A 57,671-nucleotide genomic window follows, 5' to 3' on the forward strand; every position below is an offset into this window, starting at 1 on the left:
CGATATACATAAGCAACAGCTTATGGAAACCTATCAAAGAAAGATCTCAGAATGCCCTATACGAGCAGGTATGGATAGGCTTTGGTCTTATACCCTAAACGATGTCTATTCCTATCATGATAAATTGACTACCCTTCAAACTATGGATTTTGAAGAAGTAGAAAAATTTTCAAACATCATGTTTGAACAACTACATGTTGAAGCCATGGCTCTTGGACCGCCCTCAAAAAAACAAGAACAAGAATTAGTAACTATTGTTAAAGACTTCGTTTCCTCCTACCCTACGTATGAAGCAGATGCTTTCTATTATCAAAGACAAGACAAAGAAATCTCAAATATAAAAATAGATTACCCTTTATCCGGAAATGCTATGTTATTAGTTCTTCAGGATAAACATTCCTCTTCTATCGAGCATATTGTTGCTACGGAGATGATGTTTAAATGGTTACACCACATAGCCTTTGCTCATTTGCGAACAGAACAACAATTAGGTTATGTCATAGGGGCGTGTTATCACGAACCTTTATTGTGTCCTTCGGGTCTATTTTATATCCGTTCTAATGCCTACACACCTCAAGAGCTTGTAATAAAAACAAAAACGTTCATTGAAGGAGTTGCTATATCTCCAGAGAAATTTGGAATGTCTGAGCAATATTTTTCTGATTTAAAAGACGCTTATATAAAAAATATCACTGACCCCACATATTCCTTAGAGTCCATGGGATCAGCTTTATTTTCCTTGGCCTTTGAAAAAGCTTCTGTACAATTCTCGCTGCCTAATGAAAAGATTATTGCCGCTAAAGCTATGGATTACATGACTTTCAAAACTTATTGCCAAGAATTTCTCAATCAAAAACCAGGATCAGAAATTCCTGTATATATTCATGGGAAAGACCGTTAGGTTTTTCCTATCTAAAGAAACAATAAATGAATTCAGGAATATCTCTAAGAAACCAAAATGTCATCAGAGATATTATTGATGGTCCTAAAGCAAATAGGAATAACCATCCCAAAGATAATGATGAAGATGGGAATGAAGGCCTTAAGATAAGATAACCGACAATATTTGGCATATTCGAAACAATTGTAAGCCCTCCTGCAGACATACACCCAGCTATAACAAGATAAAGGAAACAATCTGTAGCCACAGGAAGATTATGGACAAGATAATTCACCAAAGCATTATCTAAGAATATAGATAGGGTATATGAAGTAATCATATAACCAAAATCTGACATTCTATGCATCAGTTCTAAAACCCACCACTCTTGAAGTTCTCCGAAAATCACAAGACCCGCATAAAACAGCCCTACAAAGCAAACTTTCGAAATGTTGATTGCATGCTGATAGAAAATTGTAAATTTCTGAAATCCTAAATAAAATATTAAAATAGCAGCCATCAATAATGGTACAGATCTAGCTAGGATTACAGAACCAACAAGAACAATATGAACAAAAATAATCCATTTCGGGACTCGTTCATTCATCATAGATGGATTTGTTACTACCTTAGGAAAATTATTAAATTCTTTTCTAAAAATAAGATAGTAAATAGTTGTCGACAATAGGATAGAAATTACAGATTTCCAACAGAAATATTTTAAAATAACGCTATTTCCCCATTTCACCGAGGGCAAAATAATAAATAGAGCTCTAGAAGACAGTGCGGATGTTAATCCTCCCATAGAGATATTAGAAAATAGTAATCCCATTGTTGCGTAAGCAAAACGCGGAGTTGGAGAAAACTTATAAAAGTTCCTAACAAGCAACGTCGCAGCAATAATCATAGCCCCTGTTTCTTTAAGAAGCACCGCAGATAGTGGTGAGGCTATCATCAGAGTCCACCACCAACATCGTGGAGATTGTCGACCTATTTTTGCAATATTTGAAAAAATACGTTCTGAGAAATAAACAATAGGTCGCGATTCAAGAAGAATGAGCATAATAACAATAAAGAGAGAGAATACATAATTCCTGCTGTTGAAATAACTCATAGTCACTCTATAGCCCTCAGAATAGAGAAACCATAGAAACAGAGGAGCTGCCCAAAGAACAAAAACTAGCTCTACCCTACTTATCAATCGATAGAATTCACTGAGCCAAAGATATTTCTTCCATCTTTCAGGAAACACCATTTTCTTATGTTGATATAATTGACATCGACTGAACAGCCAAGGCGTAAGAAACGTATGTAATATCGAAAAGAAAAAAAGTAAAGTCGCCCCTGTCTTCAAGGATGAAGAATACTGAGGTAAAATCATAAACAACCTAGGAGACGCTAATTCTTATAATTAGCAATAGAGATATTTCGAGTAAAAATAAAGACTCAAAAACCTTTTCCTGAAAGCAAGGTAAACAATTGAGAAGTTTTTCTCTGTTGAAAATAGAATGGAGGAAAGAAATTGTAAAAAATTTTTTATTTCTATAAGTAAAAGAGAGAGATGAGGGTCTAACTATGTCGCATACAATTACACTACTGACTGCTGATAACAATACTGATGAGATTAAAAAAGCTCTTCAACGAATTACTGTTGCTTCTTCGTATGTTCTTAAATCTTCACCTGAGCAAGAAAATACTGATCAGCCATATGAAGTTTGTCAAGCTGAAAGTACTCTTTCTGTAGAGGCAAGTAAGATAGCCTCCGTTGCCGAAGGCACACTATTATCTTGTTGTTGTAAATAAATTATTGCGATTCAGAAACCATTCACCGCTATGTTTGCGCAGACTATTTACAAGCAAACCGTGACTATCTTGAATAGTAGTATGAATAGCTTGGACTACAGAAGGATCTGTTTCTATTTCTATGGGATAGCTTACAAATAAAGTTGCCCCAGCTCCAGACATACCGACATGAGCATGAAAAGGACTCCATATCCTTTTTAGCATTTGTTTTTTCTCTTCAAGATCCTTACGAAAACGAAATACGGACTTCTCTAAATCATTTTCTTTCCTGTACAAAGCTATATCTTCTTCCCTATGGGAAAAATCATCAGGGTGTAAATAAGAAAAAGCATCTTTAGTAAGCACTCCTTCATCAGAAAAATATAACACATATCGCTCTTCACAATTGTAATCTTCATAGGGAAGAATCTCTTCACCACAACCTATGCCTATGGCAGATCCTGATGAAAAAAATAAAGGTACATCCATACCTATCTTTTTTCCCAATTCTTGAAGGACATCGTTGGATAATTGTGTTTGGAAATGCTTATTTAAAGCATAGAGTGCTGTTGCAGCATTACTACTACCGCCACCTACGCCAGCTCCTATAGGAATACGCTTATCCAATCTCCAGGTTACAGGATCATTTACCTCGGTGTAGTCTCTAAAAATCTGAAGACTTTTCCATATGAGATTGTGTGGAGTACTTAATTCCGGTAGATTACAAATAAGAGTATCCTCGTTACTACTCTCTAAATACAGATTATCTCCGAAATCAATAATTTGATACTGCGTAGTCATCTCATGGAAACCATGAGAAGTCTTGCCATGAAGCTTTAAAAAAAGGTTTAGTTTTGCTGGAGAAAAAAGATCCATAAAACTGCTTTTTTTATAGGTGAGAAGTATTCTCCCCTCACCATAAATGCCTAGTTTGATTCTTCAGCAGCTGTCTCTTCTTGAGCCGGCTGTTGATTAAGAACAGTGACGTATGAACTCTCAGAAGACACTTCAACAAATAAAGTTGCGGTAACATCTTCTTTAAGTTTCAAAGGCACGCTTTTCTTCCCAAGATTCTTAATTGCATAATGAGAATGCGGGAAATTCTTACGTGTAAGAATAACATTTTTCTTAGCTGCCTCATCAATAATATCGCTAATTGTGACAGAACCATACATGTTGTTATCTGGGTCTACGCGAACCTGAAACTCAAGAATAATATCTCTGAGCGCTTCTGCTAATTTCTCAGACTCTGCTCTATCTTCGGCAGCACGTAGTAACCGTTCCTCTTTTAGCTTCGCCTGCAATCGCAAGGTTCCCGCTCCAGCTATAACGGCTTTCTTTTTAGGCATAAGATAGTTACGGATATATCCAGGACGTGCGGTTACGATATCGCCACTACGGCCTAAACCATCAACATCCTCGAGTAAAAGTAGTTGTTGTTTCATATTGTCTCTCTTCCTCTAAATTAATCTTCTGCTACAAAAGGTAGTAACCCTATATGACGAGCTCTCTTAATAGCTAGGGTAAGTGTACCTTGGAAGCGGGAAGAGACACCTGTAATTCTTCTAGGTAAGATCTTACCTCTTTCCGTAATGAATTTTTTTAAAGTTTCCGTATCTTTATAATCGATTGTTTTCCAACCTGCGGAAACAAAAGGGCATTTTTTATTAAAACGCTTCCTTCTGTGTTCATTATTATGAACAGGCTTATTCATGTTTTCTCCTTAAAAAATTATTCTGGTAATGATGCGAACTCTAAAACTTCTTTAACCGCATCAGTTTTAAGGGTTAAGAATCTAAGAAGATCTTCATTAAGATGATATTCTTTCCATAATTCGGCTATTACTCCAGGAACTACTGTAAAATAAATAAGATAGTAGTAACCCTCTCTAGCTCCACGAATAGTATACGCTAATTTTTTGCGTCCTTGATCATGAATTTTTAGAATTTCACCACCATAATTTGTGATACCTGAAGTTACCTTCTCCAAAGCCTTGCGTCTAGCTTCCTCGCTCAGAGTAACGCTAAATACATACGCCCCTTCGTAAAGTTGGGCTCTTTTTTCTTTCATTAAAAACTCCTAAACATAGCTAGAGTAGTGTATTTCCCTAAGATATCCTAGTCTATAAAAATTACTTATAGGATTCCTTAGGCAGTTTGAGTCCCAGAACACCATTGAGAAAACAACGCACTGGCCTCGATAAATAAAGATTGTATTCCAATCTGTTCTTCTTCAGTAAACTGTCCGAGAACGAAGTCTGACAACTCTACATCTTCTCTTTGAGGTCGACCTATACCTAAACGCATTTGCCAGTAATCATTCGAACCTAAGCTTTGCGTGATACTTTTTATCCCCTTGTGACCACCGCCTCCTGCGTTCTGGCGGAGACGCACGTTACCGAAAGGTTGATTCACGTCATCAGCGAGAACTAAAATATGGTCCGTCGCAATATTATAATATTCCTTAACTGCTGAAACAGCCTTACCGCTTAGGTTAACATAAGTCCTAGGCTTAATAAAAACCATGGGGCCTTGTGGCGATTCCACCTTGGCAATATCAGAAAATAATTTATGAGCTTCTTTAAACTGAGCTCTAGAAAATCCTTGAAGCAGCTTGTCTACAAAGAGGAACCCTATATTATGCCGCGTCCATGTATATTGACGCCCCGGATTCCCTATGGCAGCAATCAGCATCGTCATAATTAAAATTATCTTCTAGATACTGTTACAACAACTTCCTTCAAAGAAGTAACCGGACGAAGTCCTGCAGGGATATTAATATCAGCCAGCTTCCTTGTCTGAGATAATCCCAACGACCGAACATCCAGTTCTAAGCAAGGTACAATATCTTTAGGTTTACATACGACGCGTAAAGCACGGATAACTTGTCTTAAGGATCCACCTAATTTAACGCCAACACAATCCACAGCATTAATGCAGCGAATTGGAATATTTAATTTCACATCACGATCTTCTATAAGTTCTTCAAAATCTAAGTGAATTACTCTGTATGAGGTAACTTGATATTGAATATCTTTAACTAAGGCCTTAATCGTACGACCTTCGTAAGATAAAGAAAAAATTGTAGAAGATAGCGCACCGCTTTCTAGACCAGATAAAAATTTACTAAATACGTGAGCGTCAACAACGATATTAGCTAAGCTCTTTCCGCCTGAATAAATAACAGCAGGGATTCCTCCTGTTTGACGAATTTTTTTAAGCAAAGATTTTTTATCAGTCTCGCGACTTGTAACTACGAGCTCCATAATGTGCTATTCTCCATAATCTTGAGCTAAAAGAACCCTCAGCCAAACACTGACTCCTAGAGCTAAAATGTGTTTTACTGGGGACCGTCGACTGTCATCTCTAGAACATATATCTGAACAGTTTTCGAGGCAAAATTATAGCTCTATCTCGGAAAAAGTCAATCTTTTCCCTAAAATGAGATTTTCCTTAACAAAACAGTAAAAAATGACGTGGATAATAAAAAAAAGAAATAACAAGAAACCTTGGGGTGAAAGGATTCGAACCTCCGATGCACGGTACCAAAAACCGCTGCCTTACCGCTTGGCTACACCCCAGCATCAGGCTACAGTTTATCTAATCTTCAGTTTTTGAAAATAGGAAAATTACAAAGTCATTAAGAATTTTACCATAACGTCAAACTATTGCGTCAAAAAATAGGCCTTTTCGTCTTGTGATTTTTGTTCTTTGCTTGGTATGACGCATAGATAAGTTGTGAAAAGAGAGAGTCATGAAAATCATACAAGCTACAGTTGAGTTTGCTCCTTTTATTAAAGCTGGTGGTTTAGGTGATGCTGTTTATGGTTTATCAAAAGCATTATCTGTAAATCATGATATTGAAATATTACTTCCTTTTTTCCCCCTCATAACTCCCTCTTTCTCCTCTCAAGTAATTGATGAGAAAGTTTTTTCTTATGAATTTTTAGGAAGACAGAATGCCTCTTCTATTTCCTATTCCTATGAACGGATGATTCTTACAATAATTAAATTGGATTCTCAATTAGATCTTTTCTCAACATCGACTATCTATACTCAGGACGACACATTACGTTTCAGCGCTTTTTCGGCTGCGGCAGCAGCCTATATTCAAAAATTAGAATGTGTTGACATCGTGCATATGCATGATTGGCATGTGGGACTCTTAGCAGGACTTTTAAAAGAACCTAATCTCCCACATTATCCAAAAAGAATTTTTACAATTCATAACTTTAGTTATCGGGGTTATTGCAGTACACAATTACTAGGAGCATCTGGAATCAGTGATTTCGGGTTAAGTAACTATCAATTGTATAGAGATCCGCAAATAAGTGTATTACTCAAAGGTGCTCTATATTGTTCTGATTATATTACAACTGTATCCCCTACATACGCTCAGGATATGCTTAATGATTATTCTGATTATGAAATGCACGATGCTTTGATGGCTAAACGTCATGCTTTCTGTGGGATTTTAAATGGTATAGATGAAGATATCTGGAATCCCGAAACAGATGCCTCTTTGATTGTGAATTATGGTAAGGATTTACTTGAAGCTCCTGATATCTTATTCACAAAGAAAGAAGAAAATAAAATAGCGTTGTATGAAAAATTAGGACTCTCTTCTGAATATTCTCCTTTGATGTGTGTAATCTCTCGTATCGTAGAGCAAAAAGGTCCTGAGTTTATGAAAGCAGCTATTCTTCATGCCATGGAAAATAGCTATTCCTTAATTATCGTAGGAACATGTTTTGATGAAGAAATTCAACGCCAATTTACAAATCTACAAGAATCGTTAACAACTTCTCCAAATATCCGAATTATCTTAGATTACAATGATCCTTTAGCCCGATTAGTTTACGGGGCTGCGGATATGATCTGCATTCCATCGCATTTTGAGCCTTGTGGTCTCACTCAACTCATTGGAATGCGTTACGGAACAGTACCCTTAGCTAGATCTACTGGAGGTCTTGCTGATACTGTTGTTACAGGAATTAATGGCTTTACCTTTTCCCAGACAGATAATTTTAACGACTTTCTTCGCATGCTAACTCTAGCAGTTACTACCTACAGAAACGAACCAGACGTATGGTTCCAAATTGTAGAAGAAGGTATGTTGCGGTCTTCAGGACTAACAACAATGGGTATGCATTATTTAGGAATCTATAATTCTCTATTATGATCTTTAGATTTCCCTCTTTGTAATACATGATTTTTATTCACCCAGAAGTATTCAACTCCTGAACATACAGAATAAATAGCAACGATAGAGCCTACTACCGAAGCGAATAATTCCAAATCACTTTCAGAAATCATTCCTAGTGAGTGAGGAATCATAGCAAGTAAAATCAATAAAAAACTTATACCTTGTAAAATAGCTTTTAATTTTCCGCTCGCCCTAGCTGCAAGGACAACTCCTCGAAAAGCACATACCGTGCGTAATGTACTAATTACAGAATCTCTAGCTAAAAATATAAAAACAAGAATTAAAGGGAGATTCACAGGGGGCTGAGTGAATGTTAGATAGAGAGAAATTCTATAAATACTATCCGCCATCGGATCAAGAAGCTTCCCCAAATCTGTGACTTGAGAAAATTTCCTAGCTATATACCCATCAATAGCATCTGTAAGCTCTGAGAGCCCTAAAAGAGAGAGTAAAACATATGGAAGAACTACAGGAGTAATTCCGAGCCACTTTCCTTTAAGATAGAGTAGCATGAAAATTGGCGTTATAAATAGCCGGGAAAAAGTTAGATAATTAGGCAGTCCCACCCCATACCTCTATCAAAAAATTACTTAAACCGGAACCTCAGCACTAAACGAATGCTTAAAAAACAAATTAAATAGATAAGAATTAGAGCGCAAGTACTGAATGTTATAATGATAAAAAAACTATTTTTTGAAGACGGTATTTTTTCTATAGGACGCTCCCTAGTTCCTCTCTTAGTATTGTTTGTTTTTATTTGTAGTGGTATCTTTGCCTTTATTCCTAGAAAAAATCTATATTTCAGATGTCGTCTGATATTTGGATAAACAGATTTTTTCAGACCTTATTTGTTATCGGAGTTTTATCATGTCACAACCTCTTACTTTACAAGCTATGATTGCTAAAATTTTGCAGTTCTGGAGCGAACAGGGGTGTGTGATTCATCAGGGTTATGATTTAGAAGTAGGTGCGGGGACATTTAATCCAGCAACTTTTCTACGCGCTTTAGGACCTGAGCCCTATAAAACTGCATATGTGGAGCCCTCAAGACGCCCTCAAGACGGTCGTTATGGCATGCATCCTAACCGCTTACAAAACTACCATCAGCTTCAAGTGATTCTTAAACCTGTCACCACAGACTTTCTCTCTTTGTATAAAGAGTCTTTGCAGATTATTGGTTTGGATCTTCGTGAACATGATATTCGTTTTGTTCATGATGATTGGGAAAATCCTACGATTGGTGCGTGGGGTTTAGGTTGGGAAGTATGGCTAAATGGCATGGAGATTACCCAGCTAACCTATTTCCAAGCTATAGGAAGTAAGCCTCTCGATACGATTAGCGGGGAAATTACGTATGGCATTGAGAGAATCGCCATGTATTTACAGAAGAAAAATTCTATTTTTGATGTATTATGGAATGACGAGCTCACCTACGGGGACATTACTCAAGCTTCTGAAAAAGCATGGAGTAAATATAATTTCGATGTCGCGAATACACAAATGTGGCTAAAACATTTTGAAGATTTTGCTCAAGAAGCACTCGCCACTTTAGATCAAGGTCTACCAGCTCCTGCTTACGACTTTGTCATCAAAGCATCCCATGCTTTTAATATCCTTGATGCCCGGGGTATAATTTCTGTTACAGAACGTACACGTTACATTACTAGAATTCGTCAATTAGCCCGCGCTGTTGCGGATGGTTATGTAGATTGGCGAGCTTCTTTAAATTACCCATTGTTGCACAAGTGGGGTGCTCATAAAGATATAACCTCACAGACTCTTCCCTGCCCTAAAGTTGCAAAAGCAGAAAATTTTTTATTAGAAATTGGCTCTGAAGAATTGCCTGCAACCTTTGTTCCCATTGGAATTCAACAGTTAGAATCTTTAGCAAAGAAGCTTTTGTCTGATTATAATATTAGTTATGAAAGTCTGGAGGTCTTAGGATCTCCAAGAAGACTTGCTCTACTAGTTTACAAATTAGAACCCACAGCTGTGCAAAAGGCTGTTGAGAAAAAAGGGCCTGCAATCTCTTCGTTATTTAATGATTCCGGAGAGGTTACTGCACAGGGAGAACAATTTTTTACTTCTCATAATGTGCCTATCCATCATTACAATGATCTCTCTCAATACTCTCTATTCGAAATCCGTGAGATTAATTCTGTAAACTATCTATTCCTTCTACATCCTGAAAAGCATAAAGATACCGCAATAATCTTAGCTAATGAATTACCCAAACTAATTCATTCTATGAAATTCCCCAAGAAAATGGTCTATGACGATAGTGGTGTAGAATATGCACGACCTATCCGCTGGATAGTGTCCCTATATGGAACATCTATTCTTCCCTTCTCTTTTGGAAAAGTAACAGCTTCAGACACATCTTATGGTCATCGACAATTAGATCCTAGAGAAGTTCCTATTCCTTCTTGTGAACATTATGTTGATACTTTACGCGATGCTTGTGTCATAGTTTCACATAAAGAACGTCGAGAAATTATCGAACAGGGATTAAAATCACATAGTTCTAATAATATCTCTCCGATTGCGAATCCTCGTTTACTTGAAGAAACAGTTTTCCTTACTGAACATCCTTTTGTTACATGCGCGCAGTTTGATCAAAAGTTCTGTGCCCTACCTAAGGAATTGTTAATCGCTGAAATGGTAAATCATCAAAAATACTTTCCCACACAAAACACTGCGGGCGAAATTACTAATCAGTTTATTTTGGTATGCGATAATTGTCCCAATGACATTATCATTGAAGGAAATCAAAAAGCCCTAACTCCCCGCCTTACTGATGGCGATTTTCTTTTTGCTCAGGATCTGAAAACATCATTAACTACCTTCGTGGATAAACTCAAAGCTGTTACCTACTTTGAAGCTCTCGGTTCCCTTTATGACAAAGTAGAAAGATTAAAAGCTCATAAAGAGATTGTTTATCCACTTATGCCCTTATCTTCTCAAGAAGATATAACAACAGCAATAGAGTTTTGTAAAGCAGACCTGGTCTCCGCTGTTGTTAATGAATTCGCAGAATTACAAGGAATCATGGGAGAATACTACCTAAAACATGCTGGGCTATCCCATGCAGCTGCAGTAGCTGTGGGAGAACATTTATGCCATATTACCGATGGTCAAACAATCTCCACTACAGGAACATTACTAAGCATAATAGATCGTTTTGATAATTTACTTTCTTGTTTCATCTTAAATCTACGGCCCACCTCATCTCATGATCCTTATGCTTTGCGCCGTCAATCTTTAGAGATTCTTACATTGTTACATGCTTCAGAAGTGTCTTTAAATCTCGAGAACCTCTTACATCATTTAGCAGATAACTTCCCATCCACTGTTCAAGAAACTACCTGGGACAAACCCGCGACTATCCGTGATATTTTGGCGTTCATCTGGGGAAGATTAAAAACCTTTATGGCTTCTTTAGGATTTAGCAAAGATGAAATTGCTACTGTATTTTCTGATACTTCTGAGAAGAATCCTGTAGAGATTATAAAATCAGCAAAAGGAATTCAGAGTATAAAAAATAGTCAGAAAACTGTTCTTGAAAAAATCACAACGACCCATAACCGTTTGAAAAAAATCTTAGCCTCTTTGAAATTCTCTATAAGCACGCATACGCAGACTCAACTTGAGATGCAAGAATCTCGGCTTAAAGCCGCCCTCGATCACTTTGATGCGTCTGTAAAAATAAAGGATAGTAAAGAAGACTACTTCCTAAGTCTTGGAGAACTTACTGATAGCATCAATATATTCTTAAATGAAGTACATGTTACTAGTGGAGATGAAGAGTTGAAAAACTTACGTATTCATCTATTGTTGACTGCTATGGAGAAATTTTCTCCCTATTGTTGGGAGGCACTAAAAACATAAAACTATCCCTAGGCATAAAAAAAGTGGCTCTATAGATTTTATCTACGGCCACTTTCTCACTTCTCTCATCTCAATACATAGATCTTAAAGATTAAGTTCAGTGATATCTAGAAGTGTTTCCTGATCTGTTTCAACTAGGATAGTTACCATGAGGAGCCCGGAATTTTCAGGAAATTCTGAACCAGGGAATCTATTCTTGAAATCGTCAATCGCAGAAGAATCTTTCTCATCCCCATCTTTAGGTTGTAAAACAACTATAGCCGCCATATCCTCTAATGAAAACCCAAAGAAATCACTAAGATCCAATCCATCCGTGATAAGTTCATCTAACACCTCTTTGTGAGTATCACTCATCAAAACAATAACTAAAGGAATATTTTCCTTCTGAGCATGTGTTAGAGCTTCGTCATAGTTTTCAAAAACATGAGAAGTAGAACTTTCTAAAGTTACAGGACAACTTGTTTCTTCAGTAGCTTGAACAAGCTGACATGGGATTAACAAACATGATAATAAAGCTAATAAGATACGCATAAAACTACTTTTCCTAATTAAAATGCCTCCTAGGATACCACGAGACATAGAAAAAAGATATCCCGATTTTAAAATTGAAATGTCGGGATACCGATAGAAAAAAAGATATTTTATTACTAACGCACAGAGATAATAGGTTTTATAGAATTTTCCAAAGGTACTTCGATTGGTGCAATATCCATAATTTTTTCATCATTATCAGTGACAGAAATAGTCACTAGGTATGTTCCTTCGAGAGGTTGAACTTCTGGAAATTGCTTTTTAAATTCTGCAATTTTAGCAAGCATTGGATCAGGAACTGGTGGATAGACTAATAAATTAATACCCGTAGGGCTCAATACAACAAACTTTGCGTATTTATTGAGAACAGATTCTTCCATATTTATAGCTATGCTGTATAGCGGTTGAAATGCTATTGTTTTTTCATCGCTATATAGGACAATCATAGTATTTTTGCCGTCTTGTCTTATCGACACTAAGCAATCAGTATAAGAATAAAATATAGAAGGGTGTTTCACTGAAAGGTCTTCGACCTGCTGGTCTTCTTCTTTCAATGATGTAGAAGTTTCTCCTCCAATGGCTGGTAGGGCTAACAACAGTGAGAGTATGGATAAAAAGATGTGCATAAGGCACCTCCATTGCTAGTTTTTTGGAAACATTGGGGGAAGAATATCAAAGCCTTAGTTTTAAGGATAGTGCATTCTAATTTTAAAATAGTAATGACTTAGATTATCTAATCAAAATAAATAGAAATAAAGCGTGTGTTATTAATTATCAGGCGCATAGAGAACTATACACCTGATAATGCTAGAACATAGAAATTTATGATTTTGAATCTACAGAAAGTGGGGTGGGAATATTAAGAACCCTCTCCACTCTATCGTGGCCTTTAGCATCTATAGTAACAAGGATCACACAAGGCTCTTGAAGATCTAATTCCCAAAAATGGTCCTGAAAATCAGCCATATATAAGACCATGGGATCCAGTTTAGGATAGAAATCCTTAGGGCTAACGAAGCCTGGTTGCATAACCACAATATTAAATACATTAGCTAAATCAATGGGGAAACAAAGATTTTTAGTGATGTCTGTCCATACTTTTTTTGAAGTCGGATTAAAGTACACGAATATACAGCACTTACCGCTATCTTTAGCGTTTTCTAAAGCTGCAGGATATGAATAGTATAATCTTTCGCCATTAGAAAGTTCAAGGTACCTTGGAGGAGAGAATTTATCAGAAACAGTATCTTCCTGACCTCTTAAAGGCAACTCTTTACCCCAAGTAGGTAGAGATGCTAATACAAAAAGAACAAAGCAATAAAAACGCATAAACCTATTCCCCGCTTATCAAAATTCACAAAACATACCGGACCAGGATTTCTAAGCAATCACCAGCCTCTCCGATATTCCGCAAGCAAAGATAAAATAACGGGGATATAAAATCACTACTACTTGTAGAAATAACATTACAAAATACGAGAAGAGACTCTAGATTACGCTATTTCTTGCTATCAATGTCTCTAGTTCTACAGCCTGTTGATTTTGCCATTCTTGAAGCAAAACAGAAGCTCCATAACCAAAGCCGGCAGCCTTAGCAAGCTCGCCAGCACGGCCAGCTAAAGAACCACAACGCGCAGCCGCTAACCCCACGGCTTCTGAGACAGTAATGCCTCGTGTATGATTTGATTCTGTTATCATGCTTCCGGAGCACAGAGCCCAGGCAAGTATTGGCAAAAGAAACTTAAAAGTTCTCATAAAAACCAACAAATTAATAAATTAACAAGGCAATATTTTATATTAAACTTATTAATTTTTCAATCTTTACAAAAAGTTAATAATTCTTTTCGCTGATATAAATATCTTAAGATGAAACCATATAGCTAACACTCCTGAGGATCTAGGAGGGTCACTATAATCCTGTCTTTCCGTAAACGTACATAATCTTCAAGAATAGAGAGTTTTTGTTCCTGAGAATTTTTTGACTTTCCTGAGAGAGGGTGCCGTTGTTCCCTCCACTGACGATCTGCTAGCTTTTGTAAAGATTGTACAAATACAGTCTCAAGATAATCGGTATTCATGCGTCGTTTTATTAGAAGCTCTATAATTACTTTATCTTCTAACAATGATAAAGCTTCATCAAAAGGAAGGTTACTATGATGTTTTTCGTAATATTCAATCAGATGGGAAAATAGCTTCCTACATTCAGGATGTTTGAAATCCATGGCTGTGAAATAATTTTTCGCCGTATGAGGAATGCTAATGTTATAGGTTTTACAAAATAGCATGCATCGCAAAACATCGGTTTCGATAATTATATCGGAATGAATTTTTGGTAGTTTCTCTTTATTAGCTACGGAAGTTTTAGCCGGCGTGATTCCAGATTCTAATTTTGCTAAGGAAAATACCATACTTTCCGGAATCATCATTAAAGAAGCTAATTGCTTGAGGTGTTCATATACAACAATAGGATTCCCCCATTTTTTAATTTGCGTAATGCTCTCTTCTATTACTAAGGCTTTTTCTCTAGGGGAAAAATTTGGATAAACACGAATTTTTTCACTAATGAGGAAAGTAAGATAATCCTCACTTTGATCCAATAACTCTCCAAGCAGTCGAGCTCCTTTATGCATTAAAAAGGAATCAGGATCCTCACCTTTAGGAAGACGACAGACCATAACAGCAATACCCACTGTCTGACACATGTCTCCAACACGAACAGCGGCTTTTATTCCAGCATCATCGCCATCAAAAAGTAAATAAGCTTTAAGAACCCCTAACTTGCTTAATTCTTTTATGTGATCTTCAGTAAAAGAAGTTCCTTGAGCCGCAAGAGTGCAGTTAAATCCCGAATCTATCATCTGCAAGCAATCAGCTTGACCTTCAACTAAAATGACGCGTTTTTCTTTGGCTATTCTTCGTCGAGATAGATGCAATCCAAAAAGAGCTCGGGACTTTTTAAAAATAATAGTTTCAGGAGTATTTACATATTTACTCCCTCGTGTATTTTCCAAAAATTTTCTAGATGAAAACCCTATAGTATGTCCTAGAGAATCATGAACAGGGAAAATGATTCTTCGAGAAAATAAAAACCATTTATTGCCTATAAAGCCTGCATTCTCGAGTTGTGGTTCGGAAATATCTCTTTCCCGCATTGCTTGGATAAACAAGCTTTGCTCTGGAGCATAGCCTAAGTGAAAACGATCTATAGTATCTGGAGAGAACCCTCGACGATATAGATACTGCAAGGCATCTCTACCCTCAGCAAGTTGATACAAGCAAAAACGAAAAAGTTTTTCTGCCTCACTATTAATTTGACGCAATTCATCTTTAGCTCCTGTAGGGAATGGGGATGGCGTGTCCTTAATTTTGACAACAAGATCTATATGAAATTTCTTTGATAAAGTGAGAACAGCCTCACTAAATGTATATCCAAGATGATTCATTAAAAAACTAATAGCATCACCGTGAGCCCCGCAACCAAAACAATGGTAGTAGGCTCCTGTTGGATTAATAATAAAAGAAGGCGTTTTCTCTACGTGAAAAGGGCAACACGCTTTATAGGTAGCTCCGCTTCTTTTTAAATGGAGGTGTTCCGAAAGCACTTCGATAATATCAATGCTGTGTCTAAGATTATCTAAACTTTCTTCTGTATACATAAGTTATAAGCTTGGCTGTTCTTTGGTTATGCCATATTCACTGCTTTAAATGAAAGACAGCTCATTTTGTGAATTAGCAATCAATCAAACTCCAGACGAAACCCATCTTGATCCTGAAGAATAAATATAGTAATCTACCTAGCTAACGCATAGGAAAATTCGGCAAAATCTCTATGGTCTTTTACATGAGTTTGCTAATCTAACCAACAGTTATTGAATTTACGGAATGCAACATTTCTAAGTTGTTTTCCACTCGACTAGGTTAATCTCTAGATAATATTTTTCCTCACAAAGAAGAACTATGACATCAAAAAAACCTACACCTATGATGAAGCAATGGCATGAATGTAAGGAGCAAGCTGGGGAGTCTCTCCTTCTCTTTCGCATGGGGGATTTTTACGAGGCTTTCTATGACGATGCGATTTTGCTCTCTCAAAATTTAGATCTCACCCTTACACAAAGGCAAGGAATCCCTATGAGCGGAATTCCTGTATCTACAATAAATGGGTATATAGATCGTTTGGTAAGCAAGGGATTTAAAGTCGCTGTTGCTGAACAGCTTGATGAAACACATGACAATAAGGGGAAATCTGAACCCCTATCTAGAGAACTGCAAAGATTTGTCACCCCAGGAACATTACTCTCCTCTTCCTTACTCCCAGAAAAAGCAAATAACTACATTGTCTCTATTAATCGTGTTGGCGCTCTATTTGGATTTTCGTGTCTGGACTTTTCTACAGGATCGTTTCTATTACAAGAATACGACAATATGAAGGATATCATTGATGAAATCTGTCGTCTAGCTCCTACAGAAATTTTAAGCTGTGCTAAATTCTATAAAAAACATTCTGATATTGTAGAGCAAATCCAGCAACATTTAAAACTTACCTTGTCTACCTATTCTGATTGGGCTTTCGAACATCAATTTGCCACACAAAAATTATCTTCTCATTTCAAAGTATCGTCCCTGGATGGTTTCGGGCTCAAGGGTTTAGTTCCCGCTATTAATGCTGCTGGAGCCCTACTTTCCTATCTTCAAGACAAACTTCTTTTACCTGTTGAACATATTTCCATACCTAAAACACATGGACACCAAAAACACCTTCTCATAGATACTGCGTCTCAGATAAATCTTGAGCTTTTAAATCCAATTCACGATCCTCAGGGGAAGAGCTCTCTTTTACATGTTATGGAACGCACCTGCACTCCTATGGGAGGCAGATTATTACGCCATACCCTAGTAAATCCTTTTTATGATCAAAATGAAATCTTATTACGTCAAGATGCTGTAGAGTTTCTCTTGAATCGTCCGGAACTAAGAAAAAATCTAAGAGCTTTTCTCTCTCAAGTACGCGATTTAGAACGTTTAATTACGAAGGTCACTACGGCATTAGCAGGTCCTAAAGATGTAGGCATGCTTCGCGATTCATTAAATGCGAGTATGCGTATTTGTGAAATACTTTCCCCTCTATCCTTACCAGAATTCTTCCAGGGGAAATTTATACCTGTTATCGGTATAGCTTCTCTTTTAGAATTGCTTTCCGAAGCACTTTTAGGAGAACTACCTTTAAAAATCTCTGAAGGAAATATTTTCTCTGATGATCATCATCCTGATCTTAAACGACTACGTTATACTCGTGAGAATTCCAAAGAATGGCTGTGGCAATATCAAGAAACCATTCGCAAGCAAACGGGAGTTAAAAAACTAAAAGTTTGCTATTCTCAAGTTTTAGGCTATTACATAGAGGTAAGCAGTGACTTTGCTCCTCTATTACCTAAAGAATTTATTCGGCGACAATCACGTCTCCATGCTGAGCGCTTTACAACAGAAAAATTACAGGAATTTCAAGATGACATGCTCAATGTCTCTGATAAATTGCAAACGCTAGAAACTCAATTATTCAAAGATTTGTGTTCGCAAATTCTAAAACAACGCGATGCTATTCTTGCTTTATCCCAAGTAATAGCAGATACAGATTACGTTCTCTCTCTTTCTGATCTTGCGGCAGAGTATGGCTATTGTCGTCCTGTTGTAGATACTAGTGGTTCTCTATCTATATCAGGAGGGATTCATCCTGTTGCACAAACTCTATTAGATAGAGGGACTTTTATCCCCAATGATATAAAAATGCACAGTGCACGAACCCGAATGATTTTAATCACCGGACCAAATATGGCTGGAAAATCCACATATATTCGACAAATCGCTCTGCTTGTCATCATGGCACAAATGGGCTCATTCATCCCTGCAAGGTCAGCACATATTGGAATGATTGATAAGATCTTCACGCGTATAGGAGCCGGAGATAATTTATCTAAAGGAATGTCAACATTTATGGTGGAAATGGCAGAAACTGCCAATATCCTACACAATGCTACCGATCGTTCTTTGGTCATTCTTGATGAGGTCGGTCGGGGAACAAGCACCTATGACGGTTTGGCAATTGCACAATCTGTTGTAGAATATCTCTTATTCACTGAAGGCAAAAAAGCTAAAACCCTATTTGCAACGCATTATAAAGAATTAACCAATTTAGAAAATCATTGCCCACATGTAGAAAATTTCCACGCAGGTGTGAGAGAAAATGGTGGACAACCTGTATTTTTATATGAAATTCTTAAAGGGTCTTCCCAGAAAAGTTTCGGAATACATGTTGCAAAACTTGCTGGCTTTCCTCTTTGTGTGATATCGAGAGCACAACAGATCTTACGTCAATTAGAAGGTCCGGAAGTAACTTCTAAACAAACCCAAGAAAAAGTACAGCAGCTCACGTTATTTTAACTATGCATGTCAAGGATTTTACTCCGAAACTGATTCCCACATCTCCAGGTGTTTATCTCATGAAAGACAGTTCCGGAGAAGTATTGTATATCGGAAAGGCAAAAAATTTACGGAATCGCATAACAACGTATTTTCAGAAACAAGGGGATTCTAGAGAAAGAATCCCTTTCTTAATGAAGAAAACAACCGATATAGAAACAATTTTAGTTTCTAATGAAACCGAAGCTCTTCTTTTAGAAAATAACTTAATCAAAAAATATCATCCGAAATATAACGTACTTTTAAAAGATGATAAGACCTTTTTCTGTCTCGCAATATCTCTAACACATCCTTGGCCAAAAATAGATGCTATCCGCACCAAGGCAGTTACATCTTCAAAAAAACAGATAATTTTTGGCCCGTACGTAAGTGGGGAGGCCTGTCGAACCCTTTTAGAAGTTATCAATCAATGGTTTCCCTTACGCACTTGTTCCAATCAGGAATTCTCTTCGAGAAAACGTCCATGCATCCTTTATGAGATGAAACGGTGCTTAGCACCCTGTGTAAATTTATGTTCTCACGAGGAATATGAAGAGACTTTGGAAAAAGCCATACTATTTTTAAAAGGTAAGGTCTCAGAAATCATTCAAGATTTAGAAAAATCTATTGAAAAGGCCTCTCAAGAACAAAAGTTCGAACAAGCAGGAGTTTATTATCGTACGTTAAAGCTTATTCAACAGGCTATGGTAAAACAGCATGTAGAAAAGTTTCATTTTCAAAACCTTGATGCTATTGGTCTGTATAGAAAAAACCGAGAAACAGTTATTACTGTTTTAACAGTGCGTTCAGGAAAATTACTTGGAGCTCGTCATTTCCCATTTTCAGAAAATGCTCAGGAAGATACTGATTTGCTGTCCTCTTTTATTTTACAATACTATGCAAATCAACCACAGCCCCCCAAAGAAATTCTTACTCCTATTCCTCTAAATATCCCCGATCTTCCATATCTATTAAACAAAGATGCACCTCCACAATTACGCTCTCCGAAAACAGGTTATGGGAAAGAACTACTAAACCTAGCTAAAAACAATGCTAAAGTACATGCGGAAACGGCCATACAATCTTCGGGACTACCTTATGAAGAGATGAAAAAAATTCTAAAATCACCAGATTACCCTTATCGCATAGAATGCTATGACAATGCTCATCTACAAGGTTCTCATGCTGTTGGGGTATATATTGTCTACGAGAATGATGCTTTATCTCCAAAAAATTATAGAACATTCTCTATCTCAACTTCTGCGCATAATGATCTAGGAGCTTTCCATGAAGTATTATCCCGTAGATTTAATTCACTCACTTCTTCTCTTCCGAATATGATTGTCATAGATGGAGGCCGGACACAATATTCTCAGGCAAAAAAAACATTAAAAGAACTTAATCTTACAGGGATTCAGGTTGTCTCCATAGCTAAAGAAGCAAGCAACCATAGCAGCTCGTTAAGAAACGAAAAATTATTCTGCGACACTTTCCCTCAAGGAATCCATTTATCTGCAACATCCAAGCTTTTACAATTTTTTCAAAAACTTCGTGACGAAGCACATAGATTTGCAATCAGTAGACATCGGAAAAAACGAAATAAAGATCTCTTATCACCTCAAGAGAAAATTCCAGGAATTGGAGAAATAAAAAGGAAGCGTTTACTACAAAAATTTAAAAGCTGGAAACAAGTTATGAAAGCCTCCCAGGGAGAGCTTGAAACTATCCCTGGGCTAACGAAAAAAGACATTAAACAATTGCTGGCTAAGCAAGCTGAGAAGACAGAGTCTACTGAAGACTGAAAAGAATATTATTCTTCAACTTCTTCCTTTATTTCCTCTAAAAAGTCTTCAGCTGAGGGTAGATCTGCAACACATAATTCTTCTAATTCATCTTCTGATTCTGATTCAGAGCGATCCTTAGGCTGAGTTAATCCCTTAATGATCACATGAACAGAGGCCACATGAAGACCTGTATATTCAGATATTTCAGAAACTATACAGCCCTGAATTTCTTCGGTTTTTTCTGGTATAGAAACACCGTAATCAACGTTTACTTCGACACGAACTTTTACTAAATGATTTTTAGAATCTTGTTCTACGTAGATTCCCTTCATTCTCTCGATATCTCTACCGAATAAAGTATCAATTAAATTTCCCCCTAAAAGAGAAACCCCGTTGATTTTAGCTAAACAATGTAAAATAATTACTTGAATTACACGAGTCTCTATATCACGGCTGAATACAGTCTCTGGAAATTCAATTTCTTTCACATCTAGTTTTAAATTTTGCTTATCCATATTCCTCCTATGTGCCTATTTCGCTAGCGAGAAATGTAATCTATAGAAATAATAAGCGCTAGTGATTAGTCTAATGGTCGAGCGGTTAATATGCTACCCTCAATGCTTCCTATTTCTTTTTTTTTGATTTACATTCTGTTAGGGTTTTTAGCCGCTTATCTGGCTGTTAAAAAAAATCGTAATCCAATTGGTTGGTTTCTTGCGGGTATGTGCTTTGGGTTCTTCGGAATCATCATACTCCTTATCCTCCCGGACCTTCCCCCTAAGAATGGTAATTCTACCTCGTCTTCTGATGATAACGAACCATCCAATAATATTTTGCATTCTATTTTAGAAGATTCTTCTGTTATTTCATCCCCACCTCCCGTTGATCAGGTGCCTAGAGATACAGAAAAATGGTTTTATCTAAATAAAGAGAAACAGAATGTTGGTCCCATATTTCTAGAGGATCTTCTTCTATTCCTTAGAGATAAAGAAAAACATACTGCAGAAAATACAAATCCTGAGGATATCTGGGTTTGGAAAAAGGGAATGGAAAATTGGGAAAGAGTAAGGAACATCCCAGAACTCAACGAAGCGTTAAAAATTCTTAAATAATCTTAAAAAAATCTAACGCATCATTTCTAGTAGTAGATATATAATTCTAGAAATCCTACCAACTAGCTTTGACAACTCCAGGAATCTCTCCCATGGAAGCCATCTCTCTAAAACAAATTCTAGAAATAGCGAATTTTCTTAGATAACCACGAGGACGACCTGTTAACAAGCATCTATTGTGTAAACGAATAGGAGCCGTGTCTCTTCTCATCTTATTCAATGCCACACGTGCATTTTCCTTCTCTTCTTCGCTAGCAGTTAAGCTTTTTGCAATGTTGCGAAGCTCGCTTCTTTTTTTGTAGTTCGCCTCTACTAATCGTCGGCGCTTATTTTCTCTCGCTACTGCTGACTTTTTCGCCATGCGTTCTTACCTAAAACTTATTAAATTATTTTTTACGCGCAGGGCCCGTTTGACGTTGTTTACGATTAGGGTCCTTTTTATTAATAACATAAAGGCGCCCTTTACGACGAACAAGCTTATCTCCCTTTGAAGGATCTGCTTTGATAGATGAACTCACTTTCATGAAAACTATACCCTGATGGCCTCTCTCCAATAGAGAGCAAGACACTCTAAATTATCGAATATCGCTAAAAGGAACTAATTTAATCTCTTTGGCACTTTTTGACAACAGCAGACTTAACTAGACGATAAGTTCCATCATCTCAAGCAAGAATCTCTTTAGTTCTCTTGATCTTATTAATCCAATTTTATAAACTTATGGAGAGTTTTTTCTAGTGCACTCATTCAATAGACTAGGAAAGATTAGAAACCATAGGAAGGTACTGTGAAACGAACTTATCAACCTAGCAAAAGAAAGCGTCGAAATTCTGTGGGCTTCCGCACCCGTATGGCTACAAAAAACGGAAGAAACTTACTAAATCGCCGTCGCCGTCATGGCAGACACAATCTAGTCGACCTATAAAATATTTTGTTTTGTGCATCGATCAACCTTACCCAAATATGCTCGTGTATTGAAGAGAAGGCAATTTCTCTATATCTCGCGAGCAGGATCTCATTGTCAAGGTAGTCAGGTTATTTTTCATGTTGCTCCATCTAAATACTCTGGATGTTGCAAGTTAGGAATAACCGTATCAAAAAAGTTCGGGAAAGCACATAAAAGGAATTATTTTAAACGACTTGTGCGCGAAGCTTTTCGTCAGAAACGTCATTCTCTTCCAGCTTGTCAAATTGTTGTTATGCCCAAAAATAAACAACAACCTAAATTTAAAGACCTGCTTCAAGATTTTACTCAACAAATTCCCGAAGCACTCAACAGCAAACCAGGAAAAAGCAAGCCTATGACTGGTGTCGAATGTAGTCCAAAGAATGAGAAATGTGAGACCGCACTTCCTTAGGTGCCGTTTCAAAGGCAACCTCGGCATGCTGTAAAGCACTTTTCCATTGGTCAGAATCTAAGTAAAATTGAGCTATCATCATCTCAATTCTCCAAACGTTTTCCTGATCTTCCTGACCGAATTCTGCTAAATAAGATTCTAAAGGAGCTATTACTTGACTTGGATCTTGGCGTACGCCCTCTTGAGACCTCTTTGCCAATTCTTGAAACTCAATCAAAGCAACAGTAAAGTGAGTATATTTTTCATTTCTGGGATCTTTATTAAGCAACTTACGTTTTACCCGCTGACATTCTTCAGAATCCATTCTTCCGCCTTCAACAAGAAGACGATACTTTTCTGATAAAAAGAAGTAATCATCATTACGCACGCCCAATTCTAAGGCTTTTGCCATGAAATCTTTTCGTGCGAGCTCTTCAGAAAGTCGATAATACTTCTGAAGCTCTTCCATAGAGAGTGTATGAATAATTGGGTAGGCGTTACTTATTAAGAAATCACTCTCAATGATATGACATAGACTGTCGCCTAAATTTTCTCCCGTTTCATTACCAAAAGAACCGATTTTATAAATCTCTCTTCCTTCATGAGAAAGTAGAAGAAGGCATGGGAATTCATCAATTTTGAACTTAGTTTTTAGATAAGCATTCTGTGTGCGTAGTGTTTCACTCTGTGAAGAATGTCGAGGAAAATCTACTTCTAAACATATGAAATTACCGTTCACCTTTTTGGAAAATTCTAAAGAAGTAAGAACCTCTTTACGAATTTTCATGCACGAACCGTTCCAATCGGAACCAGAAAAAAAGATTAACATTGGCAGTTCAGAATCGCGGCTTTTTTTCACAGCCTCATTATAATCTACATGCCAAACAAGCTTAGAAGAATTGTCATGAACAACGCCATGCAAACTTAGAGAACTTGCACCTAATAGAAACGTTGTTAATATCTTCAGTTGCTTCAAAGAATATTTCTTCATAATCTGTAACAGGATCATGGGCTTCCTCTCCTTCTCCGAGTGAATAGGACGCAACTCGTTCTATTTAGGCGTCACAGAATGCTCTCAGGGCATTCTATCAACCATCCTTGTTGTATAGTCTTTTTTTTATTAAAACGAAATAAAAAACACCACTTAAAAGTTTTGATCTTTTCTACAATCAAACACAATTGTCTATTGGATTAAATAATCATGTATTTCTTAGGAATATTTATGCGTAAAATCCTTAGATTAATTCTTCTTTTAAATAATCTTGTATTATTAATTTCTCTACTACGTTCCTTAGAAAAACCATGGATCGAGAAACGATCTTATGTTAAAGTCACAAGAAAATATACTCTTCTTTCATATTGAGGCGTTAGTATAGCACCTTATCACACGCTTAAGTTGACGCTCTCATTCGGTGAAAATTAGAACTTCTGAGAGTCTATACATGAGACAATCATCTGAAAATAAACAGAACCTTTATTTGTATAATACGGCATCGAGAACAAAAGAGATTTTTTCTTCTAACGATACTGTGAAATTATATACGTGTGGTCCTACGGTCTATGACTACGCACACATCGGAAATTTTCGCACGTATGTATTTGAAGATTTATTAAAACGGACTCTTTTATTCTTTGGATACTCTGTAAAACATATTATGAATATTACAGATGTAGACGATAAGACTTTGGCAGGAGCTTGTAAAAAAAATGTCTCCTTAGATGTTTATACTGCTCCGTACACACAAGCTTTTTTTGAAGATATCGCCAAGTTAAATATCCTACCCGCAGATGTCTATCCCCATGCTACGCACTATATTCCTCAAATGATTGAAGCTATTAAACAGCTTTTAAATGATGAAATTGCCTATGTGGGTCAAGACGGTTCTATATATTTTTCCATAGGAAAATTTCCAACATATGGCAAGTTATCTCAATTGAAATTACAAGATTTGCAATGCTGCTCTAGAGTAAACTCTGATGAATATGACAAAGAAAATCTTTCTGATTTCGTATTATGGAAAGCATATGATGAAAAGAGAGATGGTCACATTTACTGGGAAAGTCCCTTTGGTAAAGGGCGTCCAGGATGGCATCTCGAATGCTCAATCATGGCTATGGAGCTTCTCGGGACTTCTATTGATATTCATGCAGGTGGTGTAGATAATATCTTTCCTCATCACGAAAATGAAATCGCTCAATCAGAATCTTTATCTCATAAACCTTTTTCTCGTTATTGGCTCCATTCGGAGCATCTTCTTGTCGATGGGAAAAAAATGTCGAAAAGTTTAGGCAATTTTTTCACATTAAGAAACTTATTGGATCGTGGGTTTTCTGGAGAAGAAATTCGTTATATGCTCTTACAAAGCCATTATAGAATGCAATTAAACTTCACAGAAGAAGGATTATTGGCATGTCGACAAGCACTAAAACGCTTACGTGATTTTATTTTCCGATTAGAAAATTCCTATCCTGAAAACTCAAAAGTTTCAGAAAATATAAGTCAGCAAGGAAAAGTATTTTTACACACGTTCTCAGAAGCTATTGCCAATGATTTAAACATAGCAGCAGCTCTTGCAGCTTTATTTGATTTTATCCATCAAACGAACTCAACCATTGATAAAGCGAACTTCACACAAGCTGATGCCGATTATGTTTTAGACATTATGAAGAAAATCAACACCGTACTTGGTGTGATTTCTTTCTCTGCTGATCTAGAAATCCCCAATGAGGTAATGCAACTTGTCGAGAAACGAGAAATGGCTCGTAGAGAAAAAAATTGGAAGCAGGCAGATATTCTTCGAGATCAGATTGCTTCCTTTGGCTACATTATTGAGGATGCTAAATCAGGACCTAAAGTAAAAAAACTTTAGTCATTTTCTGATTCTAAACGACGCATAGCTGGGAAATATAAAACATCACGAATAGAGGCCGAATCAGTAAGAATCATCACCAAACGATCGATCCCTATTCCAAATCCTCCTGCAGGAGGAACCCCTTGACATAAGGCTTCTAAAAACTCTTCATCAATAGGATGATATTCACTATCGGGATCTAAGACTTTTTTCTCCATTTGCTTTTCTAAAAGCATTCTTTGACGCAATGGATCATTCAACTCTGAATAGGCATTGCAAAGTTCTTTCCCCAAGCAAAAACTTTCAAAACGCTCTACAAAATCTGCCTCTCCTGAACGCAAAGACTTACACAAAGGAGTTGTCTCTATGGGATGATCAGTAATATGGTGAGGAGCAATCAATTTATCACATACTAACTCATCAAACAGTGCGGCGATTAATAAACCTCTTGGTGCCGTTGCATAAGATTCTTCCGGTAATGAAGTACGTTCTTTTAAAATATGGCGTAATTCATGATCTGCATGAAGATCGACATCTATATCTCCATACGTCTTGATACTATCTTTCATAGTCATACGAATCCAAGGAGCTTTAAAATCAACAGACTGCGGCCCTTGTTTCAAATGTGAGTAGGTTAAAATAGTACTGCCATCATTTAACGCACAGACTAAGTATTCAACAAGATTCTCCACGTATGCCATAACGCTATGATAATCCACGTTAGTTGCGTAGGCCTCAATCATAGTAAATTCAGGATTATGGGTTCTATCAATCCCCTCATTCCTAAATACTTTACCGATTTCATAAATACGTGGAGTTCCTCCAACAAGGATTTTTTTTAAAGAAATCTCAGGAGAAATCCTTAAGAACACTTCTGAATGCAAAGCATTCAACGTGGTTATAAAAGGCGTTGCTTCAGCACCACCGTAAACATTTTGTAATATAGGAGTTTCTACCTCTATAAATCCCTGAGCATCCATGTACTGGCGGATCAATTTAATAATACGACTTCTTTTTAAAAAAGTTTGACGCACTTCATCAGAAGAAATCAGGTCTAACCAACGCTTTCTATAACGAATCTCTTTATCACTTAATCCTGCATGTTTATCAGGGAGAGAAATTAATGCTTTGCATAGCAAAGTGACAGTCTCTACAAGAATAGTGAGTTCTCCGGAATGCGTGAAAAATAGGTAACCTTCGATCCCTAAAATATCTCCAAGATCCAGCTTCTTCTCTATGAATTTTATCGAAGTAACCTCTGCATCTTTAGATAGACCTTCAACCAAAGAGAAATCTCTGTTGAACATGATTTGGATTTTTTGATCATTATCTAAGATTTGAGCAAAAGCATTCTTTCCCATAGAACGAAAAAGCACCATGCGCCCAGAGACTTTCACCTTAGGAGTTTTCCTATTTGTAGCATCTTCGCTATTACCAAGAGTCTGTGACGCATACTCTTTTTTGATCTCCTCAACACTAGTTGTTCCTGGAAATTCATAAGGATAAGGATTAATACCTAGGTCGGATATTTCCTGGAGTTTATTACTTCTTTGGAGAAAATCTTCTTGTGTTAGGTATTCAGCTTCTGACATTTTTTCTAAATCCTTTTGCCTATTTCTTATTTTCCAAAGATTGCTCTATTTTCGAGAACATAATCTACAATGCAAGAAATTCGATGCTATCCAAAGAAAATGGGTATTAAAAGTTCACTGTAAGATAGGGATTTTCTCAAAAACAATAAAAAAGATGAATGTTTAATTAAGAGAAAAAGAGAACTTTAGAGAGGAAGATCTCCTCTCTAAAATTCTTTAAGAAGAGATTTACTATTTTCTATGCAAAGCAGCTTGGATTTTCTTAACGTAATTCTCACCACCACCATATTCAAATCCCATTCTAGCTTTCTCGGTTCCATTAGCATCAATAAAGACTAATGTTGGGAATCCGTTTACACCGTATCTGGATTTTAAAGCCTGGTTTTGCTCCTTTATATCTGCAGGTTGATTATTGGACTGTGGGAAATCCAATTCCACCATATGCAAATTGTCATTAGCATAATTCTGAAATTCAGAAGTATTTAAAATCTGATCCTGCATTTTTATACACCAAATACACCAATCGGAACCTGTGAAAAATAGACCTATAGGTTTTTTATCTTTTCCCGATTGTTGAACAGCATCGATATAACTTTCCCATTTAACTCCCGAAGCACTCACTTGCTGGATAGCGGGTTTCCCGGAGTCCTTTTGATAATGAGAACGTCTTTTTGCTGCACAACAAGGCAGGGTGAGTAATAAACAGAGAGCTATTAAACTTCCTTGCAACCAACGTTTCATGCAAATCCTCTTAAAAAAATAGTGTAGAATTTTCCCTTATTTACCGTAGTGTATTATCCTGTTGTGCGTAAAAAGCAAGGGGATTTTCACATTCGGGAACAAAGAGCGTGGATGAATAAACCATCTATATCTATAGTGAATCCGTAGATATCTTTGCCATTTTTATATTCGTATGACACATCCGAATTCCTCGATTCCTTTAATTTTACAAGAAATCATTAATCGCTATTTAGAGCCATATTATCCACCATTAGCAAAGCTTATCTCCCTAAATCTCAAGGAAGAAATAAACAGAATTCCTATAAAAACTTCTATACCTATTAAATCAAAAACTACTCCTCAACCTAGCATAGTAGATAAAAAATTAGAAAATCCTCTAAGCAATCCACTCCAAAACAATGAAGAACCTCCCCTAACCATTGTTCATGAACGTATAAAAAAATCTTCATGGGAATGTATACCGCCTCCTCCAGATCTATCCAAAGAAGAAATTCTCAAATTTCGTTACACTACCTTACAAGCACAGTGTATAAAAACGCCTTTAGATATCCCATGCGGGATTTTTGTAGACGAAGAAAAAGATGAAGAAGTCTTATTTTTCAATAGGTTAACAAAAATTGTCACCCAACAAATTTTTCCTTCTCGACTCATCTTATTAACAGGTCATAAAGATATTTTTCACAAGAATAAGAGCTTCTCTTTATGTCTAGCACCTTTAACGATGATACGTTATAAAATGTCCAATGTACGTTATCATCAATCGTTCACTAAGGATGGGTGTACTTGGATTCCTATTTATTCTTCAGTATATTATGAAAATGATCCGCAATTGAAACGAGATCTATGGGTAATATTGAAACAACTACCTTTCGCCTATACGCAGAAGTCATAGTAAACTCCAATATCAATAAGGTATTAGACTACGGGCTCCCTGAAAATCTTGAACACATTACTAAAGGTGCAGGTGTTAGTGTCTCTTTACGGGGCGCAAAAAAGTATGGGATCGTTCATCAAATTAAAACAGCAACAGAATGTAAACGAGTTTTACCGATCCTAGGTGTTATTGGTTCTGGAATTGTACTACCCCAAGACCTTTTAGAACTTATGTTTTGGATGAGCCAGTACTATTTTGCCCCTTTAGGAAAGACATTACGTTTAGTACTCCCAGGAATATCCTCAAGCATTATACAACCAAAACAACACTACCGAGTTATACTCAAACAAAGTAAAGCGAAGACAAAAGAAATGATTCTTTCCATTCAAAAGGAATCTCCTTCGCAAGCAGCAGCTTTAAAAACATTACTAGCTTACAATTCTCCTCCGGGCCTTTCTGAGCTTATGGATAAAGCTAAGATTTCCCAATCCCCTATCCATTCCCTAGAAAAACTTGGTATTATTGAAATTGCCAATGCTGCAGATCTTGAAATTCAAGAAGATAGTTTAACATTTTTCCTACCTGATCCCCATCCTTTATATCCTCAGCAACAATCTGCTTTGGACAAGGTTTCTTCTTCTTTATCCTCGGGAAAATTTCAAACTCATCTTCTTTTTGGTGTAACAGGGAGTGGAAAAACAGAGGTATATTTCCAAGCTATTCGTGAGGCAAGGAAATTGGGGAAAAGTGCTATCCTTTTAGTTCCTGAAATCGCTCTTACCATACAAACAGTCACCTTATTTAAAGCACATTTTGGGAAAGAAGTTGGTATTCTCCATCACAAGCTCAGTGACAGTGATAGAAATAAGACCTGGAGAGAAGCTTCAAAGGGGAATATTAGTATCATCATAGGTCCGAGATCTGCCTTATTTTGTCCTTTACAAAAATTAGGATTAATCATCGTTGATGAAGAGCATGATCCTGCATATAAACAAAGTGAAAGCCATCCCTGTTATCATGCCCGTGATGTTGCGGTTATGCGAGGAAAACTTGCTAATGCTACTGTGATACTAGGAAGTGCCACCCCGAGTCTAGAAAGCTATTCCAATGCATTATCGGGTAAATATATCCTTTCAGAATTATCAACACGCGCTGCTGCTGCCTGTCCTGCTAAAGTCTCACTTATCGATATGAATATGGAGAGAGAAAAGACAAAAACAAAAACATTATTTTCACAAGCAGCAATTAAAGGTATTGAAAAACGTCTTACTGTTGGTGAGCAGGTTCTCGTTTTCTTTAATCGTCGTGGCTACCATACAAATGTTTCATGCTCCTCATGTAAACACACTTTGAAATGTCCTCATTGCGACATGGTATTGACTTTTCATAAATATGCTAATGTTCTTCTCTGTCATCTTTGTAACTCCTCACCTAAAGATCCTCAAACATCCTGCCCAAAATGTCATGGCGTCATGACTTTACAATATCGTGGATCAGGGACTGAAAAAATAGAGAAGGTGCTTCATAGTATCTTCCCACAGGTTCGCACGATACGTATTGATTCTGACACCACGAAATTTAAAGGAAGCCATGAATCCTTATTAAAACAATTCGCTACAGGAAAAGCTGATATTTTGATAGGCACACAAATGATTGCTAAGGGTATGCATTTTCCGGCAGTCACTCTAGCAATAATTTTAAATGGCGACTCGGGCCTTTATATTCCTGATTTCCGAGCTTCTGAACAGGTATTCCAACTCATTACTCAAGTAACAGGAAGATCAGGGAGAAGCCATCTTCCCGGAGAGGTACTCATTCAATCTTTTCTTCCAGATCACAACACGATTCGTTGCGCCATGCAACAAGACTATCCTGCTTTTTACAACCAAGAGATCCCCGGAAGAGAATTATGTAGCTATCCACCATTTATTCGTCTTGTACGCTGTATATTCATAGGAAAATGTCCCAAGTTAACTTGGAAAGAAGCTCATCGCATTCACACACTAATTGGAAAACAACTAGACATTCATACACAACTCATGCAAATCACTCCTTGTGGACATTTTAAAATCAAAGATGTATTTCGGTATCAATTTTTGATAAAAAGCAAACAAGTTCTGCCGATAAATAAAAAGCTTCATGAAGCTTTATTATCAGCGAAACTATCACCCAAAGTGAAGTTCATGATCGATGTCGATCCCACAACAACATTTTTCTAAATAACTATACAACATAGCAATTAAGATATCGACCTCATCCTGAGTATTATATGCATGGAAATTTACTCGTATAAAAGGCTTATTTACAAAAGTCATTAATCCAACACGTAAATTAACCTCATCCAACATTGAAATAAGAAGATCCTTATTGAAATCTCTTAAAAAGATAGGCTGACCACAACATTGTGAATGCAATCCAAAATGTTTCTGAAAATATGCCTTCAAGCTAAAAATCTGTTTCCTAAAATGTTTACCCTCTAAAAGTAGATGATCATAAGCCGCATCTATTGTAATCAATGCGTGAGGAGCTAATGCTGTAGTATAACGCAAAGGCGGAGAGTTCAACATCAATTCTGTTTTGACTTCTGAAGAAGAAAGAATTGCTGCTCCCATAGCTCCCATAGCCTTACTATAAGTCACAAGTACAGAATAAAAATTCTCATATCCCCATTCATAACATAATCCGCGCCCCTCTTCACCAAAAACACCCATAGCATGAGCTTCGTCTACAATCAGGTGAGCGCCATATTTTTTCGAAAGAATTATAAGTTCTTCAAGAGGAGCTAATGTTCCAGAAAAAGAGTATATGGAACAGACGAAAATAAAGATTCTTCCTGATGAAACTGCTCTATGAGAGACAAGTAAAGATTCTAAAGCATTCAAATCATTATGTTGAAATGCTTGCTGTTTCCCAGAGATCATCTTTAAACTTTGCACAACGGATACGTGCACAGACTCATCCCAAAATACCATATCGGTATCTTTAGAGACGTGATAACAAAATCCTAGATTCGCCATATAGCCACTATGAACAATACATGCAGCTTCAGCATTATGAAAATCTACTATTTTCTTTTCTAAATTCTGTAGAATTAGGGAAGGACCGACAATAGCTCGAGAACCTCGTGCTCCCAGTTGTGCTTGAGGAAATTCATCACAATATAAACGGTAACGTCTCTCAATTTCATTGACTAACGTTGCAGAACGGGAGAAACCTAAGAAATCATTAGTTACAAAATCTATCGGGCATTCACTCATTAAAGATCTTTTCCTTGAAATCTAGAATCTTTAACTATTCAAGTGTCTTTTTAGTCCCCATGAAACAGAGAAAGAGCTAGAGAATTTAAAGCTCGGTAATCAGGCTTTCCTGTGCCCAGCATCGGAATGGATTCCAGTCGATGCTGATAGGATATCTTCATTATGCTACTTGTTTTTAAGTTTTTTAGGATATCATTTACTTCATTGAGAGTTGTAGAAAACGTTGTGAATAAACATAGCCTTATCTTCTCACCGGGAAGTCCGCAAACAATTAACGAAATACCTTCTTGTTCTTCAGGCAGACCGAAACCTTCAATAAGCAAGCTCTCTAAGGCTTGTAAGCTTACCATCTCGCTACCGATTTTTACGAAACGACTAAGCCTTCCTTTTAAAAATAACTGACTATTTTTATCTAAGTATCCTAAATCGCCTGTCACATACCACTGATCTCCTCCGAGCTGGATAAATCCTTGATTAGGATCAGCTCCTAGATAACCAGAAAATAGAGATGTCCCTCGAATGACAACTAAACCTACCTCTCCCGATGACACAGGAACATAAGTTTCCTCGGAAACAATCATGATGTCGATACCTTCAATGGGAATACCAACGCAGGATTCATCCTTCGGACTATCGTCACTATTAATTGTAACCACCGGAGAGCATTCTGTAGTCCCATAGCCCTGACGAAGGATAATATGCGGGAAATCTTTGTCTGATTTTTCTCTTAAGGAATCTTTAAAAGCATCACCGCCAATAACTACAAAACGCAAAGAATTTAACATAGATTCTTGTTTTTTAGCGGTTTTCAAAATGTAATCGAAAAAGATAGGCGTGCTACCTAAAAAAGTCGCGTGAGTTCTATCTATAAGCTCTACAATTTTTTTAGGTTGTAAAGGATTATAAGAGAAAACTACAGGCAAACCAGCGAGCATAGGAAAAAGGGCGCAGCAGTTAAATCCATAAGCATGAAACGGCGGGAGAAACGACATCATGACATCAGTTTCTACAGGATCGAAGAATTTCAAACAGGCCTTCTGATTCTCTAAGAGATTCGCATGTGTTAATGGGACTCCTTTAGGAAGTTTCTCCGTTCCTGATGTAAATAAAATAACGGCAACTTTTTCCTCACTCTGTCCTGAGATATCGAATAATCGCATTAACCAGGGGTAAGGAAGAGAAAAATAAAATGCTATACGCACTTTATCCCAAAGGGAGAGTTGTTTACGTATAGTTTCCATATAAATTAGCTGTGCTGGATACTCAACATCATCGCCATGGATCTGTCGCAAATGCTCAACAAGCTGTTTGGAAGTTAAGATATGATTCACATTAGCAAGCTCAATACAAGCTGCCATTTCTCGAAGTCCCTGACTCCAATTAATCATAACAGGAATTTTACCAGATAATAGTATAGCAAAATAGGCAATGTACGCTCCTGCAGAAGCAGGCATCATAACCCCGATACTCTGATCAGGATATTTAGATACTTTTAAAGCTAAAGCTATAATGGCTTTACGCAAATCGTCGTAAGATAGGACCCCAAGTTGCTCATCCCAACAACCGGCATCCGATTTCATTTCTGAACACAGTTTTAAAAACTTCTCTAAAACTGTGTGACCGTCTCGTAAACCTATACGACGTTTATTAGAGTAATTCCAACGCTTATGCATACCATAACTCCCCTAACATTAGGCATAAGGAACTTCTATAGGAAAACTCTCTTTACCCTCATTAAACCATGAAGAAAGAAAAGCATTCAAATCCTGTTTGGTGGGGAATTGTTTTAAGAAGTCGTGGTCTATCTGTTGTATCGTTACTTTCACAAAGCGTTTCGGCATGAAGAATAATCCCCGACGTAATAGGGCTTTCATAGCTTCCTTAAATACTTTACCTAACTTGGGTGTAGATTGAGTTTTATAGCGCGAAAAAGCACTACCCCATAATCCGCTAATACGTATCAAAAACACATTGCACTCCTTAGATTTATGCAATAGCACGTATGCCGAATACTGATTAACTATTTCTTCTTTCCCGTTCCTTGACAATCTGCCGGCGGGATACAATAAAACACTAGCTTGATTATCTAAAAGGCTAATTGTCTGGTTATAAAACTTTTCCATCTGTTCGACAGTCTTTTTACATTCTCTTCCAGGGACAACAGTTGGAACAGGTATAGCCCCTACAGAATTTAAGAACCAACGAACTACAACATCCTTAAATAAATAATTCACTGCAAGAGGACGTACATGAAAACGCGGCCAAAATAAGTATTCAAGAATTACAGGATCAATTTCAGCTACATGATTTGATAAAAATAGACTTCCTTGATTAGGATTAGGTTTTAGAGACTTTAGACCCTCTAATTTTATCTTATAGCGCAATTTTAAAGCGGAGCCAACGAGAAAAGCATAAGTAGCTTCGTAGATAGTACGCCACATCTTAACTATCATAGGTAACCTTTTTCCATAACAAATTCTCTTACAACCCCTCTAGCAAGTTTAACATAATCCTATCTTTTGGTAGTATGGTTTAGCTATTACTTAGGAAAAAAATCACTATGCCGTCTCATTTGCTAGATTATCAAAGAGTTGCAGAAAGTATAGTTGAGAAAACAATCTCCGAGTTAATCCGTTATCGACAACGCCTCCCTCTGGTTCATTTCTGGACAAAACCTGATGGGTCCTTTGTTACTCCTGCAGATTATGCTGTCCAATATTGTCTTCAAAAAAAACTATCAACAACCTTCCCACATATTCCATTTATAGGAGAGGAAGTCCTAGACCCTGTAAGTGATAATGATAAAATTAATAAAATTTTAGAATTTGTTCATAAGCTAGATCCTAAGGCAACATCCGAAGATCTTCTAGAGACATTAACACCCTATCAAGAAATCTCCTCATTATATTGGCTTGTTGATCCTATTGACGGCACATCCGGATTTATCAAAAATCGTTTTTTTGCAACCGCAGTGTCTCTAATTTATGAGGATAATCCTATACTTGCTGTTATGGCCTGCCCATCAATAGACCCACACACATTTAAAATTTATTCTGCGGCTAAAAATTATGGTACATCATTATTTGGTACGGCAATTGATTCTAGACGCCATTTAAAATCTGGAACTACATTAACAGGGAAGTTTTGTGAGGCTTCTTTAGCAGCACGTAATCAACAACACCACACCACACGTTTACTAAGTTTATCACTCCCTGGACAACCCCAGGCTTACCGTGTTGATAGTCAGTACAAATACGCTATGGTTGCCGAGGGCTCTGTAGACTTTTTTATCCGTTATCCTTTTGCTATTTCCCAAGCAAAAGCTTGGGATCACGCTCCTGGAGCATTTTTGGTAGAAGAATCGGGAGGTATAGTTTCTGATATTTTTGGGAACCAGCTAAATTATCGTAGGGAGGATTTTATTTTAGAAAACCATCCCATAATTCTAGCTTCTGGAAATAAGGACATTCATAGGATTACTTTAGACGCTCTTCAGGAACGTTTGAATATCGTTCCTGAAGAAAACTTGCTCGCTTATTAGACATAAGCAGCTAGTTTTTCTTCTACTATACTATCGGATAGAATCACGGTGTCCCGGTCTGAATCTTCGCTCTGTTCATAAATTTCTCTAAGAATAACAGGAAGCTTACTAACCTTTTGTAGGACTGTCTTCGGACAATATGGTTTTCCAACAGCAAGCGCTACGTTTAATAGGCCTCCAGCATTAGCTAGATAATCTGGGGCGTATAATATCCCCTGAGCATGAAGCAGAGCGCCTAAAGAAGCGTTTTCTAGTTGATTATTTGCAGCTCCAACAACTGCACGACAACGTAAATTGCACACATTATCTCTATTAATCACTCCTCCGAATGCGCATGGAACAAAAATGTCACATTCTAAAGTTGGAAAAGCGTCTTTAGAAACAACAGTTACACTATAGAACTTGGTAACTTCATTAAGAATTTCTTGATTCGTATCAAAAACATAAAGTTCCGCGCCTTCAAAAAATAAGGAGTGTAATAACTTTCTACCGACAGCACCAAGACCTTGTATCCCAATTTTTCTTCCCTTTAGAGAAGAACTCCCCCACAACTGCTTTGCAGTTTCTTTTATACATAAAAAAACTCCGTGGGCTGTGTAAATTGAAGGATCGCCGCTTATGCTTTCTATACCACATACCCAAGGAGTTTCATGATTGATGATATTGATATCCCTAACAGAGACTCCCATATCTTCAGCAGCTATATACTGACCCCCGAGAGAATTTACTGCCTGACCAAAAGCCCTTAGCATAGCCTCAGTAGGCCGTGTCATACCTTTAGGAAGAATGATAACACTTTTTCCTCCCCCCGTTCCTGTCTCACTGAGAATTGCTTTATATGTCATGCCTTTGGACAAACGTAAAACATCCGTTAGAGCATCATTAAAAGAATTATAGGCAAAAGCACGAACTCCGCCTAATGCGGGGCCTACTAGTGTCTGGTGGATAGCGATTAACGCATGTAACTGGATGCCCTCACACGTCACCTCTATCACACGCTCATAATCTTCTATATTTATATCTTTGAACACTAGGGGGTATTTCATAATCTTAAAGTGGAAGGATTTGCAATTATAATAAGGAAGTATTGTATAGATTTAATTAAAAGTCAATTAACCAAACCCTCCTCCTTCTCTTAAAATTCCCCACGTGTTACGCTAGGATCCTCCAGAAGATTAAAAAATAAAAAAAAGTCTATAATGAGAGTCGCTTATGTCTGACAAACAATCTTTATCAATCATGCATCCTTGGCACGGTCCTATACTAACTCAAGACAGCTATGAGTCTCTATGTTGTTATATAGAAATTACTCCCCAAGATTCTGTAAAGTTTGAATTAGACAAAGTTACGGGTTTATTAAAAGTAGACCGCCCTCAGAAATTTTCTAATTTCTGCCCATGTCTATACGGGTTGTTGCCTAGAACATATTGTGGAGAACTCTCTGGAAAGTATAGCGGGGAACAAAGTCTGAAAGAGAATATTCAAGGAGATGACGACCCTCTAGATATTTGTGTGTTGACTGAAAAGAATATCACTCATGGGAATATCTTGCTTCAAGCACGTCCTATTGGAGGATTACGTATTATTGATTCTGGAGAGGCTGACGATAAGATTATCGCTGTTCTTGAAGATGATTTAGTATTTTCAGAAATTCAAGATATTTCAGATTGCCCCTGCACGGTTCTTGATATGATCCAACACTATTTTCTAACTTATAAAGCAACTCCAGAGCATTTAATCCATGGCAAACCTGCAAAAATTGAAATCGTAGGTATCTATGGAAAGAAAGAAGCTCAAAAAGTAATCGAGCTAGCTCATCAAGATTATCTAAATAAATTTTCTAGCGAAAAAACAACAATATAAATGTTTAAGGAGAGGTTCCCCTCTCCCCAAATTTCATAAATTATCTCTTTTCATTATTTAGAATGAAAAGAGATAATTATTGATAAATTTATCTGCTTCTCCAGCGATATCCTTAAGTTCAGGGAAACTCAATAAACGCATGCCTTCTTGAATGCTTAGCCATTGAGCATCGCATATTTCATCTGGATCTGCATGTACATCCCCTTGAACTTCTGCCAAAAAGTAAGCAACTTCTTTGCGAACAAATACCTCGTTATCATTAAAAGAGTAGTGTTCCACAAGAACTTTTGGGAAAAAATTGACTACACTTAAACCTGTTTCTTCAACAAGCTCTCTTTCTGCAGCCTCCTGAGGGCCTTCTTTATCTTCAGAATGACCTTTAGGAAATCCCCAATGCTTGCCTTGGGTATGGCAGATAAAACAAACCTTCAGTGTACTTCTATCTGGAGTACCAAAAAATTTTATGGGAATAATACCAAAAGAGTATTCATACTTTGTCTTCATCATAATTAGGGTATATACCTCGAGAATAATATCGTTGAATTATGTCCACCAAAACCAAAAGAATTTGACATAGCAACGTCAACATCCCAATCCTGGGCCTTGTTCGCAACCACGTCAAAATCATCAATTTCTGCAATCGGGTTTTCTAAATTAATCGTAGGATGTAATTTGCCCGTTTGAATTGCTTGAATTGTTGCAACAGCTTCGACTCCTCCAGCCGCTCCTAGACAATGGCCTATAAGAGACTTTGTGGAATTCATTCGTAAATTTTTCACATGACTACCGAAAGCTTTTTTCAATGCCAAAACTTCCGATATATCTCCTAGAGGAGTTGATGTTCCATGAGCATTAATATAATTTACGCGTTCTTTAGGAATACCAGAACTTTTTAGAGCTCCAAGAACACATGACGTAATGCCCTCTCCATCATCTCTAGGAGCTGTAATATGGAAAGCGTCACAAGTAGTATACGAACCAAGCACCTCCGCATATATCGGAGCTCCTCGCTTCAAAGCGTTCTCTAAAGTTTCTAAAACTAAAATCCCAGCTCCCTCGCCAATAACGAAACCATCTCTATCTCTATCCCAAGGACGAGAGGCTTCTTGAGGGGCATCATTCCTTTCCGATAAAGCTCGATTAGCAATAAAACCGGTCAATCCGACACGATTCACTGCAGCCTCAGTTCCACCACAAACTATCATGTCAGAACGTCCGGAAACAAGATGTTGATAAGCTGCATCAATACAATAATTCGAAGTTGCGCATGCTGTAGATATCGAATAATTCGGACCCATAAGTCCAAAATCCATAGCAATAAGCGCAGGAGCCATATTGGTAATAATATAAGGTATAAAAAATGGAGAAAGCTTCTTATTACCTATAATAAGACGCTCCATGCCCTCGTCTAAAGTTTGCAATCCTCCCATACCAGAACCGATGACAACACCGCAGCGGAGGGGATCAGCAGGAAGATTGTCTTTGTCCCAGCGAGACATTGCAATAGCTTTTTTAGCTGCAACTACTGCATAAGTAATAAAAGGGTCGACTCTGCGTGCTTGTTTTTTATCTAAATAAGGCTCGGGATTAAATTCAGGAATCCAAGCGGCGAAACGGGTAGCATAATCTTCGCATGGAAAAGAAGTAATTGTATGAACGCCACTAATACCAGCAAGCAGATTATCATAAAAGGTGTCTATTTCATTGCCTAAACAAGAAACAACACCCAATCCCGTGACCACTACACGTTTTTTATTCATAAAGTTATTCTACCCCGTTAAGAAGCTAGAAGCTTGGATGTAATAATGCAACCGTCTTTCCATAACTCTTCCAATCGATATTGTTCTCTGATGGACGAGACAAATAGATGAATGACGATAAATCCGTAATCTATAACTACCCAGTCACCATGGTTTAATCCCTCTACATGCAAAGGAGCAAGATTATGTTCTTTTAATTCCTGCACGATAGTGTCTGCCAAAGCTTTTACATGTACACCGACATTCCCTTCAGCAAAAATAAAATAATCTGTGAGCTGAGAAATGGCACGGACATCTAAGACAACAGGGTTATTTCCCTTTTTGTTGTCTATAACTTTGGCAATTACTTTTAATAAATTAAAGCAAAATAATTCCATAGAAACTGGCATGAGAATACTCGATTATCTAGGATAAGGTCGAGCTTTTTTTCTTACGTTAAATAATATTCCAATAATACTTTCTAGCCATTTTTCTTAGTCTTCCCTTAGGTCGCACTACCGTTTTTTCCTCACCAAGAAGAAGAAAAGGTAAATCCAAGATATGATCCGAAAAAGTATGACTTCTTGCCCGACCTATTTTTTTAAGGTGGCTGAGTATTTTCGCCTTATTATCCCCAGTCAGACATTGATTTGCAAGCATTTGCCCTCTAGAAAACTCTTGAAATCCTGAGGCATAACACATATTCGCCCCAAGTCTCTCAGCTATGGGTCGAACAATAAAATCTGGAGACGAAGAAAAGATCATGACTTCTCCTGAGGAATCCTCCAAAGCTTCATGAAATTTTTCTAGAGCAGGATAATAAAAATTTTTTTCACCGAGAGTATGTGCAAACTCCATTGCCATAGAAGAAAGCTCTTCAAAAGAAACAGTTGTGAGTAAAGAAGATACGATTCGGGAATAAAATGAAGGCAAATCTAAAAAAAAAAATCGAAAACGCAGAAAAAATAAACAGCAAGAGGGAAGGGTTTTATAAGAGAATAAGCGACGCCCCAAGGCGTATTTATAAAACCCTATACTGCTATTACCTCGTAGCAATGTACCATCTAAATCAAAAGCATATATACAAGATCGTCTCATGTTAACTGCTGAATTTGTCGCTTTAGATCAAGAATTCCTTGATCCAATTCCTCTAAAGCGCGTTTGTCTTCTTCAACTAGAGCACTATATTGCATAGCACGATCAAAATCTAGACCCGAAGATCCAAGAAGTTTTTTATCTTGCTCTAATTTATCTTTCAATTCCTTGCGACGCTCTTGTCTCTGAAACAAAACCTGTCGCATATTTGTGAGTTTTTCACGAGAATCAGGAGAAGACAGCAGTTGTTCTTCAAAAAACGCTGCTATATGCTGCAAAGTTAGATTTAATCGATTATCTAAGGCTATTCTTTCCGAAGCAGATAGAAAAACTGCTTTGGTTAAAGATTCTTTCAGTTCTTGCCAATCTGAACGGGCCTCTGGATGAATATCTCCAGAAATACACTTTTCAGAAAACACATGGATCTTATCACTCAATTCTTTAATAGCTTCTTGTCTGATCTGTTTATCTCGAGCTAATTGTTCTTGATAAACCTGTTCTGCAGCCTCCTGTCTTTCGCGAAGCTTTTCAAAAAGAATTTGCAGTTCTGCTTTTAAGGCAACAACATCATCATGAACCAGATCTAGAGCACGTATACGTTTTGCAGCCGCATCTAAATCCTTGCGAACTTTGAAAAGATCGCTACCCTCTTCCAACATCTGGGCTATACTTGTTAATTGCTCACGAACATCTTTAGAGTTTTCTGCCGATGTCACTCTTAACCGACTTTGCTCCTGACGAATTTCTTTTTCTAGACCTTTAAGTTGATCCCAACATTTACTTAGTTTCAAACGAGTATCAGAAAATACGGTAGAGGAAACAGCTAAGCATTTAGCAGCTTGCTGTAGATTTTTGATTTCTTTCCGTAAAAAAAAAACGGAACGTTTTAATGTGTCCTTATCTGCACGAGAAAAATACTTGGAAACAAAAGATTCAACATCTTCTGAAAAAGCTTCACTGACCTTCTCAATAAGTTCTTTTCTTTTCGGAAACACTTGATTCCCTAAAGAGGATAAACGTTGGAAAAACTTACTTTTCAGCCGCATGCGCATACCAACATTCATCAATTCTTTTCGCAAATCAATGATTCTTGCGGAAAAACTACTTAACCAAACTAATGAGGCATGCAAATCCTTATAAAAGGTCTTGCGTTTTTCCAAAGTTTGAGTCTCTAAAAATACGGACTGTTCTTCTTGTACTGTCAGAGGATTGGTTCCGTCTAAAAAACTAGTTATATCTTGCTCAAGACAAGATATGGCTAACTCAATCTGTCCAACAACAAAAGTCCCTTCTTCATCTTGTAAGGATTTAATATGCCGTCCTTCCTTCGTTAAATCAATGTAGCGACGCCAAAATTCAGCCCGCTTACCAACGTTTTCTACTTGATGGAATAATGGAAGACAGTGCTTTCGTATCGCCCAAAACAGCTTTAAATTCGCTCCTTGGTTGTTTCTTAACGCTTGCTCCATTTTCTCTAAACTAAAAGCTACTTGATCTTCTATCAACGAAAATCTAGATAACTCTTGAGTAAATATGGTAAAGGATTCATTAGTCATTGCGGCGTCAGAAATATCATCACGTTTGGATTTCGATTCCTCACTAGAAACCACTATAGAACCTTGTTTTGCTTCTAAAGAATGAAAGCTGTTGTCTGAAGTATCCATAATAACAACTTAGGGTGTAGGGCTTGACAAAGAAATAATGAATAGAAGATAAAGTTTGCCCCCGTACTACATTATCGTCAATCGTTTTTATGAACTTATCTACTAGAATTTCCTTTGACGAAGGATTGGAGTTATTCAGGGCAAGTCCTTTAGAGAAACTACAAGAAGTTGCGAATATTTTGCGCGAGCAACGTTATCCTGATAATAAAGTCACTTATGTCCTAGACGCCAATCCTAACTACACCAATATTTGTAAAATTGATTGTACCTTTTGTGCCTTTTATAGAAAGCCTCGCTCCTCCGATGCATTCCTTCTTTCTTTTGACGAATTCCGTTCTTTAATGCAAGGATATATATCTATGGGAGTTAAAACTGTACTCCTTCAAGGAGGCGTCCATCCAAGATTAGGGGTGGATTATCTTGAAGAATTAGTACACATCGCCGTTACAGAATTCCCTTCTTTGCATCCTCATTTTTTTTCTGCGGTCGAAATTTCACATGCAGCCATAGTTTCAGGGATTAGTACAGAAGAAGCTTTAAGAAAACTTTGGGAAGCCGGACAGAGAACTATTCCTGGAGGTGGAGCAGAGATTCTCTCTGAGCGCGTACGTAAAGTCTTATCACCAAAAAAAATGGGTCCTGATGGATGGATGAACTTTCATAAGCTCGCTCATCGTTTAGGTTTTAGAACAACAGCTACTATGATGTTTGGTCATATAGAAACCGCTCATGACATTCTTCTACATTTGGATGCTCTAAGAAATGCCCAAGATGAAATTCCAGGATTCTATAGCTTTATTCCTTGGAGTTATAAGTCTGGAAATACAGCTCTAGGACGTAAAGTCCCTAATCAAGCGCCTCCTGAAATGTATTATCGTATTTTAGCTCTCTCTCGAATCTTTTTAGATAACTTTGAACACATAGCAGCTTCTTGGTTTGGAGAAGGGAAAGAACAAGGTGCTCGTGGTCTACATTATGGAGCTGATGATTTCGGGGGAACAATTATTGATGAAAGCGTGCATAAATGTACGGGATGGACTTTACAAAGTTCAGAAGAGGAAGCCCGTGCAATGATTATTGCTGAAGGTTTCATTCCTGTAGAAAGGAATACATTCTATGAACATATAGAGAGTACATATCAACCATGAAGGAAATAATCTTCTGCGATTTTCTCTGCTATAGCTTCTGCTGTCAATCCTAGAGAAGACAGATCTCGAAACAAAGGATAGCGTTTGAACCAAGTTCTTTGTTTTTTTGTATATCGCCAAGTATTTGCAATAAATTTTTGTTTCACACTCTCATAGGATTCCGCCGGCGATCCCTGATCAATAAATTCGATCCATTCTCTATAGCCTATAGCTTTCGATGCTGAAGAATTCTCTCTTATTCCCTGATCGAGCAACCTACGCACTTCATCAATTAAATTATCTTCTAGCATCTTCTGACAACGTAATTGAATATTATGCTGCAAAAGATCTTTCGGAGATGATAGAAACCAACCTCGACAATTATATTCCCTAGATTCTTGAGCTTCCATACTCCAGTTATGCTCTGAAACCTTCTTTCCTGTGAAATGGATAATTTCTAAGGCACGAATGATTTTATTCTTATCATTTTTTGTAATGCTCTGTGCGTATTCAGGATCTTTCTGACAAAGATTTTCGTATAAAAATGACAAACCATGTTCATAAATATAAAAAGCAAGCTGATCTCGAAATTCACGATCTGCAGGCGGTCCTTCGGGAGGACCGGAAAGAAAAGTGTGAAAATAAAACCCGGACCCTCCAACAAGGATAGGAACTTTATTTCTAGAAAGAATATTTTGACATGCCTGCATAGCCTGATAATAAAAATCTACAGCATTAAAAGGTTCTTGGACATGGCAGATATCTATCAAATAATGAGGAATACGCTGTCTAGCTTCTATAGACACTTTTGCTGTACCAATATCCATGCCACGATAAACTTGCATGGAATCTACAGAGATAATTTCACCATCAATCATAGGCGCTAGCCATAAAGAAACATCCGTTTTACCCGATCCTGTGGGTCCTGAAAGTAAAATCACAGTACGTTTAAACAGTTTTGTAAATGATTTTTGTGGATCTAAGCAGACATCACATCCTGTGGATGTTATAGCATTAGATTGAAATTCAGGAGCACGCATATGCAATAGGATTAAAATTTAGTGAAACATTCTTGTTCTGATTGGCAAACAGGCAACAATTGATCAACACCTGCTATACGAATAACGTCCGCAACTACATCTTGAACACAACAAATACAAAGGAGACCTTGGCGAGCCTGTAACAATTTAGACAGTGAAAATAGCAGACGAATCCCTGCACTACTCATATAAGTAACTTGTTGAAAGTTTAGCACCATTTTATGGTTGCCTTCATTTACTTTCTTATCTAGAAATACTTCTGCCTTTGGTACAGAAACAGCATCTAAAGCTCCCTCCAAAGAAACAACAAAAATGTCACCATACTGTTTAGTTAACCAATCCATAAAAGCAACTCCAAATAGTATCTCGCAAATATTAGCAATATTATTTACGATAAAAATAAAAAACAATGCGCGCCCATGGTAAGAAGCTTTATAAAAATGCTTTTTTCTCCTGGACCGAGATACTCTATCTCTTATGCATTACTGTGCATTTTCATTAGCACCCTGATTTTTATCCCTATCATTCATTGGCTTTTGTTTCCCGAGACTTTTTCATTCCCCACAACAAAAGCCCTCCCAATTAAAAATATTTTTCTAGTTTCATCATCCCCTTCTAGAATTCCTGAAATTATTTTTTCAGAAACACTACAACTATCAGCAGATAATCCAACGTTTCTACATCAATTTACAACTAAGCAAGCAGAGGCTACTTTAAAAGATTTAGGTATATTCTCTTCCATAGCTATAGAAAAGATCCCGGATAATAAAGGAATCATCATCTTTTATTCTCTGCATTCTCCGCTTGGTTACCTAGGGAATCAAACCAACACTCTGATTAATCGTTCAGGAGAACAATTCCCCTGTCAACCTTTTTTCAAATCTCAAAAACTTCCCCAAATCTTCTTTTCTAAAAAAGATGTGCTCGATTCTATTTTACCTTTATGGAAAATAGACATCGCGTCTCTTCTCATTGAAGATCTCAAAGAAGATCCTCCTGTAATTATCGATTTATCCCTGACCGAAATCTACCCGATGGAGATAACTGTCACTTTATCTTCAGGGAATCTCCTAAGATTCCAATACCATGCATTACGTAAAGGATTGAAAAACTATCATCTCACTCAAAATAGCGCTGTGTTTGACTCCCAACAACCCTATATCTATGATTTAAGATTTCCCAACCATTTATTATTAAGTAAGATATGACACCTATAATCATCTTTACTCAGCTATCTTCTCAAGAAGAAGCCGAGAATATTTCTAATACTTTAGTAATTCAGAAGCTGGCTGCCTGCGTTCATATTTTCCAAAAAGGAAAATCTATTTATATGTGGAAAGGCAAACTCTGCGTTTCCGAAGAATATCAAATCCAAATCAAAACAACGTCTGCTCGATTTTCAGCAATTTCTGCAATTATTCAATCCCTATGTTCTTATGATGTTCCTGAAATCATTTTTGTTAAAATCGACGATGGAAATGAGAAATATTTACAATGGTTATCTCTAGAAACTGCCTCACAAACGCCTCAGGAATGAATAAATCTTGACGTTTTTTCTAAAATGGATATAATCCTTTTCGGAACTTTGAAGGATACATAAGTGTCTTATTCTTTTTTTCCACATCTCAATTTAATTTGGATTTTATGGAAGAGTTTGTAGCATATATCGTAAAGAATTTAGTTGCTGATCCTGAAGCTGTGGAAATTCGTTCTATTCAGGATGAGTCAGGTGAATCTATAAAGCTAGAGATACGTGTGGCTCCCGATGATATAGGGAAGATCATAGGTAGACGAGGAAATACCATACACGCACTAAGAACTATCCTTAGACGTGTGTGCGCAAGATTAAAAAAGAAGATACAAATCGACTTGATTCAACCCGAAGGCAGCAGAGAATCTGTTGGCGAAGACGAGGATGCTTCTAGTGGTTTTTGTCTTGATTCAAACAACTCTAATGACTCAGGGATGGCCCAGCAATGTTGTGGCCGAGGCAACTGCTGTTCAGCTGATGAGGAAGATACAGAAGCATCTTCAACGCATCACAAATGCAGCCATAATCACCATTCTGAATAATATTCACTACTTTTCTACATTTCATAAATAGAGTTTGGCAATAGCTAAAAACCCCTTCAAGGAGTTTTTAGCTCTTCGCGGTTAATAAGCTTTGCTTATTAAAAGTACTGCTGACTTTTTTCTTCTGATCAAACTTATGTAATCCCGATACAATTAGTTGATGCACGACTTGTTCAAAAGTCCATCCCAAATGCACAAAATCATGTAGAAATGGGCTAGATTTTGTCATTCCTGGAATAGGATTCATTTCAGAAAGCCAAAAGTTTCCTTCTCCATCTAAAAAGAAATCGATTCTACAAGATCCTTTACCCTGAATAGCACGATATACACGTTCTGTAAGTTCTTTCACCCGTATTTTAGATTCCTCAGGAAGATCTGGATCATACTGTATTTTAGCACTAGATTTACCATTTAATCCGTATTTCTCTTCATAATCAATAAATCCTTTTGATCCGCGACGCTCGTGTGGTTCAGAAATATAATAACAGGTGCAAGCATCCCCAAGACAAGATACTTCGATTTCTCGAGATCCTAAACGGTTCTCTTCAATAAATACGTCAGTATCATATAGAAATGCTTCAGATATTTTTGATTTTAGTTCTATTTCATTATGAACTTCAAACACACCGACACTTGATCCTAAATGAGCTGTTTTCACAAACATAGGAAAAGTAAAAGTCTCTAAAATTCTGTGTATACATAATTCCGGAGTCCGTTTCCAAGCATGTAAAGTTAACGGTTGATAAGGAACCACAGGGATCCCTATAGAAGCTGCAAGACGTTTTGTCATAATCTTATCCATACAGATAGCTGAAAAGAGCAATGATGGCCCTCCATAAGGCTTATCGATAATTTCTAAGAATCCTTGAAGCGTACCATCTTCCCCACAAGGACCATGTAAAATTGGAAGAATAAAATCTAAACCAACTAAGATCTCAGCAATTTCTGGAGATAGCACATGATGACCTGGCCTATCGCAACAACTTACTTCATTAAGATTCGATACTTTCGACCACAATCCTTGCCGATTAATAACGAAATACTGCACATCATAATACTGAGAGGAAAGATACTGAATAACATTTCTCGCGGATAATAAAGAGATATCATGTTCGCAAGATTGCCCCCCACAAACCACGCCTACAGATAATTTCCTAGGTTCAAAATCCTTTAATGCATTTCCTACAGCATAAATATTCCCTGCTCCTAAAGATATACAGACATCATGAACGCGAATTTCTCGTTTTAAATACTCTATAACATTATCATAGGGAACATAGGCACAGCAAACATGAGAAGATAAAGAAATCGTCTCCGCGAGTCTCTCAGGAGAAGGTAAATCTAATGGTGTTTCTCCCGCACTGTAGATGTCTGTGAGGATTACCTCATCAGCATCTTGAAAAGCACTGAAAAACTCATCTAAACAATATTGTAATCTAGAAAATCTATGAGGCTGACATATAGCAACTATACGACGCAATCCTACAGCATCTCGTAGCGCTCTTAAGGTACAAGAAATCTCAGAAGGATGATGCGCATAGTCCTCGAAAAACAAGAATCGCTCAGAAATATTCTTTCTTTCCATACGTCTTTGTACTCCAGAAAAACTTTTAAGAGCTTCTCTAATACTTACCTCTTCAATACCAAAAGTTAATGCTATGCCCACAGCCACTGCAGCATTTGCAATGTTATGCTTACCAATCAAGTTAAGGTCTATATCTAAGTAATCTTTTCCCAAAAAAGATAGAGAAAAAATAGAACACCATCCTTCTTGACGATGCGAACAAATATGCAGATCGCAATCTTGAGAAAATCCATATGAGGTTCCAAAAATCCTTCCCTTAAGTTCTGGGCAATCGCCATTATAAAAACATAAGTTCGGGTTATCAACCTTACGGCAGAACTCTTCAATCGTTAATGCAAGTTTTTCCTTACTTCCTTCAAAATTACTTAGATGTTCATTATCTAAGTTCGTAACCACGGCAACCTTAGGAAGGTAGTGTTTTAAAGAACCATCGCTTTCATCAGCTTCCGCAATAAAATATTCTGACTTTCCCGAATACCCATTTAAATATAGAGAATTCAACCCTCCAATAGCATAAGAAGGATCTTTTTCTGCTGCTTGAAAAATCGCTGTAATTAATGAGGATACGGTAGTTTTCCCATGACTTCCCGAAACTAAAATGCTGGTTTGCTCCTGCATTAAAAAAGCAAGAAGCTCAGCACGATGCCATGTAGGCAACTGTTTTCGTAAAGCTTCCTTATATTCTACATTATCCTTAGCAATCCCCGATCCATAGATAACAATACAATCTTCAGGAACATGACTTTCTCTATGTCCGGAAAAATATGTTGCACCTTTAGCAATAAGTTTATCTACAGTGGCGCCTTGATTCAAATCACTACCTGATACAGAATACCCACGGTCTAATAAAACATGAGCTAATGCACTCATTCCTATTCCACCAATACCTATAAAATGATAGCGGATTTTCCTATCCATAGATTACCTATAAACATTCACAAATAAATTGATAAAAAGACTTCGAAGATTTGTTGTAATAATAAGCTCGCAGCGCCTCTCGCCTATTTTTAATAGTTTCAGAATCTAGAGCAAGCAAAATATTTTTAGTCAAAAGCTCTTGGGAAAGCTGTTTTTCTAAGATCATCGATCCCCCTCCTATAGTATAGACAAGGAACTTTGCATTTTCTTCCTGATGTCCGTAAGCTCCTGGATAAGGGATGAGTATTGAAGGACTTTGTGCCCATAACAACTCATCTAAAATTGTAGCTCCTGCACGACTAATTACAAGATCTGATGAAAGTAAAACATTGAGCATATCTTGCTCGAAATGTTTTACACAGAAAGATACATCACCACGACTATAAACATGTTGTATAGAAACAACATCACCTCTAGGTCCTGCAATGTGGTGAACATACATATTCGGATAATGCTTGGCAACATCTACAAGAGCAGATGGAACATAATCATTTAATGTTTTTGCTCCTTGAGAGCCTCCTACAACACACACTGTTGGAGAATGCGATGTAAGACGTTCTACAATAGGGCTAAAAGACGAAAAAGCTCTTTTTGGTAAAGAGATCTCTTGTGAAGGACACCGAAACTTCTTAGTTACTGGAGAGAAAGATACCCCTACACCTTTAGCAAAACGTGAGAAGAGTTTATTCACTTTACCAGGAACAAGATTTTGCTCATGTAAAAATATAGGAATTTTCTTGTTTAGTGCCGCCATCAATACGGGAAGAGAATGATAACTACCAAATCCAATAACAACATCGGGATCAAAAATCATGAGCTCTTTTTTAGCTTTCTTGTACCCCTTATATAAAGAATAGGTTCTACCAATAGCTTTCACAGGATTAGTGATTATCGGCAAGCCTGAAGGAATTTCTTTATAGTGTACATCTTGTTCATAAAGATTCGGATGATTATCAAGTCCCTTTCCCAAAAGAAGAACGTCTACACCCTCTTTACAAAATGCTTCTCTTGTTGCGAGAGCTGGAACTATATGTCCTCCCGATCCTCCGACGGCTAAAGCTATTTTGTTGATTTTCTTCATCACACACCTTTAATAGCAATGTAACACCACACATATTAGCAATCAAAGAGGATCCCCCTTGACTGAAAAAAGGAAGATTTACTCCCTTACTCGGTAATAATCCTGATACAACGCCTAAATTCATAAAAGCTTGCATTCCGATAATTACTGTAATAGCTATTGCTAAAGAAGATGCTTCTAAAGAAGATGCTCGAATAGCAACCACATAACCGCTATAAACAAAATACATATATAGCAGAATCAAAAGCAGCATACCAATGAAACCAAATTCTTCAGCATATATAGCAGCAATATAATCATTTTGTGCTTCGGGCAGGTAAGTAAGTTTTTGTAAACTTGCTCCCGGTCCCTTACCTAATAATCCTCCCGATCCCGCAGCAATTTTTGCCTGATACGGTTGATGGCCTCGCCCCTTAATATCCAACTCTGGATGGAGATAGACATTTAACCGATGCCTCACGTAAGGCATCCTATAAGCAAGAGCACCTCCGACAACAAGGATACATAACAAAGGAAGCAACCAATAACGCAGCCGCACAGCTGTCATAATAAATACGGGAATCAGAGAAAAAGCAATTACAGCCGCAGAACCATTGTCAGGTTCTATGGCAATCAATAGAATAGGAATAAATAACGTCGCAGTTAGCTTGAGGAATAATTTAAAATTTTCTCGATATTGAGGATGGAAAACTAGATATTCTATAGCCACACAAGGGACAAGGTACTTCACAAATTCAGAAGGCTGTAAAGTAAGTTGTCCTATACCCAACCAACGTTTCGCACCATTTCTACATACTCCTATCCCAGGAATTAAAACAGCAATAAGAGCTATTCCTGCAATAAACAATAATGTAGGACTCATTTTTAGAAAATCTTTCCATCCTGTCATATAAACTAAAGAAGAAAGACTCAATCCTAATAATAGATAAGTAATCTGACGAATTAGAGCTTTATGCGTACTGCAAGTCAGAGAACGATCGAGAATTTCAGCTGAAGAAGTATCAAAAACCATAACTAGACCTAGAGAAAAAATCCCTAACAAACATGAAACAATGAACCACTTCATATTAGGCCTAGAGGGAGATTACCGTATGCGCAACTGATCTCCAGGTCTAAGTCTGCGCGCCTTATGCTCATCAAGATCATTCATTCTTAGCAAGTCTTCAAGACGGATATGATTACGTAAAGCTATAGTCCAAGGACTATCGCCTTCTTGAACAGTATAGAAATCTTCAGCAGTGGAGATTTTCACTTGAGATTTTTTAGTTTCTTCTTGCTTATCCGATATGGGGACCTTTAATACCTGACCTATCTTCAATTGTGTGGAAGATAGATCATTAATCTGCATAAGAACAGCTACGGTCGTATGATTTGCCTTAGCAATACGCTCTAGGAAATCTCCTTTTTTCACAATAACCGTCGCATAGGCTTCTTTTTTAGGAGCTTCTTTAACAACTTGGACTTTTGGTTCGTGAGATATAGGATTTGTAATTGGAACAGAAGGAGGTGTTTGAGGAACATTATTTGCTGGAGGAGCTTTGACAACTACAGGTTTATTTTCTGCAAATTGTGCTGCTAATTCCTCTTTAGAAACACGTTGAGGAACAGTCTCTACGATAGGCTTTTCAACTTTTTCTTGTGCTTTTTCCATAGAAGGAACAACTTCAACAAGCTTTGCTGGTAAGGGAGGAAGCAATACATCTGTATTTTTCTTATCAGCATATTTTGCTGTAGTGAATAATACTAGCACCAAAACTGCATTCACTAAAGTTGCAATTATAATCGTATCTCTACGGTTCATATTTTTAATGCCTCCATGTCACCAACCAATTGCTTAAAGCAATCTCCTCGTTCCTCAAAGCTCCGAAACTGATCAAAACTGGCACACCCAGGAGACAATAATACTACATCACCAGGCTGTGCTATACTCTGGGCTATGCTTACCGCTTCTTGTAGATCTCGGGCTTGAGTTAAAGGAAGACTACTAGATAAAGCTTGGGTAATTTGGTTTCGACATTCCCCCATAGCCACAATATGTTTTACTGTTTGAGTAAGGACTGGAATCAAAGAAGTAAAATTACTTCCCTTGTTCCTTCCGCCCAAAATAACAATGACATTTTCTTTCACAGCCATCAGAGCTTTTTCTACAGAGCTCATAGTTGTAGCCTTACTATCATTGATATAACGCACGCCATCTTTTTCTCCCAGATATTCTATTCTATGGGGAGGTTTTTCAAAGGTTTGAATTGCCTTTAAAAATGCTTCCAAAGGAATGGACAATATCTCATTAGCTAAAGTATAAGCAGCGCAATAATTATTCCTATCATGCAAGTATAGTGGTTTTAATGCACTCCCTTTATCTAAAATTAAAGCTATTTCTCTAGTATAATCCAAATAGGATTTTCCAGAGGAAACACCCTCCCCAACCCATAAAGAATTAGATGCTTGCAAACATTTAGCGATGTTGTTTTTTGCTTCGCTATAGGCTTGCAAGGTCTTATGATAATCTAAATGATTATCGGAAACATTTAAAATAGCAGCTCCTGATAGTACAGGGGTCTCTATTTCTTGCTCAGCCAACTGAAAAGAACTAATTTCAACAACACGAATACCTTTTTGACGCATTGCTTGAAGAATAGGCACACCTATATTCCCCATAGCAAAAGCATTAGTTCCTAAAGAACGTAGTAAATGGACTAAAAACAACACAGTTGTTGTTTTTCCTGCAGATCCTGTAATTCCAATCGAAGGATATTGACAAAATTCCGAATCTTGAAAAGCAATCTGAATATCAGTGACGATGGGAATTTTTCTACGTTTTGCTTCTGTTACTAAACGATGGGAAGGTTTGATCCCCGGGGAACGCACAAACAAATCTATATCTTCAGGAAATTCCTCAATGTTATCTAGATAACGTTTGCGAAAGAAACTACAAGAATTTAGAGCATTTAAAGATCCATCCATTCCAATAACATAATCCCCTCGATCATGCAGAAATTCTGCTACGGATCTTCCTGTAATTCCCGCTCCTAAAACTATAACACGTTGGTTATTCACAAACTATCTCCATAAGGCTGCGATAATCCCTACAATCATACAAATGAACCCAGCGACATAAAAACGCAGGACAACTTTCGTCTCTGGAATACCTTTATACTCGTAATGATGATGTAATGGAGAACATAGAAAAATACGCTTTCTCCTTAATCGATAGCTACTGACTTGTAAAATTACTGATCCAGCTTCTGCAACAAAAACACCTCCCAACAAAATTAAAAGCAATTCCGCACGAAGCATAACAGCACAACTACCTAATATTCCTCCTATAAGTAAGGAACCTGTATCACCCATAAACACCTGAGCAGGAGAACGATTGTATCTTAAGAAAGCAAAGCTTACCCCTACCAATGCAGCTAACAATATAGATACATCTTTTGCTAAAGGAATTGTCGGATCTGCAACAGCAACTACTAGCAAACCAAAAGCACTCATACATGTAGTTCCTGCTGCCAAACCATCGAGACCATCCGTAAGATTCACAGCGTTGCTAGTACCTACGATTGCTAGCATTGCTAAAGCAAAATAAAAAAGTTTACTTAGAATACAATGTCCAAAAGAAATAGCCCCAAAAAAGGGAACCTTTAATGTATAAAATAGGGCATTACCTTTATATAGAGAAAATATAGCTAGGATTGTGAGCGCAGAGATTAATAGCTGTAAAACAAATTTCTGTTTTGTTGTTATTCCATGTCCTTTTTTTCTTTTCTTTTTTACTATATCGTCATACCAACCTAAAGTTCCCCAACTGGCTATCAGAAATACAAATAGCCATGTTGAAAGTTTCTCTAAGGGGAGCCAAAAGAATATGGTGGTCAATAAGACGATACAAAAAAGTATCCCTCCAGCTGTAGGTGTGTGCTTTTTATCCTGATGAAGAATCTCTAGCTTCTCACAGTGTTCTTTATGCACTTGATCGTAATGATTCTGTTTCTTTAACCAGCATATCACAGGTTTTCCTAAGAAAATCCCCAGAAAAAATGCCAGGCCAAAAGCTGTTGTTAATAAGAGAATCAACGATTCATTAAAATAAGGAAATACAGAACTCATAAGTAAAGTATTAAAAATTAAAAACAGCTTAATAAAGACTCTAAAGCTAAAGATCGCGATCCTTTCAACAAGACAATATCTCCTTGCTGAACAACTTTCTTTAAAATCTCTTCTACACTCTGAGCAGATGGATGGAAAGAAACTTCACAAGGACCATGTTTTAATAAATGCTGAATCGGCAACCATTTCTCTCCAATGAAGAAAATAATACTCGCTTTTGATAAAGCTTTTTTAGCAACAACGGCATGACCTTCCTCAGAATAATTTCCTAATTCTGCCATATGACCTAAGATGAGTATAACTTTTCTACCTTCTGAAGGATTAGGAATCGCATCTAAAGCAGCAATCATTGCTTCGGGACAGGCATTATAGGCGTCATTGATTACTTGAACACCATTGCGTATGCTTTGTTCAAAACGCATGGGAGGGAGTTGCAAATCACAACAAGATTGGACAATCCTATCGACAGGAACATCAAGAAGCCAAGCCAAAGATAGAGCTATTAATAAATTACTATAGGCTGGCTGGTATGGGAAAGAAATTGCAAAATCTATATCGCCTTCAGGAGTACTTATAATCACGCTATCCTTCCGAATAGCCTTATAATAAAAATCAGCAGTTTCATCATGAAAAGCAAAGGAAAACTTCTCAGAAGATGGAGACTGTTTTATAAAGTGAGAATACCAAGGAGAATCTTTAGGAAGAAGTTGTACACGACTATTTCGTAAGATACGCCCCTTTTCCTCAGCTATGCCTTGAACTCCTTTATCAGGGAAATTCATAGCATGTTGATCCGCTACATTCGTAATTACAGAAACCTCAGGTTCTACTATAGAAAGTAAATCCTTCATATTTCCTGGTTCAGAAACTCCCATTTCCAAAATTATAAAATCCTCATTACCATCTGCCATTAATAAGCTTAAAGGAACAGTAAGTTGAGAGTTATAGCTTTTAGGACTGGCATATACCTTATATACTGAGGAAAGGAAAGTTTTGAAAAACACTTTTGTAGTTGTCTTCCCAATAGATCCGGTAATACCGACGATCGTTCCCTGAAATAAATGACTTTGACTTTCTCCCGCCTCTTTCAACGCTTCCGTTGTGTCATTAACAACAACTAATTCTAAACCAAATGAATCCCCGCAATAATCTTTAGAAACAACTGCTGCTACAGCTCCAGCTTGGGCTGCCTGTTTAAGGAAGCGATGCCCGTCTGTACATTGTCCAGAAAGAGCAAAGAATAAGTCCCCCGGATGCACCTGACGGCTATCAATAGCAACCCCAGAAATCTTTTTCCCAGACCTTGGGTGTTTCACATCGGATAGCATTAATGATACCCAATCTTCTAATAAGATAGATCGCATTCTTCAGCCTTTTGTCTCTTATTAAAATACATCTACTCAGAACTATACTGTTAGAATAAACATATCATTTATGAGTTCTAGGATTAAATCAGAGAGTACTTCGAATATTCTGTTCGTTAATATAAATAAATATACTACATGAATGCAAGCAACGATAATACTCTCGCAAGATTTCCTACTGACTATAAAATCGTATTTCGCTTAAACTAGGGTTTCCTTGTGTTCTTTGGTGGCATAGCCAAGCGGTAAGGCCGAGGCCTGCAAAGCCTCTATCCCCGGTTCGATTCCGGGTGCCACCTTTCTTTTTATCTAAGGTATTGTACTCTAAAAAATGACTTGGTAGTGTGAGCTCTGCTTAAGACTTCTTTAAGAGGCCGCCGATGTTAGATAAGGAAAATTCCCTTTATGATACAGATAAAAAACTTTTCCTTGGAATAGATAAAGTTTTTCATTCCGTTAAGGATCGCTACGGTCCCCTCGCTTCGTCTCTATCTTTTTTTGAACACGAAGGTTATCTAGCTTTATCTCGTATAAATCTAGCGGATCCCCATGAAAATATTGGTGTAGATTTTGCCAAAGTCATGGCGAAGAAAATTCACAAGAAATATCTTGATGGTGTGACTACTGGCATCATTTTACTCTATACTCTTCTTAAAGAAAGCTATCTTCTTCTAGATCAAGGTTTATCCCTTTATAAGCTCTGTTCCGCTTTAAAAAAAATGGGGAAAAAGCTCCTAGCATCTTTGGAAACACATTCCTGGCCCTTAAAAGATAATAATAAAGCTAAGGGAATTATTTTTTCTGCTTTCCCAGATCTTACAATTGCCACAGACTTGGCAGAAGCTTTTTCAGCTGTAGGTTCTGAAGGATTTATCTCGTTGTCACAACTCGAAGTATCGAATATACAAATCACTCAGGGATTAAAAATCCCCTGTGGTTACATATCTCCTTATTTTATTTCTCAATCTACAAAGCGTACAGTCGTACTTGCTCATCCCCGGATCTTCGTTACTGATAAGAAAATTACTTCAGTGCTTACCCTTCTCCCACTACTACAGGAATTACAAGAGAAAGGGGAACAGCTGCTTATTTTCTGCAATGGTATAGATCAAGACGCTCTTGCCACATTAACGGTGAACAAACTCGAGAACCTTCTACAAATTGTTGTTGTCGATTTAAATCATGCCTCTTTTGATCCAACTTTTTTCGAAGACATCACCTTATTCACAGGAACTACGGTTTTTTCTCAAAACTTTTCTCCAGCTATGCAACTCCCCGAATGTGCATCTTTAGGTTCTTGTGCATCTGTAGAAATCTCGCAAAAAGAAACGGTAATCATTCGTGGAAATAACGTATCTGAAGTTCTAGCATTGAAAATACATCAAATAGAGGAAGAGATCCGCACCTGCTCTTCTCCAGAAACAAAAAACTCATTAATGAAAAGAAAGCATCGCTTAGAAAGTTCTGTTGCTATTGTTCCTGTCCGAGAAGAAAATAAATTTTTCTATTCCTTAGCTCTCTCTACATTAACATCTGCCTTAGACAAAGGTTATGTTCCTGGAGGTGGTACGGGTTTATTCTATGCTTCTTTAAATCTATGTGAAGAAGATAAAGTATCCGAAGAAGAACGCGGAGCCATGAATGTTGTACAAGCATGTTGCCGGGCACCTTTGGAACAATTAATCAACAATTTGAAATTAGACAGTAAGGTTATTATCAATAAACTCATATCGTTATCAACTCCAAGTCTAGGTATGAATGTTCTTTCACAGCAAATTGAAGATCTCATTGCTTCGGGAATCTTAGACCCTTTAGCTAAAGTAGAGGATATTTTTTCCTTGGCATTAGAAACAGGATTAAACATACTTTCATCAAAAGTAATCATCAACGATACAAAGTAAACTATTCAGGAATCTCTCATATTCAGATGCAAGGCATTTTTTTCACTTGCTAAACATCTCTATTTTAATATTTTGAGAATGTACTACCTTGCTAAAGTTTCATAAGATCTATACACAAAGCAGTTAATAAGAAAATCCCAACACAGTACTATGTCTACTTTAGTGTTTTATCCCGGAAATATTTTACAATGAGAACACTGTTTCCCTCCTTTCTAAATATTAGAACAACACGTTATCTTTGTTCTTTTGGAGATAAAATCTCACAATTATTTTCCTCTCCCTTT

At 37.2% G+C, this 57,671-nt stretch carries 56 protein-coding genes and 2 tRNA genes (1 of these 58 only partly in view); 20 read left to right on the top strand and 38 right to left on the bottom strand.

Translation table 11 applies throughout. The annotated features are described in order from the left end of the window. Positions 1–901: the 3' end of an insulinase family protein gene (locus C10C_RS04105; protein ID WP_117274561.1), read on the top strand. It extends 1,913 nt beyond the left edge of the window; only the last 901 of its 2,814 coding nucleotides appear in the window; its start codon lies beyond the left edge, outside the window; it ends in the stop codon at positions 899–901. Positions 902–908: 7 nt separating this feature from the next. Here the strand turns inward: C10C_RS04105 and C10C_RS04110 are convergent, their stop codons facing one another. Continuing rightward, entirely contained in the window at positions 909–2,261 is a 1,353-nt protein-coding gene (locus C10C_RS04110) for a putative Na+/H+ antiporter (protein ID WP_117274562.1), read from the bottom strand. A gap of 194 nt (positions 2,262–2,455) precedes the next feature. On the opposite strand from C10C_RS04110, the gene rbp7 reads away from it, so the two are divergent. After that, positions 2,456–2,683: a reticulate body protein Rbp-7 gene (gene rbp7 / locus C10C_RS04115; protein WP_117274563.1), complete on the top strand. Its 228-nt coding sequence runs from the start codon at positions 2,456–2,458 to the stop codon at positions 2,681–2,683. Here rbp7 and ispE read toward each other — a convergent pair. The 7 genes from ispE to C10C_RS04150 form a co-directional block, all read right to left on the bottom strand. Further along, positions 2,663–3,538: a 4-(cytidine 5'-diphospho)-2-C-methyl-D-erythritol kinase gene (ispE, locus tag C10C_RS04120; RefSeq protein WP_117274564.1), complete on the bottom strand. Its 876-nt coding sequence runs from the start codon at positions 3,536–3,538 to the stop codon at positions 2,663–2,665. The genes rbp7 and ispE overlap by 21 nt on opposite strands. A 50-nt stretch (positions 3,539–3,588) precedes the next feature. After that, a complete protein-coding gene (rplI, locus tag C10C_RS04125; protein WP_117274565.1) occupies positions 3,589–4,107 on the bottom strand; it encodes a 50S ribosomal protein L9 in 519 nt (172 codons plus the stop codon). A 20-nt stretch (positions 4,108–4,127) separates the two neighbouring features. Further along, positions 4,128–4,376: a 30S ribosomal protein S18 gene (gene rpsR / locus C10C_RS04130; protein ID WP_011006772.1), complete on the bottom strand. Its 249-nt coding sequence runs from the start codon at positions 4,374–4,376 to the stop codon at positions 4,128–4,130. 17 nt (positions 4,377–4,393) lie between these two features. After that, the gene (rpsF, locus tag C10C_RS04135; protein WP_117274566.1) at positions 4,394–4,732 is read right to left on the bottom strand and encodes a 30S ribosomal protein S6; all 339 of its coding nucleotides are present in this window, start codon (positions 4,730–4,732) and stop codon (positions 4,394–4,396) included. Positions 4,733–4,809: 77 nt separating this feature from the next. Then, on the bottom strand, positions 4,810–5,361 hold the full coding sequence (gene pth / locus C10C_RS04140; protein WP_117274567.1) for an aminoacyl-tRNA hydrolase: 552 nt from the start codon (positions 5,359–5,361) through the stop codon (positions 4,810–4,812). A gap of 8 nt (positions 5,362–5,369) precedes the next feature. Then, positions 5,370–5,927: a 50S ribosomal protein L25/general stress protein Ctc gene (locus C10C_RS04145; RefSeq protein ID WP_117274568.1), complete on the bottom strand. Its 558-nt coding sequence runs from the start codon at positions 5,925–5,927 to the stop codon at positions 5,370–5,372. 243 nt (positions 5,928–6,170) lie between these two features. Further along, a tRNA-Gln gene (locus C10C_RS04150) sits at positions 6,171–6,242 on the bottom strand. 173 nt (positions 6,243–6,415) lie between these two features. Between C10C_RS04150 and glgA the strand changes: the two genes are divergently transcribed. Beyond that, positions 6,416–7,843: a glycogen synthase GlgA gene (gene glgA, locus C10C_RS04155; RefSeq protein ID WP_117274569.1), complete on the top strand. Its 1,428-nt coding sequence runs from the start codon at positions 6,416–6,418 to the stop codon at positions 7,841–7,843. Here glgA and pgsA read toward each other — a convergent pair. Next, on the bottom strand, positions 7,825–8,433 hold the full coding sequence (gene pgsA / locus C10C_RS04160) for a CDP-diacylglycerol--glycerol-3-phosphate 3-phosphatidyltransferase (RefSeq protein WP_117274570.1): 609 nt from the start codon (positions 8,431–8,433) through the stop codon (positions 7,825–7,827). The genes glgA and pgsA overlap by 19 nt on opposite strands. 301 nt (positions 8,434–8,734) lie before the next feature. Here pgsA and C10C_RS04165 point away from each other — a divergent pair, with 301 nt between their 5' ends. Then, entirely contained in the window at positions 8,735–11,755 is a 3,021-nt protein-coding gene (locus C10C_RS04165) for a glycine--tRNA ligase (protein WP_117274571.1), read from the top strand. Positions 11,756–11,839: 84 nt separating this feature from the next. Here the strand turns inward: C10C_RS04165 and C10C_RS04170 are convergent, their stop codons facing one another. The 5 genes from C10C_RS04170 to dnaG form a co-directional block, all read right to left on the bottom strand. Further along, a complete protein-coding gene (locus C10C_RS04170; protein WP_231913635.1) occupies positions 11,840–12,334 on the bottom strand; it encodes a CT795 family Sec-dependent secreted effector in 495 nt (164 codons plus the stop codon). A gap of 68 nt (positions 12,335–12,402) precedes the next feature. Continuing rightward, positions 12,403–12,912: a CT795 family Sec-dependent secreted effector gene (locus C10C_RS04175; protein WP_117274572.1), complete on the bottom strand. Its 510-nt coding sequence runs from the start codon at positions 12,910–12,912 to the stop codon at positions 12,403–12,405. A gap of 196 nt (positions 12,913–13,108) precedes the next feature. Beyond that, on the bottom strand, positions 13,109–13,615 hold the full coding sequence (locus tag C10C_RS04180; RefSeq protein ID WP_117274573.1) for a CT795 family Sec-dependent secreted effector: 507 nt from the start codon (positions 13,613–13,615) through the stop codon (positions 13,109–13,111). A gap of 159 nt (positions 13,616–13,774) precedes the next feature. Then, entirely contained in the window at positions 13,775–14,041 is a 267-nt protein-coding gene (locus C10C_RS04185; RefSeq protein ID WP_174222236.1) for a hypothetical protein, read from the bottom strand. A 125-nt stretch (positions 14,042–14,166) separates the two neighbouring features. Continuing rightward, positions 14,167–15,942 (bottom strand): DNA primase, encoded by a 1,776-nt coding sequence (dnaG, locus tag C10C_RS04190; protein WP_117274574.1) that lies wholly within the window; start codon positions 15,940–15,942, stop codon positions 14,167–14,169. Between the two features lie 301 nt (positions 15,943–16,243). On the opposite strand from dnaG, the gene mutS reads away from it, so the two are divergent. Together mutS and uvrC are read left to right on the top strand one after the other, a co-directional pair. After that, entirely contained in the window at positions 16,244–18,724 is a 2,481-nt protein-coding gene (mutS, locus tag C10C_RS04195; RefSeq protein ID WP_117274575.1) for a DNA mismatch repair protein MutS, read from the top strand. A gap of 2 nt (positions 18,725–18,726) precedes the next feature. Further along, complete coding sequence (gene uvrC, locus C10C_RS04200) at positions 18,727–20,544, top strand: excinuclease ABC subunit UvrC (protein ID WP_117274576.1); 1,818 nt, start codon at positions 18,727–18,729, stop codon at positions 20,542–20,544. Between the two features lie 8 nt (positions 20,545–20,552). On the opposite strand, the gene C10C_RS04205 is transcribed toward uvrC, so the two are convergent. After that, positions 20,553–21,041, bottom strand: a complete 489-nt coding sequence (locus C10C_RS04205) for an Asp23/Gls24 family envelope stress response protein (RefSeq protein WP_117274577.1) — start codon at positions 21,039–21,041, stop codon at positions 20,553–20,555. Between the two features lie 90 nt (positions 21,042–21,131). Here C10C_RS04205 and C10C_RS04210 point away from each other — a divergent pair, with 90 nt between their 5' ends. Further along, positions 21,132–21,638: a DUF4339 domain-containing protein gene (locus C10C_RS04210; protein ID WP_117274578.1), complete on the top strand. Its 507-nt coding sequence runs from the start codon at positions 21,132–21,134 to the stop codon at positions 21,636–21,638. Between the two features lie 55 nt (positions 21,639–21,693). Here C10C_RS04210 and rpsN read toward each other — a convergent pair whose 3' ends face one another. Continuing rightward, positions 21,694–21,999 carry a 30S ribosomal protein S14 gene (gene rpsN / locus C10C_RS04215; protein WP_117274579.1) on the bottom strand — a complete coding sequence of 102 codons (306 nt, stop codon included), beginning with the start codon at positions 21,997–21,999 and terminating at the stop codon, positions 21,694–21,696. Positions 22,000–22,024: 25 nt separating this feature from the next. Then, on the bottom strand, positions 22,025–22,162 hold the full coding sequence (gene rpmJ, locus C10C_RS04220) for a 50S ribosomal protein L36 (RefSeq protein ID WP_117274580.1): 138 nt from the start codon (positions 22,160–22,162) through the stop codon (positions 22,025–22,027). Positions 22,163–22,423: 261 nt separating this feature from the next. Here rpmJ and rpmH point away from each other — a divergent pair, with 261 nt between their 5' ends. Continuing rightward, positions 22,424–22,561: a 50S ribosomal protein L34 gene (gene rpmH, locus C10C_RS04225; protein ID WP_020359129.1), complete on the top strand. Its 138-nt coding sequence runs from the start codon at positions 22,424–22,426 to the stop codon at positions 22,559–22,561. A 13-nt stretch (positions 22,562–22,574) separates the two neighbouring features. After that, a complete protein-coding gene (gene rnpA / locus C10C_RS04230; protein WP_117274581.1) occupies positions 22,575–22,994 on the top strand; it encodes a ribonuclease P protein component in 420 nt (139 codons plus the stop codon). Here rnpA and C10C_RS04235 read toward each other — a convergent pair. Further along, positions 22,936–23,982, bottom strand: coding sequence for a thioredoxin family protein (locus C10C_RS04235; RefSeq protein WP_117274582.1), 1,047 nt, complete (start codon positions 23,980–23,982; stop codon positions 22,936–22,938). The two genes, rnpA and C10C_RS04235, sit on opposite strands and share 59 nt — an antisense overlap. 433 nt (positions 23,983–24,415) lie before the next feature. Between C10C_RS04235 and cysS the strand changes: the two genes are divergently transcribed. Next, entirely contained in the window at positions 24,416–25,843 is a 1,428-nt protein-coding gene (gene cysS / locus C10C_RS04240; RefSeq protein WP_117274583.1) for a cysteine--tRNA ligase, read from the top strand. On the opposite strand, the gene lysS is transcribed toward cysS, so the two are convergent. Beyond that, complete coding sequence (gene lysS / locus C10C_RS04245) at positions 25,840–27,417, bottom strand: lysine--tRNA ligase (protein WP_117274584.1); 1,578 nt, start codon at positions 27,415–27,417, stop codon at positions 25,840–25,842. The two genes, cysS and lysS, sit on opposite strands and share 4 nt — an antisense overlap. Positions 27,418–27,648: 231 nt before the next feature. After that, positions 27,649–28,158 (bottom strand): disulfide reductase DsbH, encoded by a 510-nt coding sequence (gene dsbH / locus C10C_RS04250; protein WP_174222237.1) that lies wholly within the window; start codon positions 28,156–28,158, stop codon positions 27,649–27,651. Between the two features lie 172 nt (positions 28,159–28,330). Between dsbH and C10C_RS04255 the strand changes: the two genes are divergently transcribed. Both C10C_RS04255 and priA read left to right on the top strand, forming a co-directional pair. Further along, the gene (locus tag C10C_RS04255) at positions 28,331–29,050 is read left to right on the top strand and encodes a hypothetical protein (RefSeq protein ID WP_117274586.1); all 720 of its coding nucleotides are present in this window, start codon (positions 28,331–28,333) and stop codon (positions 29,048–29,050) included. Then, the gene (gene priA / locus C10C_RS04260; RefSeq protein ID WP_117274587.1) at positions 29,002–31,251 is read left to right on the top strand and encodes a primosomal protein N'; all 2,250 of its coding nucleotides are present in this window, start codon (positions 29,002–29,004) and stop codon (positions 31,249–31,251) included. The genes C10C_RS04255 and priA overlap by 49 nt, the downstream gene beginning before the upstream one ends. Here priA and C10C_RS04265 read toward each other — a convergent pair. From C10C_RS04265 to C10C_RS04275, 3 genes are read right to left on the bottom strand one after another with little or no spacing between them, the layout of a single operon-like run. Further along, entirely contained in the window at positions 31,198–32,289 is a 1,092-nt protein-coding gene (locus tag C10C_RS04265; protein WP_117274588.1) for an aminotransferase class I/II-fold pyridoxal phosphate-dependent enzyme, read from the bottom strand. The genes priA and C10C_RS04265 overlap by 54 nt on opposite strands. 50 nt (positions 32,290–32,339) lie before the next feature. Next, positions 32,340–33,962 carry an AMP-binding protein gene (locus C10C_RS04270; protein ID WP_117274589.1) on the bottom strand — a complete coding sequence of 541 codons (1,623 nt, stop codon included), beginning with the start codon at positions 33,960–33,962 and terminating at the stop codon, positions 32,340–32,342. 18 nt (positions 33,963–33,980) lie between these two features. Beyond that, positions 33,981–34,742, bottom strand: coding sequence for a lysophospholipid acyltransferase family protein (locus C10C_RS04275; protein ID WP_117274590.1), 762 nt, complete (start codon positions 34,740–34,742; stop codon positions 33,981–33,983). Between the two features lie 107 nt (positions 34,743–34,849). Between C10C_RS04275 and C10C_RS04280 the strand changes: the two genes are divergently transcribed. Then, positions 34,850–35,830, top strand: coding sequence for an inositol monophosphatase family protein (locus C10C_RS04280; RefSeq protein WP_117274591.1), 981 nt, complete (start codon positions 34,850–34,852; stop codon positions 35,828–35,830). On the opposite strand, the gene C10C_RS04285 is transcribed toward C10C_RS04280, so the two are convergent. Further along, a complete protein-coding gene (locus C10C_RS04285; RefSeq protein WP_117274592.1) occupies positions 35,827–36,876 on the bottom strand; it encodes a Glu/Leu/Phe/Val dehydrogenase family protein in 1,050 nt (349 codons plus the stop codon). The genes C10C_RS04280 and C10C_RS04285 overlap by 4 nt on opposite strands. 166 nt (positions 36,877–37,042) lie before the next feature. Here C10C_RS04285 and C10C_RS04290 point away from each other — a divergent pair, with 166 nt between their 5' ends. Beyond that, a complete protein-coding gene (locus C10C_RS04290; protein ID WP_117274593.1) occupies positions 37,043–37,693 on the top strand; it encodes an inorganic pyrophosphatase in 651 nt (216 codons plus the stop codon). A 57-nt stretch (positions 37,694–37,750) separates the two neighbouring features. On the opposite strand, the gene C10C_RS04295 is transcribed toward C10C_RS04290, so the two are convergent. The 5 genes from C10C_RS04295 to C10C_RS04315 are packed head-to-tail and all read right to left on the bottom strand — an operon-like array spanning position 37,751 to position 42,191. After that, a complete protein-coding gene (locus tag C10C_RS04295; protein WP_117274594.1) occupies positions 37,751–38,200 on the bottom strand; it encodes a bis(5'-nucleosyl)-tetraphosphatase in 450 nt (149 codons plus the stop codon). 2 nt (positions 38,201–38,202) lie between these two features. Continuing rightward, the gene (fabF, locus tag C10C_RS04300; RefSeq protein WP_117274595.1) at positions 38,203–39,453 is read right to left on the bottom strand and encodes a beta-ketoacyl-ACP synthase II; all 1,251 of its coding nucleotides are present in this window, start codon (positions 39,451–39,453) and stop codon (positions 38,203–38,205) included. A 17-nt stretch (positions 39,454–39,470) separates the two neighbouring features. After that, positions 39,471–39,830 carry a ribosome silencing factor gene (gene rsfS / locus C10C_RS04305; protein ID WP_117274784.1) on the bottom strand — a complete coding sequence of 120 codons (360 nt, stop codon included), beginning with the start codon at positions 39,828–39,830 and terminating at the stop codon, positions 39,471–39,473. A 58-nt stretch (positions 39,831–39,888) separates the two neighbouring features. Further along, positions 39,889–40,530, bottom strand: coding sequence for a haloacid dehalogenase-like hydrolase (locus C10C_RS04310; protein ID WP_117274596.1), 642 nt, complete (start codon positions 40,528–40,530; stop codon positions 39,889–39,891). Continuing rightward, positions 40,527–42,191, bottom strand: coding sequence for a coiled-coil domain-containing protein (locus tag C10C_RS04315; RefSeq protein WP_117274597.1), 1,665 nt, complete (start codon positions 42,189–42,191; stop codon positions 40,527–40,529). The genes C10C_RS04310 and C10C_RS04315 overlap by 4 nt, the downstream gene beginning before the upstream one ends. Before the next feature lie 89 nt (positions 42,192–42,280). Here C10C_RS04315 and mqnC point away from each other — a divergent pair, with 89 nt between their 5' ends. Further along, positions 42,281–43,339, top strand: coding sequence for a cyclic dehypoxanthinyl futalosine synthase (gene mqnC, locus C10C_RS04320; protein ID WP_117274598.1), 1,059 nt, complete (start codon positions 42,281–42,283; stop codon positions 43,337–43,339). On the opposite strand, the gene miaA is transcribed toward mqnC, so the two are convergent. Next, positions 43,330–44,358, bottom strand: coding sequence for a tRNA (adenosine(37)-N6)-dimethylallyltransferase MiaA (gene miaA, locus C10C_RS04325; protein ID WP_117274599.1), 1,029 nt, complete (start codon positions 44,356–44,358; stop codon positions 43,330–43,332). The genes mqnC and miaA overlap by 10 nt on opposite strands. An 11-nt stretch (positions 44,359–44,369) precedes the next feature. Further along, a complete protein-coding gene (locus C10C_RS04330) occupies positions 44,370–44,702 on the bottom strand; it encodes an STAS domain-containing protein (RefSeq protein WP_117274785.1) in 333 nt (110 codons plus the stop codon). A 75-nt stretch (positions 44,703–44,777) separates the two neighbouring features. Here C10C_RS04330 and C10C_RS04335 point away from each other — a divergent pair, with 75 nt between their 5' ends. From C10C_RS04335 to C10C_RS04345, 3 genes are all read left to right on the top strand, one after another. Continuing rightward, the gene (locus C10C_RS04335) at positions 44,778–45,566 is read left to right on the top strand and encodes a hypothetical protein (RefSeq protein ID WP_117274600.1); all 789 of its coding nucleotides are present in this window, start codon (positions 44,778–44,780) and stop codon (positions 45,564–45,566) included. Next, positions 45,563–45,895, top strand: coding sequence for a divalent-cation tolerance protein CutA (gene cutA, locus C10C_RS04340; RefSeq protein WP_117274601.1), 333 nt, complete (start codon positions 45,563–45,565; stop codon positions 45,893–45,895). The genes C10C_RS04335 and cutA overlap by 4 nt, the downstream gene beginning before the upstream one ends. A 107-nt stretch (positions 45,896–46,002) precedes the next feature. Continuing rightward, complete coding sequence (locus C10C_RS04345) at positions 46,003–46,431, top strand: KH domain-containing protein (protein ID WP_117274602.1); 429 nt, start codon at positions 46,003–46,005, stop codon at positions 46,429–46,431. Between the two features lie 67 nt (positions 46,432–46,498). On the opposite strand, the gene C10C_RS04350 is transcribed toward C10C_RS04345, so the two are convergent. The 7 genes from C10C_RS04350 to C10C_RS04380 are packed head-to-tail and all read right to left on the bottom strand — an operon-like array spanning position 46,499 to position 55,486. Then, positions 46,499–48,934, bottom strand: coding sequence for a bifunctional UDP-N-acetylmuramate--L-alanine ligase/D-alanine--D-alanine ligase (locus C10C_RS04350; protein WP_117274603.1), 2,436 nt, complete (start codon positions 48,932–48,934; stop codon positions 46,499–46,501). 7 nt (positions 48,935–48,941) lie between these two features. Next, a complete protein-coding gene (gene murG, locus C10C_RS04355; protein ID WP_117274604.1) occupies positions 48,942–50,018 on the bottom strand; it encodes an undecaprenyldiphospho-muramoylpentapeptide beta-N-acetylglucosaminyltransferase in 1,077 nt (358 codons plus the stop codon). Continuing rightward, positions 49,927–51,081 carry a putative lipid II flippase FtsW gene (gene ftsW, locus C10C_RS04360; RefSeq protein ID WP_117274605.1) on the bottom strand — a complete coding sequence of 385 codons (1,155 nt, stop codon included), beginning with the start codon at positions 51,079–51,081 and terminating at the stop codon, positions 49,927–49,929. The genes murG and ftsW overlap by 92 nt, the downstream gene beginning before the upstream one ends. An 18-nt stretch (positions 51,082–51,099) precedes the next feature. After that, positions 51,100–51,816, bottom strand: a complete 717-nt coding sequence (locus tag C10C_RS04365; RefSeq protein ID WP_117274606.1) for a lytic transglycosylase — start codon at positions 51,814–51,816, stop codon at positions 51,100–51,102. After that, on the bottom strand, positions 51,813–53,072 hold the full coding sequence (gene murD, locus C10C_RS04370; RefSeq protein ID WP_117274607.1) for a UDP-N-acetylmuramoyl-L-alanine--D-glutamate ligase: 1,260 nt from the start codon (positions 53,070–53,072) through the stop codon (positions 51,813–51,815). The genes C10C_RS04365 and murD overlap by 4 nt, the downstream gene beginning before the upstream one ends. 3 nt (positions 53,073–53,075) lie before the next feature. Next, entirely contained in the window at positions 53,076–54,122 is a 1,047-nt protein-coding gene (mraY, locus tag C10C_RS04375) for a phospho-N-acetylmuramoyl-pentapeptide-transferase (RefSeq protein ID WP_117274608.1), read from the bottom strand. A gap of 17 nt (positions 54,123–54,139) precedes the next feature. Then, positions 54,140–55,486, bottom strand: a complete 1,347-nt coding sequence (locus C10C_RS04380) for a UDP-N-acetylmuramoyl-tripeptide--D-alanyl-D-alanine ligase (RefSeq protein ID WP_117274609.1) — start codon at positions 55,484–55,486, stop codon at positions 54,140–54,142. Positions 55,487–55,714: 228 nt separating this feature from the next. Between C10C_RS04380 and C10C_RS04385 the strand changes: the two genes are divergently transcribed. Both C10C_RS04385 and groEL3 read left to right on the top strand, forming a co-directional pair. Beyond that, positions 55,715–55,785, top strand: a tRNA-Cys gene (locus C10C_RS04385). Between the two features lie 81 nt (positions 55,786–55,866). Next, on the top strand, positions 55,867–57,387 hold the full coding sequence (gene groEL3, locus C10C_RS04390; protein WP_117274610.1) for a variant chaperonin GroEL3: 1,521 nt from the start codon (positions 55,867–55,869) through the stop codon (positions 57,385–57,387). Positions 57,388–57,671: the final 284 nt, after the last annotated feature.

The organism is Chlamydia poikilotherma, from assembly GCF_900239975.1.
Classification (GTDB): domain Bacteria; phylum Chlamydiota; class Chlamydiia; order Chlamydiales; family Chlamydiaceae; genus Chlamydia; species Chlamydia poikilotherma.

Bases quoted from the DNA above. Each gene is read 5' to 3' on its own strand.
- rplI (WP_117274565.1), bottom strand. From the start codon at position 4,107: ATGAAACAACAACTACTTTTACTCGAGGATGTTGATGGTTTAGGCCGT.
- C10C_RS04255 (WP_117274586.1), top strand. From the start codon at position 28,331: ATGACACATCCGAATTCCTCGATTCCTTTAATTTTACAAGAAATCATT.
- C10C_RS04365 (WP_117274606.1), bottom strand. From the start codon at position 51,816: ATGAACCGTAGAGATACGATTATAATTGCAACTTTAGTGAATGCAGTT.
- C10C_RS04275 (WP_117274590.1), bottom strand. From the start codon at position 34,742: ATGATAGTTAAGATGTGGCGTACTATCTACGAAGCTACTTATGCTTTT.
- C10C_RS04145 (WP_117274568.1), bottom strand. From the start codon at position 5,927: ATGGAGCTCGTAGTTACAAGTCGCGAGACTGATAAAAAATCTTTGCTT.
- C10C_RS04205 (WP_117274577.1), bottom strand. From the start codon at position 21,041: ATGGATAAGCAAAATTTAAAACTAGATGTGAAAGAAATTGAATTTCCA.
- rpsR (WP_011006772.1), bottom strand. From the start codon at position 4,376: ATGAATAAGCCTGTTCATAATAATGAACACAGAAGGAAGCGTTTTAAT.
- C10C_RS04110 (WP_117274562.1), bottom strand. From the start codon at position 2,261: ATGATTTTACCTCAGTATTCTTCATCCTTGAAGACAGGGGCGACTTTA.
- C10C_RS04170 (WP_231913635.1), bottom strand. From the start codon at position 12,334: ATGTCTCGTGGTATCCTAGGAGGCATTTTAATTAGGAAAAGTAGTTTT.
- rpsF (WP_117274566.1), bottom strand. From the start codon at position 4,732: ATGAAAGAAAAAAGAGCCCAACTTTACGAAGGGGCGTATGTATTTAGC.
- C10C_RS04280 (WP_117274591.1), top strand. From the start codon at position 34,850: ATGCCGTCTCATTTGCTAGATTATCAAAGAGTTGCAGAAAGTATAGTT.
- mqnC (WP_117274598.1), top strand. From the start codon at position 42,281: ATGAACTTATCTACTAGAATTTCCTTTGACGAAGGATTGGAGTTATTC.
- cysS (WP_117274583.1), top strand. From the start codon at position 24,416: ATGAGACAATCATCTGAAAATAAACAGAACCTTTATTTGTATAATACG.
- miaA (WP_117274599.1), bottom strand. From the start codon at position 44,358: ATGCGTGCTCCTGAATTTCAATCTAATGCTATAACATCCACAGGATGT.
- C10C_RS04210 (WP_117274578.1), top strand. From the start codon at position 21,132: ATGCTACCCTCAATGCTTCCTATTTCTTTTTTTTTGATTTACATTCTG.
- ftsW (WP_117274605.1), bottom strand. From the start codon at position 51,081: ATGAAGTGGTTCATTGTTTCATGTTTGTTAGGGATTTTTTCTCTAGGT.
- cutA (WP_117274601.1), top strand. From the start codon at position 45,563: ATGACACCTATAATCATCTTTACTCAGCTATCTTCTCAAGAAGAAGCC.
- fabF (WP_117274595.1), bottom strand. From the start codon at position 39,453: ATGAATAAAAAACGTGTAGTGGTCACGGGATTGGGTGTTGTTTCTTGT.
- C10C_RS04290 (WP_117274593.1), top strand. From the start codon at position 37,043: ATGTCTGACAAACAATCTTTATCAATCATGCATCCTTGGCACGGTCCT.
- C10C_RS04315 (WP_117274597.1), bottom strand. From the start codon at position 42,191: ATGGATACTTCAGACAACAGCTTTCATTCTTTAGAAGCAAAACAAGGT.
- C10C_RS04185 (WP_174222236.1), bottom strand. From the start codon at position 14,041: ATGAGAACTTTTAAGTTTCTTTTGCCAATACTTGCCTGGGCTCTGTGC.
- dnaG (WP_117274574.1), bottom strand. From the start codon at position 15,942: ATGTATACAGAAGAAAGTTTAGATAATCTTAGACACAGCATTGATATT.
- rsfS (WP_117274784.1), bottom strand. From the start codon at position 39,830: ATGGAATTATTTTGCTTTAATTTATTAAAAGTAATTGCCAAAGTTATA.
- C10C_RS04345 (WP_117274602.1), top strand. From the start codon at position 46,003: ATGGAAGAGTTTGTAGCATATATCGTAAAGAATTTAGTTGCTGATCCT.
- mutS (WP_117274575.1), top strand. From the start codon at position 16,244: ATGACATCAAAAAAACCTACACCTATGATGAAGCAATGGCATGAATGT.
- C10C_RS04310 (WP_117274596.1), bottom strand. From the start codon at position 40,530: ATGAGACGATCTTGTATATATGCTTTTGATTTAGATGGTACATTGCTA.
- C10C_RS04335 (WP_117274600.1), top strand. From the start codon at position 44,778: ATGGTAAGAAGCTTTATAAAAATGCTTTTTTCTCCTGGACCGAGATAC.
- C10C_RS04285 (WP_117274592.1), bottom strand. From the start codon at position 36,876: ATGAAATACCCCCTAGTGTTCAAAGATATAAATATAGAAGATTATGAG.
- mraY (WP_117274608.1), bottom strand. From the start codon at position 54,122: ATGAGTTCTGTATTTCCTTATTTTAATGAATCGTTGATTCTCTTATTA.
- C10C_RS04165 (WP_117274571.1), top strand. From the start codon at position 8,735: ATGTCACAACCTCTTACTTTACAAGCTATGATTGCTAAAATTTTGCAG.
- lysS (WP_117274584.1), bottom strand. From the start codon at position 27,417: ATGTCAGAAGCTGAATACCTAACACAAGAAGATTTTCTCCAAAGAAGT.
- groEL3 (WP_117274610.1), top strand. From the start codon at position 55,867: ATGTTAGATAAGGAAAATTCCCTTTATGATACAGATAAAAAACTTTTC.
- dsbH (WP_174222237.1), bottom strand. From the start codon at position 28,158: ATGAAACGTTGGTTGCAAGGAAGTTTAATAGCTCTCTGTTTATTACTC.
- rbp7 (WP_117274563.1), top strand. From the start codon at position 2,456: ATGTCGCATACAATTACACTACTGACTGCTGATAACAATACTGATGAG.
- priA (WP_117274587.1), top strand. From the start codon at position 29,002: ATGGGTAATATTGAAACAACTACCTTTCGCCTATACGCAGAAGTCATA.
- C10C_RS04180 (WP_117274573.1), bottom strand. From the start codon at position 13,615: ATGCGTTTTTATTGCTTTGTTCTTTTTGTATTAGCATCTCTACCTACT.
- C10C_RS04265 (WP_117274588.1), bottom strand. From the start codon at position 32,289: ATGAGTGAATGCCCGATAGATTTTGTAACTAATGATTTCTTAGGTTTC.
- glgA (WP_117274569.1), top strand. From the start codon at position 6,416: ATGAAAATCATACAAGCTACAGTTGAGTTTGCTCCTTTTATTAAAGCT.
- ispE (WP_117274564.1), bottom strand. From the start codon at position 3,538: ATGGATCTTTTTTCTCCAGCAAAACTAAACCTTTTTTTAAAGCTTCAT.
- C10C_RS04380 (WP_117274609.1), bottom strand. From the start codon at position 55,486: ATGCGATCTATCTTATTAGAAGATTGGGTATCATTAATGCTATCCGAT.
- C10C_RS04175 (WP_117274572.1), bottom strand. From the start codon at position 12,912: ATGCACATCTTTTTATCCATACTCTCACTGTTGTTAGCCCTACCAGCC.
- C10C_RS04330 (WP_117274785.1), bottom strand. From the start codon at position 44,702: ATGGATTGGTTAACTAAACAGTATGGTGACATTTTTGTTGTTTCTTTG.
- C10C_RS04350 (WP_117274603.1), bottom strand. From the start codon at position 48,934: ATGGATAGGAAAATCCGCTATCATTTTATAGGTATTGGTGGAATAGGA.
- uvrC (WP_117274576.1), top strand. From the start codon at position 18,727: ATGCATGTCAAGGATTTTACTCCGAAACTGATTCCCACATCTCCAGGT.
- C10C_RS04295 (WP_117274594.1), bottom strand. From the start codon at position 38,200: ATGATGAAGACAAAGTATGAATACTCTTTTGGTATTATTCCCATAAAA.
- C10C_RS04235 (WP_117274582.1), bottom strand. From the start codon at position 23,982: ATGATCCTGTTACAGATTATGAAGAAATATTCTTTGAAGCAACTGAAG.
- C10C_RS04270 (WP_117274589.1), bottom strand. From the start codon at position 33,962: ATGCATAAGCGTTGGAATTACTCTAATAAACGTCGTATAGGTTTACGA.
- rpsN (WP_117274579.1), bottom strand. From the start codon at position 21,999: ATGGCGAAAAAGTCAGCAGTAGCGAGAGAAAATAAGCGCCGACGATTA.
- pth (WP_117274567.1), bottom strand. From the start codon at position 5,361: ATGACGATGCTGATTGCTGCCATAGGGAATCCGGGGCGTCAATATACA.
- rpmJ (WP_117274580.1), bottom strand. From the start codon at position 22,162: ATGAAAGTGAGTTCATCTATCAAAGCAGATCCTTCAAAGGGAGATAAG.